We start from the raw sequence: 55,677 nt of genomic DNA on the forward strand, positions 1-55,677 counted from the left end.
CCGCTGCGGACGCTGTTCGCCACGCTCGGAGGGGGGGACACCGGGGACCGACCTCGACCGCGGCACCGCGCCGGGGCCCCCCCACCGGGGGGCGGCCGGGCCCCGCCGGTTCGGGCTGGCCGCCGGGATGCTCGTCTTCCCGGCACTCACCGCGGTGGCCCTGTCCGACGGGTCCGGGGCGGCGACGGTCGTCGGCTACGCCGTCGTCGCCGCGTTCTGCCTGTGCTACCTGCTCACCGCGCTCGCCCTCGGGCGCGGCCGCCGGCGGTGGATCGCACCGCTGCTGGTGGCGATGACGGTGCTGTTCCTCGCCGCGCTGCCGTTGGCCCACGCCGACGCCTTCTTCCTCGCCACGGTGATCGTCTCCGAGATCGCCGTACTGTGGCGCCGGTACGCCGCCTGGGCGGTGACCGTCGGCACGCTGGCCGCGCTGCTGCTGCCCTGGGCCGTACCGGCCTGGCACAGCGGGCCCGGCGGATTCCAGGCCCTCGCCCTCCTGTTCACCGCGCTCACCTGCGGCGCATTCGCCGAGATCGCCGCCACCAACCAGGCCCTGGTCGACGCCCGGGCCGAGGTCGCCCGACTCGCCTCGGAAGCCGAACGCAACCGGATCGCCCGGGACCTGCACGACCTGCTCGGGCACTCGCTCACCGCCATCACCGTCAAGTCCCGCCTCGCCCAACGGCTGGCGGTCAAGGACGTGGACCAGGCGGCGGCGGAGATGGCCGCCGTCGAGACACTGTCCCGGCAGGCGCTCTCGGACGTGCGGGGCGCCGTCACCGGCTACCGCGAAGTGACGCTGGCCGGCGAGCTCGCCCGCGCCCGCGAACTGCTGCGCGCTGCCGGGGTGGTGGCCGACCTGCCCCGGGCGGCGGACGCGGTCGGGCCGGAACACCGCGAGCTGTTCGGCTGGGTGGTGCGCGAGGGCATCACCAATGTCGTCCGGCACGCCCGGGCGGCCCGCTGCTCGGTGGCCTTGACCGCCACCTCGGTGGAGATCCGCGACGACGGTGCGGGCGGTGGCGGTGGCGGTGTGCCTGTCGGTGCGGGAAACGGAGTCGGGGACGGCAAGGGCCTGACCGGGCTGCGGGAACGAGTCGCCGCGGCGGGCGGTACGGTCGAGGCCGGCCCGCTCGACCCACGCGGGTGGCGGCTATGGGTCACCGTCCCGGAGCCCCACGCCGGGTCCGAGTCCGGCGCCCGCTCCGCCACCGCCCCCGGCTCCGCCTCCGAAGGGACGACATGACGATCCGCCTGCTGCTCGCCGAGGACCAGGAACTCGTCCGGACGGCGCTGCGCACCCTGCTCGACCTGGAGGACGACTTCGAGGTGGTGGCCGCCGTGGGACGCGGCGACCAGGTCGCCGAGGCGGCCCGCGAGCACTGCCCGGACGTCGCCCTGCTCGACATCGAGATGCCGGGACTGGACGGCCTGGCGGCGGCCGCCGTCCTCGCCCAACAGGCCCCCGACTGCCGGGTCGTCATCCTCACCACCTTCGGCCGGGCCGGCTACCTGCGGCGCGCCATGGAGGCGGGCGCGCTCGGCTTCGTGGTCAAGGACGCCCCCGCCGAGGTGCTCGCCGACGCGATCCGCCGGGTCGCGGCGGGGGAGCGGGTGGTGGACCCGGAACTCGCCGCCGCCACCCTCGCCGCAGGGGCCTCCCCGCTCACCGCCCGGGAACGGGACGTGCTGAACGCCTCCCGCTCCGGCGCCGGGGTCACCGAGATCGCCGGAAAGCTCTACCTCTCCGAGGGCACGGTCCGCAACTACTTCTCCTCCGCCATCGCGAAGACCGGCACCCGCAACCGCACCGAGGCCCTGCGCGTGGCCGACGAGCGCGGCTGGCTCTGACCTCCTGCCCGCCGCCACCCCCGCTGGCGCGGAAGTGGCGAAGGCGGAGGCCGCTCGCGTGCCGGTGCCGGCCGGCCTGCCGCGCCTCGGTCGGGGCGATGAGGCGTCGACTCCACCGGCCGAGCGGACCGGCCCCGGCCGTCCGGAAACCGGGGCTGCCGCAGCCAGTCCGGGCCGCCGCCCCGGGTCACGGCCGGTCGTCCTCACGGCTGGTCGTAGTAGCGCCGTTCCTCGACGACCTCGTCGGCCCCGGCCCGGCCCATGAAGCGTCGGCGCCGGTAGATGCTGGCGTAGGTGATCAGGCCGAGCAGTCCCGCGGCCATCATGATCCAGCCGACCACGTGCACGTTCATCCCGGAGAGGTGCCAGTCGACCCCGAAGGCCAGCACCGCGCCGAAGGCGAACAGGAGTATGCAGCCGCCGATACCCATCTTCCCCAACTCCTCTGCGTTCGGATGGAGTCCGGCTACCCCCGACTCGGCGGATGACACGGGCGGTCGCCTGCCATGCTGTCCCGGGCCGGGGCCCGCTACCTCCGCCCGGTCTTCCGGCGGCCGATCCGCATACCGCCGAAGAGCAGGGCGGCGAGGAACAGGACGATCCCGATGACCAGCAGCCACAACAGGCCCTTCACCAGGGCGCCGACGAAGCCGAACACGACGGCGACGAGCACGATGAACAGGAACAGAGCCATCTGATCTCCCTGAGTCGTTTCCCGACAGTGCCACTTGCGGTGCGCCGCGAATCGCGGTGCGGCGCACCGCCGATCAGGAACGGCGTGGGTGCGCCGACGCGCCCATGCCGTCGGTCGCGCCGGTGCCGTCGGCGGTGAGGGCCGGCCGCAGTACCCGGGCGGCCTCGGCCTGGCGGGCGTCGAGGATGTCCGCCTGGCGTTCGGCCCGGGCCTGCAGGACGCGCAGCCGCGCGTCGAGCTGGTCGTCACGCACCGCGGCTCGCAGCGTCCGCCAGAGCGCGAGTTTGCCCTGGATGCCGGTGCGCATGGCCTCCACCTCCAGGAGGTCGCTGAGCGGCGAGCGGCGGACCAGCCGTCCGTTGGGTTTCAGCCGGCCGGCCTTCTCGGCCGCGGCGCCGAGGACCATCCGGTGCCGCCGGGGGCGGACCCCGAGTGCCCGCATCAGGCCGACGAGCTCGTCGCGGTCCTCGGCGACCTCCCGGGCCAGGCGCCGCAGGTCCGGTGCGGAGGGGCCGGTGGGGTGGGCGCGGGCGATCCGGCGTGCGAGCGCCGCGCCCGCCGAGGAGCCGGCCAGGTGGTCGTTGAGATAGATCGCGAGCAGGCGTTCGTCGTCTGTGACGGCCATGCTGTCACCCCTTTCGCGGTGCGGCGCGGCGCAGCTCGGCGGCCGGAGCCCTTCCGACGGCGGGGCCCCTCGCCGGGTACCGCCGTCGCGCTTCGCGGGTGCCCAGCCGGGAGCGGACGGAAACGGGGACGGCCCGGCGGGGCTGCCGGACGTCGAGCGGGGGGGAGCCGCGCGGCCGACCGGGCCGCCGTAAGCCGGGTCGTCCTTGGGTCGGGCCCCGAATTGGTCCAGACCTATTGACGCGTCCTGTCGCCCCTCCTACGATCCGGTCCGGCACAGCCCCACATGTCCCCACCTCACCCAGGGCCGGGCGTCACGCCCCCACGCTCGTCATGTCCATGGCGTCCGGCGGGAAGGGAGCACAGCATGTTCCGTCGGAGGCCGCGCTCGCCACGCCCGTCAGGCGTGGAACGCGCATCGCAGGTGAACCGCACCGCCCGGCCCGGACCGACCATCCTGAAGCGCTCCGTTGCCGCGGTGAGCGCCGCCGCCGTCATCGGTGCCGGAATCGCCGTGGCCGGGACCGTCACAGCCGGAGCCGTCGCCGCCGGGGCCGCCACCACCAACCTGGTGGCCAATCCCGGCTTCGAGAGCGGGCTCTCCGACTGGACCTGCTCCGGCGGATCCGGCGCCGTCGTCGGCAGCCCCGTCCACTCCGGGGCCTCCGCACTCCGCGCGACACCGGCCGGTCAGGACGACGCCCAGTGCACCCAGACCGTCAGCGTCCAGCCCAACTCCCCGTACACGCTGAGCGCCTATGTCCAGGGCAGCTACGTCTACCTGGGCGCCACCGGCACCGGCATCACCGGCGCCCAGTCCACCTGGACACCCGCCAACCCTTCCTACGGCCGGCTCAGCGTCGGCTTCACCACCGGGCCGACCACCACCTCGGTGACCGTCTACCTGCACGGCTGGTACGGGCAGCCCGCCTACTACGCGGACGACGTGTCGCTCACGGGCCCGAGCGGCGGCAGCCCCACGCCGACCGCCACCCCGCCCACCACGCCGCCGCCGACCACGCCACCGCCGACTACACCGCCGCCGACCACGCCACCGCCGACCACGCCACCGCCGACCAGCGCCCCGCCCACCACGCCACCGCCGGGTGACACCTGCCCCACGAAGCCCAAGCCGTCCGGCAAGGTCCTGCAGGGCTACTGGGAGAACTGGGACGGCGCGCTGAACGGTGTCCACCCCGGCATGGGCTGGGTCCCCATCACGGACAGCCGGATCGCCGCGCACGGCTACAACGTCCTCAACGCCGCCTTCCCGGTGATCCTCTCGGACGGCACCGTCCTGTGGCAGGACGGCATGGACACCAACGTCAAGGTTCCGACCCCCGCCGAGATGTGCCAGGCCAAGGCGGCCGGAGCGACGATCCTGATGTCCATCGGCGGAGCCACGGCGGGCATCGACCTGAGCTCCAGCGCCGTCGCCGACCGGTTCGTGGCGACCGTCGTCCCGATCCTCAAGAAGTACAACTTCGACGGAATCGACATCGACATCGAGACCGGCCTGTCCGGCAGCGGCGACATCAACACGCTGTCCGCCTCCCAGGCCAACCTGGTGCGCATCATCGACGGCGTACTGGCCCGGATGCCCGGGGGCTTCGGCCTGACCATGGCCCCGGAGACCGCGTACGTCACCGGCGGAAGCATCACCTACGGCTCGATCTGGGGCGCCTACCTGCCGATCGTCAAGAAGTACGCCGACAACGGGCAGCTGTGGTGGCTGAACATGCAGTACTACAACGGCAGCATGTACGGCTGCTCCGGCGACTCCTACCAGGCCGGCACCCTCCAGGGCTTCACCGTGCAGACCACCTGCCTGAACAACGGCCTGACCATCCAGGGCACCACCATCCGGGTCCCCTACGACAAACAGGTGCCCGGCCTGCCGGCCCAACCCGGAGCGGGCGGCGGCTACCTGGACCCGAGCCTGGTCAGCCAGGCATGGAACGCCTTCGGCGGCTCCCTGAAGGGGCTTATGACGTGGTCGGTCAACTGGGACGGCTCGAAGGGCTGGACCTTCGGCGACAACGCCAAGTCCCTCCAGCGCCGCTGATCTGCCCCTGACCTCCCCCTGACCCCCGCGCCCCGGCGCGCCGACCCGGCCCCGGTCACCGACCGGAACCGGACCGGCTACGAGCCCGGGCGCGGGGCCTCGGCCCCGCAGCCCTGGCCGGTCATCGTGCGGCGTTCCGTCACGCCAGGCGGAGCACCAGCTTGCCGGTGTTCTCGCTGCGGAACAGCATCCCGAGGGTCTCCGGGAAGTCGTCCACGGTGCCCTCGACCACGTGCTCCTTGACCTTGATCCGGCCGTCGCCGATCCAGCCCGCCAGCTCGGCGGCCGCCTGCCCGTACCGGCGGGCGTAGTCGAAGACCACGAAGCCCTCCATCCGGGCCCGGCGGACCAGCAGCGACAGGTAGTTGGACGGGCCCTGCACGGCGCTCTCGTTGTTGTACTGGCTGATGGCGCCGCAGATCACCACCCGGGCGTGCATCGCCAGCCGGGTCAGGGCGGCGTCCAGGATCGGGCCGCCGACGTTGTCGAAGTAGACGTCGATGCCGTCCGGGGCGTGGGTGCGCAGTGCCTTGCGGACGTCCTCGGCGCGGTAGTCGATCGCCGCGTCGAAGCCGAGCTCATCGGTGAGCAGCGCGCACTTCTCCGGGCCGCCCGCGATCCCGACCACCCGGCAGCCCTTGACCTTGGCGATCTGGCCGACCAGGGTGCCGACGGCCCCGGCGGCGCCGGAGACCACCACCGTCTCGCCCTCCTTCAGCGCGCCGACGTCCAGCAGCCCGAAGTAGGCCGTCAGCCCGGGCATCCCGAGCGCCCCGAGGTATGTGGACAGCGGCGCGAGCGCGGGATCCACCTTGAGCGCCCCCTTGCCGTCGGACACCGCGTACTCCTGGACCCCGAAGGTGCCGACCACGTGGTCGCCGACCTGGAACTTCGGGTGGTTGGACGCGACGACCTCGACCACCGAGCCGGCCCGCATCACCTCGCCGAGGCCCACCGGCGGCAGGTACGAGGGCCGGTCGTCCAGCCACCCGCGCATGGCCGGGTCGAGCGAGATGTACCGGGTCCGCCCCAGGAACTCGCCCTCGCCCGGCACGCCCACGGCCTCCTCCCCATGCGCCCAGTCCTCCGCCCGGACCTCCCCGACCGGCCGGCGGGCAAGGCGGATCTGGCGGTTCACTTCGGTCATGGCATCTCCAAGAGGCGTACTGGGGCCGAGCAGGGGCAGGACCGAGTGTAAGCAAGCGCTTAGTCATCTGGCCAGAGCCCCGCCCGCGAAGACCCACGAAGACCTCGGCACCATGTCAGCGGGCGTCTCGGTCCGGTGTGCCGCACCAGCAGGCCGCCGGCCGTGGAGGGGGTGTGGCCGCTGCGGCCGGCCCAGGCTCTAGCCTGGCCTCGCACCTGCCGATTCCCGATCCACGACACGAAAGCCGAGACCGCCGTGAGCGTTCCCCTGCGCAGAGCAATAGCCGTACCGTTCCTCGCACTTGCCGCGGTGGGCTGCTCGGCGGGTGGCACCGGGACGACGGCCGCAGGCCCGTCCGTCGCGGTGTCCACCTCCGCCGCGGGCCCCAGCACGCCCGCCGTCGCCCCGACGCAGGCGCCACCGCAGACGGCCACACCGGCCGGCGCCGCCCCGGCGGCCGCGGCCGGGCCCGCCGGGGTGCTGGAGGCCTGGCTCGGCGATGTCTACCGCGGGGACGTCGATCAGGCGTGGGCGCTCACCCAACTGCCACCGAACGCCGGCGCCTCCCCGCAGCAGGACCCGAAGGCGGCGTTCACCCGGGTGGTGAAGTCCCTGCACGAGAACTTCGTCCAGGCCGTCCACACCCCGGACTTCAAGGTCACCCACCAGGCCCCCGGGGCGGCAGGCCAGAGCGTGATCACCGATGCGGACGTGACCGTGGACGGGCACACCCTGCGACAGGCGATCCTGAGCACCAAGCAGGGCTCCGGCCAGGTGCAGCCCGCCCTCACCTTCACCCTCGGCCAGGTCAAGGGCGACTGGCGACTGACGAACCTCGGCATGGACCTCGACGCGTCGGTCTCGGCCACCGGCGACACCAGCGTCACTGGCTAGTCGGCGGAAGACTGCCGGACGTTGGCGGCGATGGCCCGCTACTGCCCGGGTGTGTCGGGCAGCTGGGCAGCTGACCCCGGTCCGGCGGACCGCATTCCCAACCGGCAGAGGCCCGACTTACGGCCGCTCGCCGTCCTCCGACAGGACCGACTCCCGCGAGCGCGGCCCCTGGGCGAGGAGGTGGTCGGTGACGCGCTGGAGCACGGAGACCGCGGTCGCGTACTCCTCTTCGGTGATGTCACCGAGGATGTCCGCGCGCACCCGGTCCATGTGTTCCTTCGCCGTCGCCAGTCCCTCACGGCCCTGTTCCGTGAGGGTCAGCCGGCCGTCCGCGCCGATGGCGAGCCAGCCCCGGTGGACGAGGGCGTCGGCGGCGTGGACGATCGCCTCGGCGTCCATGCCGTAGGGCACGGCCACGGCACGGATCTCCTCCCTGGTGAGGCCGTGCTCGGCGCGGACGATGTTGTTGAGCGCCCACCACTGGGGCTGGGTGGTGTCGATGTGTGCCAGGGCGGCCTGCGAGTGCCGCAGGATCGCCTCGGTGGCGCGCCAGGCGACCAGGGCGATGGGCCGCTGGTCGCGCGTGGTGGTGTCGTTCTGAGCAGTGCTCTTGGTCGTCATGATCGCGAGGCTAGGACCTCAAGTGGGATTGAGGTCAAGGCTGGTTCCCATGGCTGCGTCCGTCAGCGCTCAGCCTCCCCAGCCGGCGCCCGAGGCGGGCGATCCGCGGTGCCGTACCGGCGGCTCGGCCGCTCAGGCCTGCCCGGGTGTCCAGCCGAGGGCGGGTCCGAGCCGGGTGGCGAGGTCGGTGAGGATCTGCACGTAGTCCTCGTGCTCGAAGGTGAACGGCAGAGCGAACGCGACTTCGTCCACTTCGCGGTACCCGGCGTGGGCGTGCAGCCGCTCGGCGAGCTCGTCGGACGGGCCGACCAGGTCGGGCGCGAAGAGCAGCCGGTTCGGCCCCTGCGGGGTGAGGGTGCGCGGCGTGCGGGCGAGGGCGTAGGCCTCGTACTTGGCGCGCTGTTCGGGGGTGGCGCCGTCGGTGGGGATGACCACCAGCCCCTGGGAGACCCGGGCCCGCTCGCCGTCGGGGTGCAGGGAGCGGAAGGCGCGGATCTGCTCGGCCTGGATCGCGGCGAAGTCCGGGGCGACATCGGTCCATTCGGGCTTGACCACGCTGCTGGTGAGCAGGTTGAGTCCGTGCTCGCCCGCCCACCGCGCCGAGCGGAGGCCGGCCGCGCCGTACCAGAGCCGGTCGGCCAGGCCGGGGGAGTGCGGCTGGACCCGGCGCGAGTACACCTCGATGCCCTCGGTCCCCTCGAAGTCCGAGGCGTCCGCGCCGCGGACCAGCGCGAGCAGCCGTTCGGCCCGGCGGTGGCTGAAGTCCTCGTCGGCGCCGGTGTCGGGGTAGAGCGCGCCGCGCAGCCGCTCGTAGTGGACGGGCGGGCCGACGCTGAAGCCGGGGTTGAGCCGGCCGCCGGAGAGCACGTCGACGGTGGCGAGGTCCTCGGCGAGCCGGAGCGGGTTCTCCCAGCCGAGCGGGGTGACGGCGGTGCCGAGCTGGATGCGGCGGGTGCGCTGGGTGGCGGCGGCGAGGACGGCGACGGGGGAGGAGATCCCGTACTGGAGGTGGCGGTGGCGCAGCCAGGCGCTGTCGAAGCCGAGTTGCTCGCCGAGGACGATCAGTTCCAGGGTGGATTCGTGGCCGGGGCGCGGGTCCGCCTCGTCGAAGAGCCCGATGGTCAGGAAGCCGAGTTTCCGCAGCGGTCGGGAGGAGGGCGGCATGGTGGCGGCTCCGCGGGGGATCGGGCGGCCAGGAAGGGGCCGGTCGAGTGATGCCCCTCGAACGTACGCAGACGGCGCCGGGTGCCACAAGATCGGCGCGCGCTCCGGACACCCGACCGCACCGGGCGGCAACGCCGCGCAACACCGGGCCGCCGGACACCCGGCCGCCTGACGCCGGGCCGCCGGCCGGCGCGCGCGGCGGGCCCCCGCCGGGTTCAGCGGGGGCCCGCCGTCAACGTCCGGGGCTCAGCAACTGCGCAGCTCCGGGCTCTGGTTGCGGATCTGGTTGTGCAGCGAGGTGAACTCCCGGAACGCCTCGCTGTCCTCGGCTCCGGGCCGGAAGGCACCGACCCGGTGGCAGTTGACGAAGGCGAGCTTGACGCCGAAGTGCTCCTCCAGGCTGCCCCGGATGGCGTTGCTGGCCAGCGCGCGCAGCAGCTGGGCCCGCTGCTCGTCGCTGGGGGTGGTGTTGTCGGTGGTGAACTCGGCATCCGTAGCGGCCAGTTCGGTGCTCAGTCCGGCGACGACCTGGTAGGCGTACGGGAGCGAGTTGCGGACGGTGTCGAGGAAGTCGGCCTGGTCCACGCGGCCGTTGCGGGCCTGGTCGAGGAGGGCGGGGGAGACGTCGAGCGACATGGATGTCCTCTTTCGCGGAGCGCGCGGGCGCGCTGGGGGTGGTTACCGAAGATGAAAACCATTTGCGGAAAAGGACTCTGCTGGACACCCGACGCCCTGTCAAGTACCGCCCCCCGAAGGGCCGACGGGCGGCGTTGTCGGCAGCCGTGGTGCCTTGATGACGAACACCGCGATGACCGCCGCGAGCGCCGCGAACACCAGGCCCAGCTGGAAGGCGCTGGAGATGCCGTGCACCAGCACCTCCGAGGAGTACGGCGCCGGCAGCTTGCCGGTCGCCTTGAACTGGGCGGCCTGCTGCGGGGTGGCCTGCTGGAGGAACTTCCCCACCTGCTGCCGGGCTTCGTTGCGGCTCGCCGTGCCGTACACCGTGACGAGGATCGACAGGCCCAGCGACCCGCCGACCTGCTGGGTGGTGTTGAGCATGCCGGTGGCCGCGCCGGTCTCGTGCGGGGCGACCCGGGAGACGGCGGTGAGCATCACCGGAACGAAGATCGAGCCCATCCCGAAGCCGAACAGCAGGGTCGGCCCGAGGATGCCGCCGACGTACGTGCTGGTGATGTCGATCCGGGCCGCCCAGGCGACCCCGGCCAGCACCAGGACCGACCCGGTGACCAGGAACGGCTTCGGGCCCCACCGCACCTGGTTGCGGGCGGCGAACTGGGCGGCGGCGATGATGGCCACGCTGATCGGCAGGAACGCGAAGCCGGCCCGTAGGGGGCTGAACCCGAGGATCTCCTGCACGAACAGGGTGATGAAGAAGAAGATGCTGAACATCGCCGCGGCCACGCAGAGCATCAACCCGTACGCGCCCGAGCGGTTGCGCTCGCGCAGCAGGTGGAGGGGTGTGATCGGTTGCCTGGCGTGCCGCTCGTTCAGCACGAAGGCGGCCAGCAGCACCAGCGCGAGGCTGAACGCGGTCAGCGTGACGGCGTCCGTCCAGCCGTGGTCGGAGGCGCGGATGAAGCCGTACACCAGCGAGACCATGCCCGCGGTGGAGGTGAACGCGCCGGTCAGGTCGAAGTGCCCGGGGTGGCGATCGGACTCGTTGATGTAGAGCGGCGCCAGCAGGGCGATCGCGATGCCGATCGGCACGTTGACGAAGAACACCCAGCGCCAGGACAGCCAGGAGGTGAGCATGCCGCCGAGCAGCAGCCCGATCGCCCCGCCCGCTCCGGCGACGGCGGAGAACACGCCGAAGGCCCGGTTGCGCTCCGGGCCCTCCTTGAAGTTGGTGGCGATCAGCGCGAGCGCCGTCGGCGAGGCGATCGCGCCACCGAGGCCTTGCAGAGCCCGGGCGGCCAGCAGCCAGGCGGAGGACTGCGCGACCCCGCCGAGCAGTGAGGCGAGGCTGAAGACCAGCACCCCGACGATGAACACCCGCCGTCGGCCGAGGATGTCGCCCGTCCGGCCGCCGAGCAGCAGCAGCCCGCCGAAGGTGAGGGTGTACGCGTTGATGACCCACGACAGGTCGGTGGTGTTGAACTTCAGCGCCTGCTGGATGTGCGGCAGCGCGATGTTCACGATCGTGATGTCGAGGACGACCATGAGCTGGGTGGCCGCGATGACGGTGAGTGCTATCCCTGGGTGCTGGCCCCGACGTGCGGTCGCGGGCGGAGCCGTGGCCAGGGCACGCGAGGTGGCCATGGCAGGTTCCCCAATGGCTCGGGAGCGAACGATGGGAGGGGGACGGATCCGTTCACCTCCCACGACAGTAATCCGGGCAGATAGGGAACACAACCGTTCATTACGGGCGAACGGTGAATTTCCGGGCAGGCCGTCGACCGGAGGCGTGGAAGCAGCCCCCGCAAGCCGCCTGCGGTCGGCCGCGCCGGCCCCGCAGCCGTCTCAGCCGCACCGCCGGGCTCAGCCGGCCCGGCGGGCGGCGACCCGGCGCACCCAGTAGGCGGCGGCACCGAGCGCGAGCACCACCGCTCCCCCCAGCACCGAGGCCCCGGGCAGGGCGAAGGCCAGCACGACGCAGCCCGCCGCGCCGAGGACGGGCACGCCCCTCGGCGGACGCCCCTCCCCGGAAGTGAGCGTCCAGGCGGAGACGTTGGCGACGGCGTAGTAGGCGAGCACCCCGAACGAGGAGAAGCCGATCGCGCCCCGGACGTCGCCGACGGCCGCGACCACGGCGACCACCGCGCCGACGGCCAGCTCGGCCCGGTGCGGCACGCCGAAGCGGGGGTGCACGGCGGCGAGGCGGTGCGGCAGGTGCCGGTCGCGCGCCAGCGCCAGGGTGGTGCGGGAGACGCCGAGGATCAGCGCAAGCAGCGAGCCGAGCGCGGCCACGGCCGCACCGGCCCGGACGACGGGGGCGAGGCCCGGTGACCCGGCGGCCCGGACGGCGTCGGCCAGCGGCGCCCCGGCGTGGGCCAGCCGCCCGGGGCCGAGCACCGCCAGCACGGCCAGTGCGACGGCGGCGTAGACGACCAGCGTGATGCCGAGCGCCAGCGGGATCGCCCGTGGGATCGTGCGCTCTGGATCGCGGACCTCCTCGCCGAGGGTGGCGATCCGGGCGTACCCGGCGAAGGCGAAGAACAGCAGCCCCGCGGCCTGGAGCACCCCGTGGAAGCCCGTGTCCGCGCCGACCGCCCAGCGGCCGGTGTCGGCGTCGCCCCCGGTCAGGCAGCCGACGACGACTGCGGCGAGCACGGCCAGCACGACGGCGACGATCGCCCGCGTCAGCCAGGCGGCCTTCCGTACGCCGACGTAGTTGACCCCGGTCAGCGCGACGACGGCCGCGACCGCGACGGCGTGCGCCTGCCCGGGCCACACGTACGAGCCGACGGTGAGCGCCATCGCGGCGCAGGAGGCGGTCTTGCCGACCACGAAGCCCCACCCGGCGAGGTACCCCCAGAACTCACCGAGCCGCTCGCGGCCGTAGACGTAGGTGCCGCCGGACTGCGGGTAGCGGGCAGCCAGCCGGGCGGAGGACGTCGCGTTGCAGTACGCCACCACACCGGCCAGCGCCAGGCCGACGAGCAGTCCCGAGCCGGCGGCCCCGGCGGCGGGCGCGAGCGCGGCGAAGACGCCCGCGCCGATCATCGACCCGAGCCCTATCACCACCGCGTCGAACACGCCCAGGTGCCGCCGCAGCTCCGGCGGCCCGCTCGTCGGCGCCGACGTGCTCATGGTTCCGTGCCCTCCGGTGGGTTCCGATGTCGGCGCACCCTACTGGACGGAGAAGGCCGCGGGCCGAACCGGAGCGGCTCACCGGTGCCTCCACGCCTCCCCGCGGCTCACCGACTGCGGCCCGCCCGACGGAAATCCTGTGGAGGCCGGGCGGCGGGAGCTGGAGGATGCCCGGATGAACGACATCCTGCGCGCCGCCGGCGAGCTCCTCGGCACCCGGCTGTCCGAACCCGCCGACCTGGGCGGCAGCTCGCGCACCACGGTGCTGCGCTGCCGTACGGCCGAGGGGCGGAGCGTCATCGTCAAGGCCTACACGGGCGGGCCGGACGCCCTGCGAGGCTTCACCGCGGAGGCGGCCGGGCTCACGCTCGGCGTGGCCGGTCCCTCGCTCCTCGGGGTGGACCCCGACGTACCGCTGCTGGTCCTGGCGGACCTCGGGGACGCGCCCACCCTCGCGGACATCCTGCTGGGGAACGACCCGAAGGCCGCCGAGGAGGGGCTGCTGGCCTGGGCCCGCGGGCTCGGCGCACTGGCGGCCCGGTCGGTGGACCGGCACGAGGAACTCACCCGGCTGTGGGCGCGGTACGACAAGGGACTGCCGACCTGGGCGGAGGACCCGTGGATCGCGCGCAGCGCCGCCGAGTTCCCCCGGGTACTCGAAGCGGCCGGCCTCGCCGCTCCGGTCGGGCTGGGTGAGGAACTCGCGCGGATCGGAACCGCGGGTGGTGAGGAGTATCCGGCGTTCACCCCGGGGGACACCTGCCCGGACAACAACCTGATCACTCCCGAGGGCCTGCGGCTGCTGGACTTCGAGACGGCCTGCTTCCAGTCGGTGTTCATGACCGCGGCGTACTGCCGGATGCCGTTCTCCAGCTGCTGGTGCGTGTTCGCCCTCCCCGACGGCCTCGCCCGCCAAATCGAGGCGGCGTACCGGGCCGAGGTCGTACCGATCTACCCGGCGCTCGCCGAGGACGCCGTGTGGGAGGCCGGAATGCGGGGGACCGTCGCCGTGTGGACGGTCAACGCGACCGTGCGACTGCTGCCCCGCACGGCCGAGGACGGTCCGATGCACCGCAGCCGGCGCCCGGTGCCGACCAGGCGGCAGGTGCTCAGGCACCGCTGGGAGACGGCCGCGGTGATGGACGGGTTCCCGGTGTTCGCGGAGACGATGCGGCTGCTGCTGCGGCAGATCGCCGACGGGTGGTGGGTGGACCCGCTGCCGGGCTACCCCTGCTTCCGGCGGGACGGGGCCGTCCGCCGGCCGGAGTGATCAGGACCCCGCCGAAACGGTGCGGAAACGGTGCCAGTACCGGCACGCGCGGTGGCTGGCCGACGGCGCGACGGTGGAGGCAAGCACCCGCGGGCCGCTCACCGCGCCCACCCCGAGACGCCGCCCCGACGGCACGCGCGTCCGCCGACCGGTCCGCACCGCCAGGCCGTAGGCTCGCGGCCGTGACCGCCCCGACCACCCCGACGGCTCGGAGGAGCCCCAGCGTTCCGAAGTCACCGAACGATCCGGCAGGCCCGCAGGAACCCTCGACCAACTGACGGACCTGCTCCGTTGAACGGTACCAATCCGCGGTGCGTCCGGCTCCGAGGGACCGTAGAGAGTAGGCAGGGCCGTTCCGCCTGCCCGTTGCCCCGCCCCGCCCGCACCCGAGAACCCCGACCGCATCCGTCCCGAGGGCCCGCCGATGACCGTCTCGATCGCCCTGTTCACCCAGGACCTGCGCCTGCACGACAACCCGGTGCTGCACGCCGCACGCGGCGCGGCCGACCAGGTGGTCCCGCTGTTCGTCCTCGACCCCGGCGTGGAGACGGCGGGCTTCGCCGCCCCCAACCGGCAGGCCTTCCTGGGCGACTGCCTCGCCGACCTGGACGCCTCGCTGCGCCGCGCCGGCTCCCGCCTGGTCGTGCGCCGCGGGGGAACCGCCGAGCAGACGGCCCGGGTGGCCGCCGAGACCGGCGCCGCGACCGTGCACGTCGCCGCCGGGGTCAGCGCCTTCGCCCGTCGGCGCGAGGCAGCATTGCTCGCACTGTTCGGCCACCGGCTGCACGTCCACGACGCCTCGGTGACCGTGGTCCCGCCGGGCCGGATCGCCCCGGTCGGCCGCGACCACTACGCGGTCTTCACCCCCTACCACCGCGCGTGGCAGCAGTCTCCCCGCCGTACGGTGCTGGCCGCGCCCCGGGTGATCCACACGCCGGACGGCGTCGGCACCGAGAACCTGGTCGTCGGCGGCCCGTTCTCCCCGGGCCTTCCGCGCGGTGGCGAGACGGCGGCCCGGGCGCGCTGGCGGCGCTGGGACGTCGACGCGTACGAGGACGTGCACGACGACCTCGCGGCGGACTCGACCTCCCGGCTCTCCCCGTACCTGCACTTCGGCTGCCTGTCACCCACGGAGCTGACCACCCGCGCCCTCCAGCGCGGCGGCGACGGGGCCCAGGCGTTCGTCCGGCAGCTCGCCTGGCGCGACTTCCACCACCAGGTCCTCGCCGCCCGCCCCGACGCCGCGCACCGCGACTACCGCAGCAGGGCCGACCACTGGCACCACGACGAGGACGAGGCCGAAGCCTGGCGGCAGGGCCGCACCGGCTACCCGATCATCGACGCCGGGATGCGCCAGCTCGCCCACGAGGGCTGGATGCACAACCGCGCCCGCCTCCTCACCGCGAGCTTCCTCGCCAAGACGCTGTACCTGGACTGGCGGATCGGCGCGGCCCACTTCCTGGCCCTGCTGGTCGACGGCGACATCGCGAACAACCAGCTCAACTGGCAGTGGGTCGCGGGCACCGGCACCGACACCCGGCCCAACCGGGTCCTCAACCCACTGCGCCAGGCCGACCGCTACGACCCCGAAGGCGACTACGTCCGCCGCTGGCTCCCCGAGCTCGCCCACCTCCCCGGCCGCGCCGTGCACCGTCCGTGGCCACTCGCCCCCGACTACCCGGACCCGATCATCGCCCCGGACGCCCTCGGCGTCCGGCTGCGCCGGGCACGGGCCCTGGACTGAGCGGACGTTTGGCCGGAGACGACGCCGCGCAGCAGCGCGCGGTGCTGCGTGCCCAGGCCGGGAGGATCGATCGCCTCAGCCGGGAGTCGGTGACCGAACCGGCCGACCGCGACGACGTCCACCGCCGCTACCCGACGGTCCGCACCGTCCAGGCCGGCGTCGTCGGTGAGGCTGACGGCGACTGAGGCCGTCACCCGCTCAGGTGCACCAGAGAAGGAAACGCGTGCAGCCCGGTATGGCGGTCGGGTGCGGGGTGGCGGAGGTCGGCGGGACGGGGTCGGTGTTCGGCCCGGTGGTGCTCGGGATGGGTTTCGCGGGCCGTTCCCCCGCAGGACGGGAGGCGGAGGCCGAGGGCGGCGCCGCGGCCGAGGTGGTGCTGCCGGACGGCTTCGGCCGGGTGGAGGTGACCGACGGCTGCGGGCGGCCCGTGGCCGCGGTGCTGGCCGGTGCCGGTGAGGCGGGCGCGCCGGGGACGGCCGCGGCGTTCGGCGAGGGCGACGCGGTGCCCGCGGAGGCGGGGGCCACCGAACCGTCCGAGTTGCCGCCGGCCAGCAGGACGCTGGCCAGCCCGCAGACCACCACACCGGCCGCCGACGCGACCAGGACCGGGCGCCGGAGCCGGCCACGCCGCCGCCGGGCCGACCGTCCCGCCGAGCGGCGCGGCGGCGTGGACGCGGCGGCCGGGACCTCGTCCGGCCGTGCGAGCCGATGGCGCGCCGCCTCCCCGGTAGCGGGTTCCGCGGCCCGGCCGCAGCCGGGGCAGGACAGCGCGCCGTTGAGGTGGCGCCGGCAGGGCGTGCAGTAACTCATGGGATCTTTTCCGTAGGTGCGGCACGGCCGGGATCCGGACGGTGACTGCCACTCCGCCCGCGGGCCGGGCCGGTTGGGTGCGAGCGTACGCAGACCGGACCGATTCGCGACACCCGGCCGATGCGAGACTTCTGCGCGGGTCAGGTGTCGTTCGTGTGCCCGGCGCGGGCCCGGGCCAGGCGCGGACGGTCGGACCGTGTTCCGCGCCGCGCCCGGCCGGCGGCCCTGACTCAGCCGAAGGTGAACCAGTTGAGGTTGACGAAGTCGGCGCCCTGCCCGCTGGCGAAGGTGAGGTACACGGTGTGGGTGCCGGTGGTCCGGGCGATGTCGGCGGGCACCGTGCGCCAGCTCTGCCAGCCGCCGGTGTTGGCGACGGCGAAGCTGCCGACCGGGGCGGCCGTCGGGCTGTCCAGCCGTACCTGGACCAGCCCGCTGATCCCGGCCGCGGCGCCGGAGGCGACCCGGGCCTGGAACCGGGTCGCGCCGGAGCCGCCGAAGTCGACGCCGGCGTAGGCGAGCCAGTCGCCGTTGGCGATCCAGCCGATGTCCTGGCCGCCGCCGGTGTCGCCGCAGGCCTCCAGCGCGGTGCCGGACTGCGAGGTGTAGGACTCGGCCTGGATGGTGCCGAACGCGCTGGTCCCGCCGCCGGGTTGCGGCGACGGCCCGGGGTCGACCGGGCCCTGGGCGCCGCCGACGGTGACGGTGAGCAGGGTCGGGTTCGCCGACTGGACCTTGCCCTCGAAGTCCACCCCGGCCGGATGGACGTCGTCGTACGGGAACGCGTAGCCGAGGTGGTCGGGGTTGGTCGCGTGCAGGATGCGGGCGTAGTGGTTGGTGCGTGCGGCGGTGTAGAAGGCGGCGGGGTTCTCGCCGTCCGGTTGGCGCGGATCGTCCAGCAGGGTGGTGCGGTTGAGGGCGGCGGCGAGTCGCGCGCTCAGGTTGCCCATCAGGTCGTTGCCGGTGGTGAACGGCGCCGAGCTGCAGTTGAACACGGCGGCGGTGGAGGGCTTGGCGAAGCCGCCGACGCCCGGGAAGGTGAGCACGCCGTTGCCGACCCGGCCGGTGACGGTGCCCCAGCCGGCCTGGGTGTCGATCACCAGGTCGGTGCTCTGGTACTTCTGCCACACGGCGGAGACGTAGCCGTCGAGATAGCCGTTGAACAGCGATGGGTTGGCGGTGATCGCCGTGTTGGGGCTGAGGATGCGCAGCGTCCGGCCGGTGGAGTCCGGGACGATCAGCCGGGCCCAGTCGCCGCCGTCGGCGGCGGCCTGCTTGCGCAGCGCGTTCGCGGCGGATTCCAGGCCGCCGGCGGGCAGGCCGCTGACGCTCTGCCGCCGGTTGTCGGCGGTCAGGTCGAAGGCGATCGGGACTGCGGCGAAGTCGACGTAGCTGATGTTGGCGTACAGCTGGTCCGGACCGTAGGTGAATTCGCAGAAGCCGTACGGCGTGGCGATGTTGGGGTCGGTCGGGTTGCTCACCGAGGGAAGGGCGATGCCCGGCCCGGGGTTGATCAAGAAGACCAGCTCGCGGCCGACGGAGAAGTAGATCCGTCCGCTGGAGAGGTACGGCAGTCGGATCCGCCGTGGGGTGGCGCCGGCCGCGCCGAGGGCGATGGCGCAGTCGGCGCCGAGCGGCGCGCCCGGGGCGGTGGGGGAGGGCGGGTGGTAGAGCGTGCTGCCGTCGGAGCGCAGGAAGGCCCAGCTGTTGCCCTGGGCCGGGTCGAGGCCGAGGACGTAGGCGTAGACGGGCTGGGCGGACAGGGTGTTGACGAGGTCGACGTCGAGCCGCTGCGGGGTGGTGCTGCCGTCGGCGGTCTGCGACAGGGCGAACAGTGCGGGAGCGGTCAAGGCCGCGACGGAGGCACCGAGCATGGTCCGGCGAGTGATCACGGGAGGCTCCGGGGGCGGTGGGGAGGGCGGGCGGCACGGACTGCGCCGTCTGGCTGTCACCCTTCCGCCCAGCGGTGGACACGTCAATATCTGTCACCGTAAATGGTCCTTAAGCCCGAGCGCGTTGATTTCTTGAAGGCTCGGTCGGTCTCCGCCCGCCGGTCCAGCGGATCATCTCGAGGGCCTCAGGCCAGGAAGCCCCGCAGCAGCGCGGCCGTTGCGGCGAGGTGCTCCTCGGTGGCGCGTCGGGCGGCGTCACCGTCGCCCGCGAGGATCGCCCGGACCATCGCCCGGTGCTGCTCGGCGGCGTGCTCGATGTTCCGCTCCAGCATGGGGATGGCGTTGAGCAGGTCGTTGAGGCGCATCCTGGCCTCGGCGATGGCCGCGGCCAGGGTGGGGGAGCCGGTGAGCTCGCCGATGGCGAGATGGAAGCGCGAGTCCAGTTGGCGGTACTGCTCGGGCGGGGCTCCCTCCAGGTCGGTCAACCGGCTCTCCAGATGGGCTCGTTGCTCGGGGGAGAGGGGGTGGCGGGCGGCCGCCTCGGCGGCGCCGACCTCCAGCACCTGGCGGTAGGTCAGCGCGTCCTCCAGCGCGCCGCCGAGGTCGCGGGCCGCGCGGCGCAGGTCGGCGACGTCCGGTGCCGGCATCCGGTAGGTGACGAAGGTGCCGCCGTACCGGCCGCGACGGGGCTCGACGCAGCCGGCCTGCTGCAGCGTGCGGAGCGCCTCGCGCAGGGTCTCCCGGCTGACGCCGAGCCGGGCGGCGAGGTCCCGCTCGGCGGGCAGCCGGTCGCCGAGGCCGAAGACGCCGAGCTTGATCGCCTGGAGCAGCCTCTCGACCGTCTCCTCGAAGGCGTTGCCGGTCCGGACCGGGCGGAAGATCGCCCCGGCCCGCCAGTCGGGCCGGGTCTGCTCACGTGTTTCGTCCACGTCCACGCCGGAATCGTACCTACGAACGGGTTTCCCGGATTCGTTCCCCGTCACTCTTGACGCGCCCCCGACCCAGCCGGAACGATGCTGCTCACCCACCCAATGGACTGATTCCAGACCATTGAAGAGCCGTCCGACCGTCGAACCCGTCGGGGCGCGCCCGCCACGCCGTCGTGGCCGCGTGCTCCCCGGCACACCCTCAACCCCCAGGGGTGCCCATGACCGACGCACGCTCACCCGACCACCCTGCCCCCGAACGGTTGCCGGAGCACACCGCCCCCGTTTCCGCCGACGAACAACGACTCCGCGAGCTGGGCTACACCCAGGAACTGGCCCGCTCGATGTCCGGCTTCTCCAACTTCGCCGTCTCCTTCTCCATCGTCTCGATCCTCTCCGGCTGCCTCACCCTGTACGGGACGGGGATGAAGACCGGGGGCCCGGCCCTGATCATCTGGGGCTGGCCGGTGGTCGGCCTGCTGACGCTCTGCGTCGGGCTCGCGATGGCCGAGATCTGTTCCAGCTACCCGACGGCCGGCGGGCTCTACTACTGGTCCGCGAAACTGACCCGCAGCCGAGGCCCGGCCTGGAGCTGGTTCACCGGCTGGTTCAACTTCCTCGGCCAGGTCGCGGTGACCGCCAGCGTCGACTACGGCGCCGCCTTCTTCACCAACGCGTTCCTCACCCTGCGCTTCGGCGTCGAGGCCAGCCCCGCGCACACCATGGAGATCTTCGCCGTCATCCTGCTGGCGCACGGCCTGCTCAACACCTTGGGCGTGCGCCTGGTCGCGGTCCTCAACAGCGTGTCCGTGTGGTGGCACCTGGCGGGCGTCGCGGTCATCGTCGGCGCCCTCACCATCCTCCCCGACCGGCACGCCTCCGTCTCCTTCGTGCTCACCGAGTTCGTCAACCAGACCGGCTTCCACAGCCAGTTCTACGTCGCCATGCTCGGCCTGCTGATGGCCCAGTACACGCTCACCGGCTACGACGCCTCCGCGCACATGACCGAGGAGACCCGCGACGCCGCCCGCTCCGGACCCCGCGGCATCGTCAACGCCATCACCGTCTCCCTGGTGGCGGGCTGGATCCTGCTGCTCGGCATCACCTTTGCGATCCGCGACTACGACGGCGCGCTCGCCAGCGACACCGCCGTCCCGCCCGCACAGATCTTCATCGACGCGATCGGCGCGGGTGGCGCCCAACTGCTGCTGCTCATCGTCATCGGGGCCCAGTTCTTCTGCGGCATGGCCTCCGTCACCGCCAACTCCCGCATGATCTACGCCTTTTCCCGGGACGGCGCGCTACCCGGCTCCCGCCTGTGGCACCGCATCGACCCGCGCACCCAGACCCCGACCAACGCGGTCTGGCTGGCGACCGGCGGCGCGCTGCTGCTCGGGCTGCCCGCGCTCTGGAACACCACCGCCTACACCGCCGTGACCTCGATCTCCGTCATCGGCCTCTACATCTCCTACGTCATCCCGGTGTACCTGCGGCTGCGCCAGGGCGAGGACTTCCCGCGCGGCCCCTGGCACCTGGGCCGGTGGAGCCGGCCGATCGGCGTCGTCGCGGTCGCCTGGACGGCCGTGATCACCGTCCTGTTCATGCTCCCCACCGCGAGCCCGATCAACGCCGAGAGCTTCAACTACACCCCCGTCGCCGTGGCCGCCGTGGTCGGCTTCGCCGGCCTGTGGTGGCTGCTCTCCGCCCGGCACTGGTTCACCGGGCCCCACGTCCACGGCACGCCGCCCGAGCCCGACGCACGGGACACCCGACCGGAGGTCCGATGACCACCCCCCGACTCACCCTCGACGAGCTGCGCGCCCGCGTCGCCGACGGGACCGTCGACACCGTCGTGCTCGCCATGACCGACATGCAGGGGCGCCTCCAGGGCAAACGCGTCGCCGCCGAGTACTTCCTCGACGACGTCGTGCCCGGCGCCGCGGAGGGCTGCGGCTACCTGCTGGCCGTCGACATCGACATGAACACCGTCGACGGGTACGAGATCTCCTCCTGGGAGAACGGCTACGGCGACCTGGTGCTGCGCCCCGACCTCGCCACCCTGCGGTCCATCCCCTGGCACCCCGCCACCGTCATGGTCCAGTGCGACGTCACCCACCACGACGGCAGCCCGGTCACCGTCTCCCCGCGCCAGATCCTGCAACGACAGCTGGACCGGCTGGCCGGCCACGGCTGGCAGGCCCACGCCGCCACCGAGCTGGAGTTCATCGTCTTCCGGGACAGCTACGAACAGGCCTGGGACAAGGACTACACCCGGCTCACCCCGGCCAACCAGTACAACGTGGACTACTCCATCCTCGGCACCGGCCGGATCGAGCCCCTCCTGCGCCGGCTCCGCAACGACATGGCCGGCGCCGGCCTGACCGTCGAGTCCGCCAAGGGCGAATGCAACCTCGGCCAGCACGAGATCGCCTTCAAGTACGCCGACGCCCTCACCACCTGCGACAACCACACCGTCTACAAGACCGGCGCCAAGGAGATCGCCGCCCAGGAGGGCTGCAGCCTCACGTTCATGGCGAAGTACGACGAACGCGAGGGCAACTCCTGCCACATCCACCTGAGCCTGCGCGACGACCAGGGCGCCCCGGTGTTCCCAGGCGACCGTCCGCACGGCTTCTCCCGCACCATGGAGCACTTCCTCGCCGGACAGCTCGCCTGCCTGGCCGACTTCGCCCTGCTGCTCGCACCCACCGTCAACTCCTACAAGCGCTACGTACCCGGCAGCTTCGCACCCACCGCCATAGCCTGGGGCCGCGACAACCGCACCTGCGCCCTGCGCGTGGTCGGCCACGGCCCGTCGCTGCGCTTCGAGAACCGCGTCCCCGGCGGCGACGTCAACCCGTACCTCGCGGTCGCCGCCCTGATCGCGGCCGGACTGCACGGGGTCGAGCAACAGCTCGAACTCGAACCGGAGTTCATCGGCAACGCCTACGGCTCCGCCGCGCCCCGGGTACCCGCCACCCTGCGCGACGCGGTCGACGCCTTCGAACGCAGTCCCATCGCCACCGAAGCCTTCGGCAAGGACGTCGTCCGGCACTACACCCACGCCGGACGCACCGAACTCGCCTCCTACCAGCGGGCGGTGACCGACTGGGAGCGGCGCCGCGGATTCGAGCGGCTGTGAGCCGCGACGACCGCCGACGACCCCTGATCGGCATCACCAGCTACCAGGACGACGCCGCCTGGTCCGTCTGGAACCAGCGCGCCGCCCTCGTGCCCCAGACGTACGTCGACGCCGTCGCGCGCGCCGGCGGCACCCCGGTGCTGCTGCCACCGCAACCCGGCGGGGTCGAGCACCTGCTCGACGCCCTGGACGGGCTCGTCCTCGCCGGCGGGCCGGACATCGACCCGGCCCGGTACGCGGCGACCGCCGATCCGCACACCGGCCCGCCCCACCAGGCCCGCGACGACTGGGAGAGCCGGCTGCTCCGAGCCGCCCTGGCCCGGGACCTGCCGCTGCTCGGCGTCTGCCGCGGCATGCAGCTGCTCAACGTCGAACTCGGCGGCACCCTCCGCCAGCACCTGCCCGACGGCAGCCACCAGATCGTCCCCGCCGGCTTCGTCCGGCACCGCGTAGGCCTGGTGGACGGCAGCCGGCTCGCCGCCGTCCTCGGGCCGAGCGCCGAGGTCTCCTGCTACCACCACCAGGCCGTCGACCGGCTCGGCACCGGTCTGCGGGCCACCGCCTGGGCCACCGACGGCACCGTCGAAGCGCTCGAACTGGCCGGCCACCGCTTCGCGGCGGGCGTCCAGTGGCACCCCGAGACCGACCCCGACGACCTCCGCCTCTTCCACGCCCTGCTCACCGCCAGTCAGCCCACCTCCGCCCACAGGGAGACAGCTCCATGACCGAACCGGACCTCTTCGAGGTCGTCAACCCCGCCTCCGAGGAGGTGATCACCACCCTCGAACTGGCCGGCCTCGCCGAAACCGACGCCGCCGTCGCCCGCGCCCGCGCCGCCTTCGACACCTGGCGCCGGGTGGCTCCCGCCGACCGGGCCCGGCTGCTGCGCTCCTTCGCCGCCGCCGTCGACGCCGACCGCGAACACCTCGCCGCACTGGAGGTCGCCAACGCCGGCCACACCATCGGCAACGCGCGCTGGGAGGCGGGCAACGCGCGGGACGTCATCGAGTACTACGCCGCCGCACCCGAGCGGCTGTTCGGCCGACAGATCCCCGTCGCCGGCGGCATCGACGTCACCTTCCAGGAACCGATCGGCGTGGTCGGGGTCATCGTGCCGTGGAACTTCCCGATGCCGATCGCCGCCTGGGCCCTGGCCCCGGCCCTGGCCGCCGGCAACACGGTCATCCTCAAACCGGCCGAACTCACTCCCCTCACCGCCCTGCGCCTCGGCGAACTCGCCCTGGAAGCCGGGATCCCGGAGGGCGTGCTGCAGGTCCTGCCCGGTCGCGGTCCGGTCGTCGGACAGCGTTTCGTCACCCACCCCGACGTGCGCAAGGTCGTGTTCACCGGCTCCACCCGGGTCGGCAAGGAGATCATGGCGGGCTGCGCCGCCCAGGTGAAACCCGTCACCCTCGAACTCGGCGGCAAGAGCGCCAACATCGTCTTCGCCGACGCCGACCTCGCCAAGGCCGCCGCGACGGCGCCCTACGCGGTCTTCGACAACGCCGGCCAGGACTGCTGCGCCCGCTCCCGGATCCTGGTGGAGGCCTCCGTCCTCGAGGACTTCCTGGCGCTCCTGGAGCCGGCCGTCCGCGGGGTGCGGGTCGGTGACCCGACCGACGAGAAGACCGAGATGGGCCCGCTGATCTCCGCCGCCCACCGGGCACGGGTCGCCTCCTACGTCCCGGAAGGGTCGCCCGTCGCCTTCCGCGGCAGCGCCCCCGAGGGGCCGGGCTTCTGGTTCCCGCCGACGGTGCTCGCGCCCGTGCGGCACGACGACCGCGCCTTCACCGAGGAGATCTTCGGCCCGGTCGTCGCGGTGGTGCCGTTCCGCGACGAACAGGACGCCCTGCGCATCGCCAACGCCACCGAGTACGGGCTGTCCGGCTCCATCTGGACCAGGGACGTCGGGCGCGCCCTGCGGGTCTCCCGCGGCGTCGACGCCGGGAACCTCTCCGTCAACTCGCACTCCTCGGTGCGCTACACCACGCCGTTCGGCGGCTTCAAGCAGTCCGGCCTCGGTCGCGAGCTCGGCCCCGACGCCCTCGACGCCTTCACCCAGACCAAGAACGTCTTCATCTCCACGGAGGAGTGATCAGCATGACTCAGCGACTCGACGGCCGGGTGGCCGTCATCACCGGCGCGGGCAGCGGCATCGGCCTGGCGACCGCCCGCCGCTTCGCCGCCGAGGGCGCCAAGGTGGTCTGCGTCGATCTCGACGCGGAGACCGGGGCGAAGGCCGCGAACGAGGTCGGCGGTCTGTTCATCGAGGCCGACGTGACCGACGAGCAGGCGGTGCGCGACCTCTTCCAGCGGGTCGTCGACGAGTACGGGCGCCTCGACATCGCCTTCAACAACGCGGGCATCTCGCCGCCGGACGACGACTCCATCCTCACCACCGGCCTGGACGCCTGGAAGCGGGTCCAGGAGGTCAACCTGACCAGCGTCTACCTGTGCTGCAAGTACGCGATCCCGCACATGCAGCGCCAGGGCAAGGGCTCGATCATCAACACCGCGTCGTTCGTCGCCGTGATGGGCGCGGCCACCTCGCAGATCTCCTACAGCGCATCCAAGGGCGGCGTGCTGGCGATGTCCCGCGAGCTGGGCGTGCAGTTCGCCCGCGAGGGCATCCGGGTCAACGCCCTGTGCCCCGGGCCGGTGAACACCCCGTTGCTGCGGGAACTGTTCGCCAAGGATCCGGAGCGGGCCGCCCGCCGGCTGGTCCACATCCCGCTCGGCCGCTTCGCCGAGCCCGAGGAGATCGCCGCCGCCGTGGCCTTCCTCGCCTCCGACGACTCGTCCTTCATGACCGCCAACACCTTCCTCGTCGACGGCGGCATCTCCGGCGCCTACGTCACGCCGCAGTAGCGGCGGCCACGCCCGCGGAGAACCCCGAGCGCTCGCCCGCCCCGCGACGGTGGGGCGGGCGAGCGCCCGGCGCCGGCTCCGCTGCCCGGAGAGACCGAGCCCCTACCGGCCGGGGGCGGTCATCGCGGCGTGGCCAGCGCGTGGGTCAGGTTGGCGCCGTTGCGCGGGTCGAAGACGTGCAGCCGGGAGGTGTCGATCCAGAGGTCCAGGCGGGCGCCCTCGGCGGCGCGCGTCGCGGCGTTGAGACGGGCGACGACGCGGTGCTCGCTCATCCCGGTGTCCGCCCGGCCGGAGTCGGCCGCGATCTCGGCGAGCTCCTCCGCGTGTGCGGGGCCCCCGGCCTCGGTGAAGTGCACGTACACGTCGGAGCCGACGGACTCACGGACGTCCACGGTGACGGTGCAGACGGGATGCTCGCCGTGGTCGTCGACGAGACCGGCGTCCTCGAAGTCCTCGGGACGGATGCCCACGATGACCTCGCGCGGTGCGTCCGCCCGCTCCAGGGCGCGGCGCGTCCGGTCGTCCACGGGAAGGTCGCCGAAAGAGGTGCGCAGGCCGCCCTCTTCCAGGGTCGCGGCGAGGAAGTTCATGCCGGGCGAGCCGATGAAGCCGGCGACGAAGAGGTTCACCGGCGCGTCGTAGAGGTCCTGCGGCGAGCCGACCTGCTGGACGATGCCTGAGCGCATGACGACCACCCGGTCGCCGAGCGTCATCGCCTCGACCTGGTCGTGGGTCACGTAGACGGTGGTGGTGCCCAGGCGCCGCTGGAGGGCGGCGATCTGGGTGCGCATCTGGACCCTGAGCTTCGCGTCGAGGTTGGACAGCGGCTCGTCCATCAGGAACGCCTTGGGGTCCCGGACGATGGCGCGGCCCATCGCGACCCGCTGGCGCTGGCCGCCGGAGAGGTTGGCCGGCCGGCGGTCGAGGTGCTGGGTCAGGTCGAGGATGCGGGCGGCCTCCTCGACCTTGGCGGCGATGGTGGCCTTGTCCACCTTGGCCAGGCGCAGCGCGAAGCCCATGTTGTCACGCACGTTCATGTGCGGGTAGAGCGCGTAGCTCTGGAACACCATGGCGATGTCGCGGTCCTTGGGCGCGCGGTCGTTGACGACCTGCCCGGCGATGCGCAGGGTGCCCTCGGTGATGTCCTCCAGCCCGGCGATCATGTTGAGCGTGGTGGACTTCCCACAGCCGGAGGGGCCCACCAGGATCACGAACTCGCCGTCGGCGATGGTGAGGTTGACGTCGCGAACGGCGAGCGCGCCGTCGGGGTAGCGCTTGGTGATGCCCTCGAGGACGATCTCGGCCACGATCCGCCTTCCTGGTCCCGCCCGGTGGGGGCGGACTCATCCCTTGACTGCGCCGGCGGTGAGGCCGGCGACGATGCGGCGCTGGAACAGCAGGACGAAGATCACGATCGGGATGGTGATGACCACCGCCGCGGCAGCGATGGATCCGGTCGGCTGCTGGAACTGGGAGCTGCCGGTGAAAAAGGCGATGGCCGCCGGTACGGTCCTGGCCGAGGTGGTCGAGGTCAGGGAGATGGCGAACAGGAAGTCGTTCCAGCAGAAGATGAAGACGAGGATGCCCGTGGTGAACACCCCGGGCGCCGCCAGCGGGGCGATGACCAGGCGGAAGGCCTGCCACGGGGTGGCGCCGTCCACCTTGGCCGCCTTCTCCAGGTCCCACGGGATCTCCCGGAAGAACGCCGACAGCGTGTAGATCGCCAGCGGCAGCGAGAAGGTCATGTACGGGATGATCAGGCCCGCCCAGGTGTCGAAGATCCCCAGCACCCGCTCGATGTTGAACAGCGGTGAGACCAGCGAGATCGGCGGGAACATGGCGATCAGCAGCGAGACGCCGATCAGCAGCCGCTTGCCGGGGAACCGCAGCCGTGCCACCGCGTAGGCGGCCATGGTGCCGAGGACGACGGCGATGGTGGTGGCGATCACGGAGATGCCGATCGAGTTGACGAGCGCGCGGGTGAACTCGGAGGTCCGGAAGATGCCCCGGTAGTTGTCCCAGGTCCACTTGCGCGGCACGAAGTCGCCGTCGGTGAGGGTGCTCGGGTCCTTGAACGAGAGCGCCACGATCCACCACACCGGGAACAGCGCGTAGAGGACGACGATCAGGTTGGCGGCGCCCCAGCTGGTCAGGGTGCGGGTGTGGTTGCTCATCGGCGCTCCGGATCGCCACCCGGCGCGGCGGCGCCGAAGACCTTGATGAAGACGACGGCGATGGCCGCCACGCAGAGGAAGATCAGCACCGAGATCGCCGACCCGATGCCCAGGTTCAGGGCGGTGAACAGGTTGTCGTAGCCGAGGATCGACACCGAGCCGGTGTCGTTGGAACCGCCGGTCAGCACGTAGATGTTGTCGAAGACGCGGAACGCGTCCAGGGTGCGGAACAGCAGCGCGACCAGGATCGCCGGCTTCATCAGGGGCAGGATCACCAGCCGCAGCCGCTGCCAGAACGTCGCGCCGTCCACCATGGCCGCCCGGACGGTCTCCTCCGGCACCAGGGCCAGGCCCGCGAGCAGCAGCAGGGCCATGAACGGTGTGGTCTTCCACACCTCGGCCAGGATGATCAGGCCGATCGCCTGCCACTGGTCGGTCAGCGGGGCGCTGCCCTCCGGCAGGAGCGCGGCGAGGTAGCCGACGCCCGGCGTCCAGGCGTACTGCCAGGAGTAGGCGGCGACGACGGTGACGATCCCGTAGGGGATCAGCACCGCGGTGCGCACGGTGCCGCGGCCGAACGCCGTGCGGTGCATCACCAGGGCGAGGGCCAGGCCGAGCGCCAGCTCGATCACCACCGAGACCGCCGTGATCAGCACGGTGACCCACAGGGCCTGCCACCAGAACCGCGAGGAGAGCACCGCGCCGTAGTTGGCGAGTCCGACCCAGTGCGCCTGCTGCGGGAACCGCAGGTCGTAGCGCTGTAGCGAGAGGTAGATCGCGTAGGCGATCGGGTAGGCGGTGACGGCGAGCATCACGAGGGCGGCGGGCGCGCACAGCAGCAGGCCGAGCCGGCGTTCCTGGCGGGCGCCCTCGGAGGCTTCCGCGACCTTCTTCCCGGCCGGCTCGCCGAGTGCGGTGGCAGGTGTCACGGGATCAGCCCCTTGGAGCCGAGGGCGTCCTCGATCTGCCCGCGGACGTCGGCCACCGCGCTCTCCGGACGGATGTCGGCGGGCGGCGAGAGGGTGTGCGAGATCGCGATGGAGACGTTCTGGTACGCGGGGGTCTGCGGCCGCACGCTGGCGTTGTCCAGTGCGGCCAGCACGTCGCCGGCGAACGGATAGCTCTCGGTGAGCTCGGGCGCCTGATACAGGCTGCGCAGGGACGGCGGCAGGCCGCCCTTCAGCGCGTTGGTGAGCTGGTTGCCGCGGTCCCGCAGGCACAGGGTGGCCTCGAACGCGAGGTCCGGGTGCCGGCTGTACGCGCCGACGGCCAGGTCGATCCCGCCGATGGTGACGGTCGCCGGCCGGCCGGGCAGCATCGACGGGTACGGTGCCCAGCGGAAGTGCTTGAACAGCTCGGGCTGATTGGCCTTCATCGACGGGTAGACGAAGGGGTAGTTGAGTTCGAACGCGGCTGTTCCCGACTCCATCGCCAGCCGGTTCTGGTCCTCCATCTGGTCGGGCAGCGAGGGATCGGCGGCCGCCGAGGCCGCGGTGTCGTGCATCACCTGCGCGGCCAGCACCGCCGGCGGCCCGAGCGAGGGCGCCTGGGCGTCCGGCGTGAGCACGGCACCGCCCGCGCTGGTGACCAGGGTGTTGAACCACACCGTCAGGCCCTCGTACTGGGCGCCCTGGATCTCCACGTAATGCGGCTTGCCCTGCTTGGCCAGCGCGTCCGCCTGGGCGAGCATCTCCGGCCAGGTCTTCGGCGGGTTCGGCACCAGGTCGTCCCGGTACCAGAGCAACTGGGTGTTCGAGTTGTACGGCACCGCGTACAGGCGCCCCTGCCAGGTCGCGGTCCGCACGGCGGCGTCGAGGGTGTCCGTGGTGGCCTGCTCCTTCATCGCGCCGGTCCACTCGCGGATCCAGCCGGCCTGGGCGAACTCCGCCGACCAGGTCACGTCCAGGCCGAGGATGTCCACCTCGGCGTCGTGCGCGGCCATCCGGCGCACCAGTTGCTGCCGCTGCCCGTCGGCGCCACGCGGCAGCTTGTCGTACTTGATGGTGTACCGGCCGCCGGACTGTCGGCCGCAGCGGTCGGCGGCCTGCTGGAGGGCGCCGGAGTCGTCCGGGAAGTTGTACCAGTTCAGCGTGACCGGTCCGCCGTGCCCGCTGCTCCCGCAGCCCGTCAGCGCCTGCGCGAGCACGAACAGGCCCGCGGCGGCGGTGAGCCACCGTGAGCGGAACGTGCGGATGCCCGGCATCGGTCTCCCGGAACTGTGAGGGACGGAGCGGTCGACGGTAGCCGGGCGCGGCGCGCCGACCCTCCTGCGGCGGGCCGCCACGCGGGGCGGCCAGCCGAACGGCGGAGTGTTTGACCGGGTGTCACCCACTCGGCAGGGCATCAGGAGCGACAACTGCCCCCCGATGCCGTGCGGGCCGACGGGAGCGGCCGGGGAACCGCACCGCGCGGGCGGGCGTTGCTGGCTGGAGGACACCCCGGTGTGGCGGCCGCCAGGCGCGTCGTGGGGTGGCCGGTTCGCACCAGGGAAAGGAATGGCACATGCACGTCACCCTCGCCGAGGAGCTGATGCTGCTCTCATTGGACGATGAGTCCGGTGTGGCGAAGGACGGTTCGGGCGCCGGATGGGCGGTGGCGGGAGGTCTGCTGGCCGACCTCGCCCTGGTCGGCCGGGTCGCGCTCGCCGAGGGCCGGATCAGCGTCACCGACCACACCCCGACCGGTGACCCGCTGCTCGACGAGCGGCTGGAAAAGCTCGCCGAGTGGGTCGGGCGCAAGGGGCCCGACAAGGCGAAGGCGACGGACTGGCTCACCAAGGACCACGCCACGGCGGTGCGTGCCACCGTGCGGCGGTTGTGCGAGCGCGGCCTGGTCGTCGAGGAGCGTCACCGGCTCCTCGGGCTGTTCCCGGTCCGGCGCTACCCGGAGGCGGACGGCTCGGTCGAGTGTGAACTGCGCGGTCGACTGGCGGCCGTGATCCGGCATCATGAGGCGCCCGACGTCCGCACCGCGACGCTGATAGCGCTGCTGCACGCTGCCCGGCTGCACGCCCTGGCCTTCCCCGACCTCCCCCGTGCGCGGGTCGAGCTGCGCTTCGCGGAGATCGCCGCGGGCGACTGGGCGGGCGAGTCCGTCGGTCAGGCGATCCGGAACATGCACGTCGCCGTCGCGGCCATCGCCGCGGTGACGGTCGCCACCGCCGCCGCGACGGCCGTCAGCTGACGGGTGATGCCCCCGGGCCTCGTCGGCCACGTCGTGGCTCGGCCCGACCCCGGATTCCGGCCAGGTGGCAGGTTGTCCGGTGCCGCCCGGTAGCGTTACGTGGATATGGCATGTACGCTGCGTGTCGCTGGTAGAACACAGAGGCGGGCCTGGTCGCCACTCCGTGGGGGGAGTCACGTCCAGGCCCGGTCGCCGGCCAAGGGCCCGGTTGCGCTCGTGGGGGAGCTTCAGCCGGGCCCGTCGGTGGGCTATCGACGGTATGCCCAGTCGGACGGTGTTTCAGTCATGACAACCGGTCGGCGTTGCCCGCTCATCGGGCCGGGCGGGGGCGCCACCTCGGTGCCAGCATCCAATTACTGGGCGAATGCTGACTTATCGTCAGGTGCCGCCGTGAGGCTTTCCTCGTCAGAGCTCGCTTGGTCCCCGGATGCGCTCGGCCGGTGCCCGGCACGCTCGCAAGGAGCGTGCCGGGCACCGGTGGGTGGAGAGCCGGAGGGACGGGATCAGTCCTCGGTCTCGTCGTAGCGGCCACGGCCGAGGCCGTGCAGGTCGAAGGACCAGATGCCGCGGCCGAAGGTGGCGGCGTAGAGCTTGCCGTCGGGGCCGGTCTTGAGCTGCTGCACGGCGGTGGTGGGCAGGTTGCGGCCCAGGAGGCGCCAGTCGGTGGTGCCGGGGGCGCGGTAGAAGGCGGCGAGGTCGGTGCCCAGCGCCAGGCCGCCGTTGGGCAGGATCTTGACGGAGGTGGCGGGGACGTCGGGCAGGTTGGCCGAGACGTCGGTCCAGGTGGCGCCGCCGTCGTGGGTCTCGAAGAGGTGGCCGTTGCCGGCGCCGGGGCCTTCGGTCCAGGTGCGGGAGAAGCCGTTGAAGGCGACGAAGACGTGCTGGGCGTTGTTCTCGTCGACGGCGAACGAGGAGATGTAGCGGTTGGGCAGGGCGCCGTCGACGGGCAGGTTGAGCTGGTGCCAGCCGGTGCCGTCGGTGTTGCCGACGGCGATGCCGCGGCTGAAGCCCTGGTTGTTGCAGGGGCCGCACCAGCCCGCGTACACGGTGCCGTTGACGGTGGCGACGGCGGTGGCGACGTGGCCGGCGCCCAGGTCGTAGGCGGAGGTCCACTCGCTGCCGCTGCGGATGGCGTAGCCCTTGTGCTGGACCCAGACGTGCCGGCCGCCGGCGATCCAGGTGTTGACGTCCCTGGGGTCGCTGGTGATCGGGGCGATGAAGCGCGCGGCGCCGCTGTCCTTGTCGGGCGGGGCGACCTCGTAGGAGGTGGCCTTGCTCGGGTCGCTCCTCCAGGCGCCGTTGTTGACGGCGCAGTTCTGGGTGACCCACATGTCGAGGTAGACGTACTCCTCGGCGATGTTGCAGCCGTTGTTCGGGTCGACGAGCGTGTCGGCGCCGTCGCCGCCGAAGTCGGAGCCCATCACCTTGTCGTGGGCGCGAAGGATGGACTCGCCGTTGTCCTGGAGGCCGCCGCTGACGATGACGCCCTTGCCCGAGCGGTCCGCCGGGTCCTTGCCGACGCCCACCGAGTAGTACTGCAGGGTGTCCATGGTGCCGTCGGCCAGCGACTTCCAGTCCGTGGCGTGGCCGGAGGCGTCGGCCGCGCCGTTGAGCGGGCGGCTGTAGATGCCGCCGTCGTTGCCGACGTACACGCTGGTCCTGCCCTTGTACGTGCCGACGGCGATGGCGTGCTGGTCGGAGTGGGTGGTCTGCGAGCAGTCACCGGTCTGCTTGGCCGGGTCGACGTTCCAGCAGGCGAAGCCAAAGTTCCAGTACGGGCCCGGGACGGTCCAGGTGGAGCCGCCGTCCTTCGTCTCCAGGACCTCCTCCAGACCGGCGTAGAGGTGGTCCGGGTTGGCCGGGTCGACCTGGAGGAACTGGTTGTACCAGGCCTGGATGCCCGGTTGGTAGCCGGCGTCCTGCAGTGCGGAGCCGGAGTTCTTCAGCTTGTCCTTGTCCGCGATCTGGGTCCACGGGCCGAAGGGCGAGCCGGACTTGGAGACGTAGATGCCCTTGAGTCCGGTGTCCGGGTTGCTCGCCATGACCGCCGGGGACTGGTCGATCGCGTAGTAGCGCGAGCCGTCCGCGGAGGCGGCGAAGGTCACGTTGCCGACGTTCGCCGCATCGGTCGGCAGGTCGCCGAGCGAGCCGATGCGCTGCCAGGTTCCGTCGGCGGCCTTGCTGTAGAAGCCGTTGTAGGTGTCGCCGCCGCGCCAGCCGACCGCCAGGACCACCTTGGTCGGGTCCTTCGGATCGATCGCGATGTCGTTGGCGATGTTCTTGTACGGCGCGGCCTGGTCGCCCGCCTTCGAACCGCCCGGCAGGTAGTCCGGGTTGGGCGCGAACTCCAGTGACCACGGACCGGACAGGTCGGTGCTGGAGTGGCTCCACACGCCTCGGCTGGTGGCCGCCCAGACCTTGCCGCCGCCGAAGCGCAGGGCGTGGATGATCGTGGACTCCAGCTCCGCGCCACCCACCCGCATGCCGGGCTGGAACTCGCCGTGCTTCGGGTCGGCGAGCACGTACACGCCGGTGCCGACGTACGAGGTCGCGCCGGTGTTGGACTCACCGGTGGCGTACCAGAGCCGCCCGCCACCGTCGAGGTTCAGCGTGCCGGTGGAGAGGGAGGGCAGCTTGTCCGAGATGGACTGCCACTGCCCGCCGCCGGTGCGGGAGCGGAACACGCCGCCGTTGGCGCCGCCCGCGTACACGTAGCCGTCGTTGTCGGCGGCGATACCGGTGATCCGGCCGGTCACGAGGCCGAACCCGCCGCTGGAGTTGGAGTTGACGTCGCGGTAGCGCGGGTCGTCCGAGTTGTACGGCTTGTCGGTGACGTGGTCCCAGCTGCCGCCGGTGTGCGGCATGGACTGGAGCTGGGCCCAGGCGGCGCCGTACGCGCCCGGCGCGACCACGCCGGGGGCGGTGCGGGCCTCGGTGTACTGGGCGGTGCCCTCGGCGGAGTTCTCCGCCTCGTCGCCCTCGTCCTCGCCGGGGGCGTCCGCCTTGGCGGTGAAGGCGGGGCCGGCGGTGGCGCCCGGGCCCTGGACCTTCTTCGCGTGCTTCTTCCCGACCTCGGCCTGGTGCTGGGCCTGGTGGGGGCGGGGCTCGGGCGTCCCGGACGGCGCGGCGAGCGCCTGGGTGGTGGTCAGTCCGAGCGCCGTGAGGGTGACGGCGGGCAGCAGCAGCCGTCGATGTTGCCTGTTGGGCACGATGGTGGGTCCTCCCCATGCAGCGGGTCGCGCGGTCGCGCGGCTCCGGCGGAAACAGTCGGAAGCCTCGCGGTTCGGCTCGGCAGAGTGAAGGGCCAGCGCATAACGAACGATTAAAACCATATTCACTGAACAGAATTGAAGCGGTCCAAGGGCCCCGTCGCGCCGATTGAAGCAGCAGGAGCAGCGGGAACGGTCGAGGGCGGACGGGCGCGGGAGGAACCGTCCCCGAACGGACGCGGCTCGCGGTACCGACCAGCGCTCGCTGCCCCCGAGCGGCCGCTGAGCGTCGGCGGCTCCGGTGGGGGTGGTTTGGCGGGCCGGCCGGGGAGTCTTGTATGGTTCCTGGCGAATCATCCAGAGGGGTGGAGGGACCGGCCCTACGAAGCCCCGGCAACTCCCCGGTCGACTCGGCGTCCGAAGTACGCGCCGCGCCGCCCGGGATCAGTGCCAACTCCGGCCTGTCGCCAACGTGGCGCGGGAAAGATGAGGAGACACGGTGCTCTCTGTGCTGTCCTTCCCCCGGGCGCTTCCCGCCCCGGCCCTTCCGCGTACCCGTCTCGTGTCCGGCGCAGGCTCTCGGCCGACTTCTCCGGCCCGTCCTCGCTGACCACCCCCCTGGCTCCCCGAGCGGAGCCCCCGTGAGCCGGACCCACCCGCCGCTCACGGGCTCGAGACTGGAGTACCCACCCCATGGAGAACACGAGCGGCGTCGGCGTGCTCGACAAGGTCACCTCGATCCTCGGCACCCTCGAGTCCGGCCCCACCACCCTGGCCGGACTCGTCGCCGCGACCGGCATGGCGCGGCCCACCGCCCACCGGCTGGCCGTCGCGCTGGAACACCACCGCCTGGTCAGCAGGGACCTGCAGGGCCGGTTCGTGCTCGGCCCCCGGCTCACGGAACTCTCGGCGGCCGCCGGTGACGACCGGCTGCTGGCCGCCGCCGACTCGGTCCTCACCCACCTGCGGGACGTCACGGGCGAGAGCGCCCAGCTCTACCGCCGTCAGGGCGAGGTCCGCATCTGCGTGGCCGCCGCCGAGCGGCTCTCCGGTCTGCGGGACACCGTTCCGGTCGGCGTCACCCTGTCGATGAAGGCCGGCTCCGCCGCCCAGGTCCTGCTGGCGTGGGAGGAGCCGGAGCGGCTCCATCGCGGCCTCCTGGGCGCCCGCTTCACGGCCACCGCGCTCAGCGGGGTGCGCCGCCGCGGCTGGGCGCACTCCATCGGCGAGCGCGAGCCCGGGGTCGCCTCCGTCTCCGCGCCCGTCCGCGGCCCGTCCAACCGGGTGGTGGCCGCCGTCTCCGTCTCCGGCCCGATCGAGCGCCTCACCCGCCACCCCGGCCCGCACCTCTCGAAGGCCGCCGTCGAGGCGGCCGACCGCCTCAGCGAAGCCCTCGCGCAGGGCTGAACGGCCGGCCCCCGGCGGCCCCGCCTGCCGTCGGCCTGCCTGCCGCCTGCCCGCCTACCGACCGCCCGCCCTACCGACCGCCCGCCCTACCGACCGCCCGGTCTCAGGCCGTCTCGGCCGGGCGGCGTCCCCAGGCGGTGATCATGCCGGGGGAGAGCTCGGCGAGCGCGGGGGAGGAGAGGTAGTCGAGCGCCGCGTCGAGCTCACCCGGCTCCAGGGCGGTGCCGTCCTCCAGGGCGTCGCGCATGCTGAGCCAGGTGCTCTTCCAGAAGGCCGTGATCGGGGCGTCGGGGATGAGCGGCGGCAGGTGGACCTCGGCACCGACGTCCCGCAGACCCAGGCCCTGGAGGATGTGCGGGTAGCGGGTCATCCAGGTGATGTCGGTTCCGATCCGCTCACGCAGGACCTGCCACATCGCCGCCATGGCCCGCCGGTAGGCGACCTGCGGCGAGTCCGCCGTGGTCAGGTCGATGGCATCGCTGACGACCAGCCAGCCCCCCGGAGCCACCCAGTGGGCCAGGCGCGCCAGCACCTCGGCGTGCTGGGGCAGGTGCATGAGGACGAAGCGGCAGTGCACCAGGTCGAACCGGCCCGGCGCCAGGGCGGGGTCGGTGACGTCCGCCGCCATGGTGTGGAGCCGGCCGGTCGGACGGGCGTTCACGAAGCGCGGGTCGCGGTCGAGCGCCAGCACCTCGTCGACGCCGGCCTCCTCGGCCAGCCAGCGGCTGATCGTCCCGGTGCCGGCACCCACGTCCAGGCAGCGCCACCCCGGTCCGACGCCCAGGGCGGTCAGCCGGGCCCGGCTGACCGCGTCGTACGCCAGGGCGCCGTAGTCGATGCGCTCGCCCCCCCCGTCCCGTCCGGAGCGAGGAGGTCCGTTCCGTTACTGCCCGTCGTCCGGACCGGGCGGCGGGTTGCCCTGGACGGGGGGATCCACGAGGGTTCGTGCACGGGGGGCTCCTCACCGGGGAACCGGGCCGGGCCGGCCTTCGGCCGCCCTTTCGCCCGGATCGCGTCAACGGACTGTCACCAGTCCCACCGGTCGTGCTCCTCAACCATCCGACCCGGCGATGCGACCTGAACGGACGACTCGCCGTTCGGGTCTGCGGCCAGGTCGAGCGGGAGTACCCCCCTGTGGCCGACCCCGGAGCCGGACGGCGGGCGTCGGCCGGCGGTGGGGGCCAGCGCCGGGGGAGTCCGCGGAGGGGGACGCCGCCCGGCTGCCTTCAGCGGCGGGGCAGGAGCCACTGCCACACGTCGCGTTCGGCCGTGGCCGACCAGACCATGTCGCCGTGGCCGTACCCCGGCACCACCCGGTAGTCGACCCGGGCGCCGCCCTGGCGGATGAGACGGGGGCCGAGGTCGTGGTCGCCGCGTCCGAGTTCGGCGTTCAGCCAGACCACCTCGGCCCGGATCGCGGGCCAGTCGATGCGGTAGACCTCCGTCCGCCCGGCCCAGATCGCCGCCAGGTCGCGGAGCAGCGCGGTCGGTTGCAGGCCGCTGCCGAGCCGGGAGACCGCCGCCGACCAGACGGGCAGCGGTGTGTGTGCCAGGAGGAAGCGGTCCTCCGTGGGCGTGGTGCCGAAGGCGAAGCTGCCGCTGCTGTGCCCCCGGTGGTAGATCCAGTTCGCGGCTCCGGGCAGCTCCCGGGTGTGGGTCAGGGCGTAGTGCAGCAGGCCGAGGTTGCTGAACTGCCCGGCCCCGGCGACCGGTCGCGGCACCCCGCTGGGGGCGTCCGGGGCGGTGGCCGCGCGGGCGAACAGGCCCTTCAGGCCGGGATCGACGGTCCAGGTGCCCGCCGCCAACTGCTGCTGGAAGTGCCCGGTCAGCGCCGCGGCCCTGGCGACGAGTTCCGGCTCCGTCTCCGGGTCGTAGGGCCCGGTGGTGTCGAGGACGAGCACCCGGCGCAGCAGGTCGCCGCCGTTCCGGGCGGCGGTGGCCAGGGCGAGGGCGGCCCCGGCCGAGTGGCCGAGGAGGTCGTACGGCAGGCCGGTGACGGTCTCGACGGCGGAGACGACCCGTTGGAGGTCGGCCCGGTGCGCGTCCAGGCCCCGATCGGCACAGTGCGGCCCGATCCGGTCGGGCGTCAGCGCGTCCTCGCGCGGGGTGGTGCCGACGACCAGACACCCGTGGTCCGCGAGGAACCGCGCGAGGCTCCGGCCCTGTGCGGTGCAGTAGTCGGCGGAGACGTTGAGCCCCCCGCCTGGCAGCAGATGGACCACCCGGTCCGCCCCGCCGTCGTCGCCGAGGACGTCGACGCTGAGCCGCCCGCCGTGCCCGGCCGGGACGATCAGTCGACGGTGCCCCGGACCGGCCTGCGTCACCGCCGTGTCTGCGCAGCCGAGCGCCGCCGCCACTTCCCTGACCGGATCCGTCCCCACCGCTGCCCCTCCCCGTGCCCGCCACCCGCCCTGTGGGACCAGTCTGACGGACGGTTGTGACAGGCTCCCCGCCGGGCACCGGACCGTTCAGCCCCAGTACCCCGTGTGCACCGCGGCCGCCTCCTCGTACAGGTGCGGCCCCGATACCTCCACGGAGCTGCCGCCGGCCGCGAAGACCTGGCGGCAGGGCAGGTGGAGCACCGGCTCCTCCGGATCCACGCCCGCGATGACGTTCAGCTCGGTGGCGGCCAGCGCGTAGACGACCCGCCGGATGCCGCTCCAGAAGATGGCGCCCGCGCACATCGCGCACGGCTCGCTGCTGGAGTACAGGGTGGCCATGGCGAGCTGCGCCGGGGCCAGGGTGCGCGAGGCCCGCCGGACCAGGTTGGTCTCCGCGTGGGCGGTGACGTCGTGGTCCGTCAGCACGGTGTTCTCGGCGGTGAGCAGGACGCTCCCGTCGACGCCGGTCAGCAGGGCGCCGAACGGGTGGTTGCCGTGCGCGCGGGCGGAGGCCGCGATGTCGAGGGTCGCGAGCAGCTGGGCGCGGGTGTCATCGGCCATGACGTGCTCCTCAGGGTCGGCCGAACGGGGAGGGCTCGGGTGCGAACGGAGTCGACCGGGGACGACGGCCGCAGCGAGCCGATCGGCGGTCGCGTGCCACTCAGCCGTACGGGACGACGGCGACCGGGCAGTGGACGTGGTGGATCACCGCGTGGGCCACCGGGCCGAGGTGGTGGTGGCGCAGCGGCGCGTGCCGGGTGCGGCGGCCGACGACCAGCAGCCGGGCCGTCGCCGCCGCCTCCACCAGCTCGACGGCGGGTTTGCCCCGGATCAGCTCGTCCGTCACCTCCACCTCAGGGTGACGGGCCCGCCAGGGCTCCAGGGCCTCGGTGAGCCCGGTCCGCTCGACGGCGGAGACCTCGCCCTCCAGCCCGCCGATGGCGCCGTACGCCATGTACTCGCTGCCGGCGGGCGGGTTCCAGACGTGGACGACCCGCAGCGGTGCCGAGCGGAGCGCGGCGGCCTCGAAGGCGAAGGCCAGTACCTCCTCCGCCGGGTGCGTCAGGTCCAGGCCGACCGTCACCGCGCCGGCGGCCGGCTCGCTCGCGTGGGCCCGGACCAGCACCACCGGGCAGGCAGCCCGGCGCAGCACCTCCTGGCTCACCGAGCCGGTCAGGTAGCCGCGCAAGGTGCCCAGCCCTCGCGAGCCGAGCACCACCACGGCCGCCGTCCGCGAGGCGGCCTCCAGCGCCTCCACCGGATCGCCGGACACCGGCGAGGAGGAGATCGACGCCCCCGGCGCCAGGGCGCGCAGGCCGGACTCGCGGTCGGCCAGGTGCGCCAGGGCACGGTGGTAGGTCTGGTCGCTGCCGGCCACGTCGCGTTTCGGCCAGGGCCAGGCCTGGAGGACTTCGAGGCCGAGTCCGCGGCGCTGTGCCTCGCGGGCGGCCCACTCGGTGGCGGCGAGGCTCTCGGACGAGCCGTCGAAGCCGACGACAACTGCTCCGGTCACGGCTTCCTCCTCGGTTCCGCGGCGCGTCGACGGCCGTCCCCGGCCGCCGGGGCCGCCTCGGGCTGCGGCCTCAGTATCGGCGCCGGGCGCGTCCGCCGCCTCCCGGACTGGTGCGGCGCGGACGGCGCCCGGGCCGACCGGCGTCGGTGGCGGGTCCGGATTCCGCGCCGGACCGGGGCGGGCGGCGTGGTACCGCGGTACTACGGACGGCCCGATGATCAGCCCGCGGTGCCACGGATCCGGCCCCGGCCGCACTTAGCGTGGGAGCGTGGGCGGCCGGGACGGCCCGGCCCCTGAACGTAAGGGCGAGCGATGATCGAGGCGCACCAGCTGACGAAGCGGTACGGGGAGAAGACCGCCGTGGACGGGCTGGACTTCACGGTCCAGCCGGGGACGGTGACCGGCTTCCTCGGGCCCAACGGGGCCGGCAAGTCCACCACCATGCGGATGGTCGTCGGCCTGGACGCACCCACCAGCGGGTCGGTGCGGGTCAACGGCCGCCGCTACGCCGAGCACGCCGCGCCGCTGCAGGAGGTCGGCGCCCTGCTGGAGGCCAAGTCGATCCACCCCGGCCGTTCGGCCTTCAACCACCTGATGGCCCAGGCGCACACCCACGGCATCCCGCGCCGCCGCGTCGAGGAGGTCATCGAGATGACCGGCCTGCAGAGCGTGGCCCGCAAGCGGGCCGGGGCGTTCTCGCTCGGCATGGGCCAGCGGCTCGGCATCGCGGCCGCCCTGCTGGGCGACCCGGCCACGGTGATGCTGGACGAGCCGGTCAACGGCCTCGACCCCGAGGGCGTCCTGTGGATCCGCAACCTGCTCACCTCCCTCGCCGCCGAGGGCCGCACCGTCTTCGTCTCCTCGCACCTGATGAGCGAGGTCTCGCTGGTCGCCGACCACCTCATCATCGTCGGCCGCGGCCGGCTGCTCGCCGACACCACCGTGCAGGACCTCATCCGTGAGGCGGGCGGCGACGTCGTCAAGGTGGCCAGCGCCGACCCGGCCCGGCTGCGCTCGGCGCTGGCCGGCCCCGGCGTGGAGATCACCGGCCGCTCCGGCTCCGAGGAACTGCTGGTCACCGGCCGCACGGCCCGCGAGATCGGCCTCACCGCCGCCGAACACGGCATCGCCGTCTTCGAGCTCACCCCCCGGACGGTCTCCCTCGAGGAGGCCTTCATGGACCTGACCAGGGACGCCGTGGAGTACCACGGCACCACCAGCGCCCGCGTCGAGAACGACCTCGGGAACAAGTCCGAGAACGACCTCGAGAACGAGACCGAGACCCCGAGGAGCGCGGCATGAGCACCATCGTGACCTCCCAGCCCGCCACGCCCGCCGAGCTGCGCCCCGCCCGCCCCGCGTACAAGGTGACGGCCGTGCGCGTGCTGCGCTCCGAGTGGGCCAAGCTGTGGTCGCTGCGCTCGACCTGGATCACGCTCGGTCTGGCGCTGCTCTTCCTGGTCGCCTTCGGCCTGATCGCGGCCTCCCAGTTCAAGTCGCGGATCACCTCCGGGCGCCCCATGGACCGGGACTTCGCCACGGCGAGCACGCTCAGCCTGTCGCTGTTCGGCACGAACTTCGCGCAGTTGGCGCTCGGCGTCCTCGGCGTGCTGGTCGCGGCCGGCGAGTACTCGACCGGCATGATCCGCTCCACCCTGGCCGCCGTGCCGCGCCGCCTGCCCGTGCTCTGGTCCAAGGCCACGGTGTACGGCCTGATCGCGCTGGTCCTGGGCACCGCCGGGGTGTTCGTCGCCTTCCTCGTCGACAGCCGCATCCTCTCCGGCACCCGGGCGGTGATGACCTTCTCCGACGCCGGGGTGGTGCGCGGGCTGCTCGGCGCCGGGCTCTACCTCGCCCTGGTCGGCGTGATCGGCGTCGCCCTGGGGGCGCTGCTGCGCTCGGTGGCCGGCGGCATCTCGGTGCTGGTCGCCTCGCTGATGCTCGTCCCCGGGCTGGTCTCGCTGCTGCCCAGCTCCTGGCAGGACCACATCAGCCCGTACCTGCCCAGCCACGCGGGCGAGGCGATGTTCGCCCTCCACCACGACACGACCACCCTCTCGCCGACGGCCGGACTGCTGGTCTTCCTCGGCTGGACGGTGCTCGCCCTGGCCGGGGCCGCGGTGCGCCTGGTCCGCACGGACGCCTGAGAGACTCCCGGTGCGGCGTCGGAACCCTCCGGCGCCGCACCACCCGTACCACCACCAGGGAGAAGCACCGGTGAGCGAGGACCGAGCCACCCCCGTCGGCCCGGCACCCGTCGGCCTGGCACCCGTCGGCCCGGCCGCCGACGCGCTGTCCGGCCACCCGCTGTTCGCTCGGCTGGCCCGGATCGGCCAGCGCGTGCGGCAGGCGGACCGTGACCACCCCTGGATCCTGGACGCCGCCGTGGTCGCGGTGGTCGTCCTGATGTTCTGCCTCCCCGACCTCTTCCCCTTCACCGGCCACGGCGAGTCCCCGCGCGAGCACCGGATCGTCTTCGTCCGCCCGCCGCTGCCCGCCATGCTGGCCTTCCAGGCGGGCCTGGTGCTGCCCCTGCTGTGGCGCCGCCGTCGCCCCACCGAGGCGCTCGCGGCGATCATGGCGGTCTTCGTGTTGCAGTGGTCGCTCGGCGTCGCCCTGCGCGCCGACGCCGCCCTGCTGGTCGCCCTCTACAGCCTGGCCCTGCACGGGCGGCTGCGGCACCTGGCCTGGTCCTGCGCGGTCATGGTGAGCGCGATGGGGCTCGTCGCCGTGCAGGTCTCCGGCGGCGGACTGCCGGTCGGCGACGCGCTGTTCTTCCTGGTCAGCGCCGCGACGGCAGCCGTCGCCCTGGGCATCGCGGTGCGCATCCGCCGCGCCCAGCTCGCCGGGCTGCGGGAACGGGCGGCCCGGCTGGAGATCGAACGCGACCAGCGCAGCCGGCTCGCCGCCGCCACCGAACGCACCCGGGTGGCGCGCGAGATGCACGACATCATCGGCCACAACCTGTCCGTGATCGTCACCCTCGCCGACGGCGGCGCCTACGCCGCCCAGACGTCCCCCGAGCGCGGCCGGGAGGCGCTGCAGCTGATCGGCGAGACCAGCCGCCAGGCCCTCGGCGAACTGCGCCGGATGCTCGGCGTGCTGCGCGACCAGGGCGACCAGGCCGCCGAGTTCAACCCCCAGCCGGGCATCGCCGACCTCGACGCCCTGTGCGCCCGCATCCGCGCCGCCGGCCCCCAGGTGCTCTACACCGTCGGCGGCGACCTGGACCAACTGGACCGCGGCGTCCAGCTGATGGCCTACCGCATCGTGCAGGAGGCGCTCACCAACACCCTCAAGCACGCCGGCGCCGAAACCCGCGCGCACGTGACCCTCAACGCCGACGCCGCCCGGCTGCGGGTGCGCGTGCGCGACAGCGGCCCGCCCGCCGCCGGCCCCCGGCCGGCGCGACCGGCCGGCGAGGGGCACGGCCTGGCCGGCATGCGCGAACGCGCGGCCCTGTACCGCGGCACCGTCACGGCGGGCCCAGGCCCTGGGGCAGGATGGACCGTGGAGGCCGTACTCGACCTCACCCCCGAACCGACAGGCGGCCCGACGTGACCACCGTCCTCATCGTGGACGACCAGCCACTGCAGCGCTACGGCTTCCGGATGCTGCTGGAGAGCCAGCCCGACACCGAGGTGGTCGGCGAGGCCGCCCACGGCGCCGAGGCCGTCCGGCTGACCGCCGACCTGCGGCCCGACGTCGTCCTGATGGACATCCGGATGCCCGGCATGGACGGCATCGAGGCCACCCGGCAGATCGTCTCCACCGGGGGGCGCTCGCGCATCCTCGTGCTCACCACCTTCGACCTCGACGAGTACGCCCACGCCGCGCTGCGCGCCGGGGCCAGCGGCTTCCTGCTGAAGGACGCCCGCCCGGAGGAACTGCTCGCCGGGATCCGCGCCGTCGCCGAGGGCGACGCGGTGGTCGCCCCCGCCATCACCCGCCGCCTGCTCGACGCCTACGCCCACCACCTGCCGGTCCGCCCGGTGGGCGCGGCGGCGGCCGAGGACGCCCGGCTGGACGCGCTGACCGAGCGCGAGCGGGAGATCCTCACGGCCATCGCCCGGGGCTGGACGAACAGCGAGATCGCCCAGCGCCTGGTGCTGGCCGAGTCGACCGTCAAGACGCACGTCAGCCGGGTGCTCGCGAAGATCGGCGCCCGCGACCGGGTGCAGGCGGTGATCTTCGCCTACGACCGCGGGCTGACCCGGCCCAACCCGCCGGTCACGAACTGATCCGGCCGGGGTGGTCGTGCGCAGGGGCGGGCTGAAACCCGCTTGCGGGCGGGATGCGGGATGCGGGATGCGGGATGCGGCAGCGGTGAACCGGCGTGCGTCCACCCCGCCGTTCCCCGAAGGGGTTTCAGCCCACCGACCAGTGACGAGCGGACCGCTCAGGACTTGTCCGACGGCATCGCCGACCGCCGACACCCGCCGCGTGCGTGCCGGTGTCGGCGTCGGGCGGACGGTCAGGAGCCGTCGGCGAACTCGCGGAAGTCCGCGTCCTCCTCGGCCATATCGTCCACGAGGAAACCGGCGACGATCAGCAGCCCGAGGCCGAGCAGCAGCGCGAGCGCGGCCTTGGCGATCCGGGCGATCACAGGCCCTTCTCCGCTGCCGCCAGGTGGTCGCGCAGGTGGGTGAGGCCGTGGCCGGACGCGCTCCGGTCGAAGGTGGTGGGTGCAGCCATGACGGGGGGCCGCCTCTCGGTCGGGGATGGTGCCCTCCGTTGGTAGCGGAACTGTTCGCCGCCACGGGTGCGGCAGCGCCCGGGAGTCACTCGAACGAGTACCGGGCGGGCCGGGGACGCCCCAAGGCAGTGCCCGGACCGATCCGCGCGGTGCTTGGGAGGGAACGGGTTCGTTCACTAACATTGGTGCCAGGCGTGGTGAACAGAAACCCTGGAAGGTGCGCAGCCATGTCCGCTGAAACCGACACCGCGCGAGCGGCGGTGACGGCCGCCCGGCTCCGGCGGCGCGGCGAGGCGCTGGAGAGCGCCATCTACGAAGCGGCCCTCCAGCAGCTCACGACCGACGGCTACGCGCGACTCACCATGGAGGGCGTCGCCGCCGCCGCGCAGACCGGCAAGGCCGCGCTCTACCGCCGCTGGTCCTCCAAGGAGGAACTGGTGATGGACGCGCTGCGGGCCAGCCTGCCCCCGGCCGGGCCGGCCCCCGACACCGGCAGCCTGCGCGGGGACCTGCTGGAGGTGGTGACCGGGCTGCGCGCCGCGATGTTCAGCGAGCTGGGCGCCGCCGTCCGGGCGATCATGAGCGAGCTCGACCACCGGCGGGCGCACGCCTTCCTGGCGCTCGTCCTGGAGCGGGTGGTCGAGCCCACGACCGCGCTGATCGCCGAAGTGCTCGACCGGGGCACCGCCCGGGGCGAGGTCCGCCCGGGCGCGGTCACCTCGCTGGTCACCGACGTGGTGCCGGCGCTGATGCTGTACCGGATCAAGATGTGCGGCGGCGGCACCGAGCACCTCGACCCGGCGGCGATCGTGGACGAGGTGCTGCTGCCGATCGTCCGGCCGTGAGACCGAGGTGTCAGCCGGCGTCGGCGGGTGCCTGCGACGGGACGGTCGGGGTGGTCGGGGCGGCCGGGCCGGCGGCAGGGGCAGTGGCGCCCTCGGCGAGCCGGGCCGTGGAGGCCTCGAAGAAGCGCAGCAGCTCCACCGGGAACGGCAGCACCAGCGTCGAGTTCTTCTCGGCCGCCACCTCGACCACCGTCTGCAGCATGCGCAGCTGCATCGCCGCCGGGGTCTCGGCCATCGTCGCCGCCGCCTCGGCGAGCTTGGCGGCGGCCTGGAACTCACCGTCGGCCGTGATGATCCGGGCCCGGCGCTCGCGGTCGGCCTCGGCCTGACGGGCCATCGAGCGCTTCATCGAATCAGGCAGGCTGACGTCCTTGATCTCCACCCGGTCGATGTGCACGCCCCAGCCCGTCGCCGGGCTCTCCAGCATGATCTCCAGGCCCTGGTGCAGGTGCTCCCGGCCGGACAGCAGGTCGTCCAACTCGCTCTTGCCGATGATCGAACGCAGCGAGGTCTGGGCGACCTGCAGCATGGCGAAGGCGTAGTTCTGCACGTCCACGGTGGCCTTGATCGGCTCGATCACGCGGAAGTACAGCACCGCGTCGACGCTCACCGAGACGTTGTCCTTGGTGATGCCCTCCTGGGCGGGCACCGGCATGGTGATGACCTGGACGTTCACCTTGCGCATCCGGTCGAGCACCGGCACCAGCAGTGTCAGGCCCGGCTCGCGGACCGACCCGCGCACCCGGCCCAGCCGGAACACCACGCCCCGCTCGTACTGCTGCACCACCCGCACGCCGGTCACCAGCCAGAGCAGGGCGACCACGACGACGATCACGAGTACTGCCACGCCTGTTCTACCTTCTCCCCGTCGCGGTGCGGCCGGGCCGGGTCCGGAGTGGCCCTGTCGCCGGGGCGCGCCGCGCGCAGCACAGTATGCGCCCAGGCGGGCCGGCCGGTAAGGCGTGCGCACCAGGATCTTGACGCATCGTTGACGCGGACTCCGGCGCATCGCCGACGCGGACGGTCCGCCCGCCGGTGCGCCGCCTGTTCGTGCCCGGGCGGGCACGCGGTACCGCCCTCGGAGTGATCATGTGGCCCTGGCGGCCCCGCTGCCGACTTGATCCACTGTCGGCAGGCAGCCGACGCGGCACCGTCGGCCGAGTGGACGGGAACCGAGGAGAACCACGCGATGCGCGAACACGTCACCACGACGCAGCGGGCGACCCGGCCGACCGGGGTGCCGAGCCGGTGCGCCGCAGACCGTCCGGACCGGCGGCCACGGCGGCGCCCGCCCCCGGCAGGCCCAGGAGCCCGCACGAGGTGACGGCCCTGCAACGGGCGGTGGGCAACGCCGCGGTGACCCGGATGATCGAGCAGGAGCGCCACGAGCACGGCCCCGGCTGCGCGCCCCACGCGGCACCGCCGTGCAGCGGGCGCCGCTGAACCTGTCCCGCCCGGGTCAAGGCGGGGCGCCCCGGCTGCCGTTGGACTCCGGGGCACCACCGAGGACAGCTGCCGAGCGATCGGTCTTGCCGTGGGGCGGTGCTCGTGGCTCGGGCAGTGCTATCGTCCCGGTAGGCGAAGTGCGGCGTCGGAACGCTTCGCTGGTCACTGCGGTGGCTCTCAGGCGCGAGTACCGGAACGCACCCGGTCGAGGTCGAGCGCCCTGTGGCACCGCGTTGCACGACAGCCGGTTGTGACCGGCCCGTGGTCCTTCTCGCGGATCGCCGACATGCCTGTGCCCATCCTCGCCGGGCCTGACCTTGCGAGGGGAAGCCCATCATGACCACTCTGGTCATCGGAGCCCGAGGCGGCGTCGGCCGCCATGTCGTCGACCAACTGCTCACTGCCGGCGAACGAGTCCGCGCCTCGGTGCGCGACCCGCGGGCCGGATCCGACCTGCCGACCGCGGCCGAAGTCGTGACCGCCGACCTCACCCGGCCCGAAACACTGCGTCAAGCGCTGGACGGCGTGCGCAGAGTGTTCCTCTACGCCACGCCGGCCACTGCCGCACGCTTCGCCGCGGTGGCCACCGAGGCGGGACTCGAACGCGTCGTCCTGCTCTCCTCCGGCAGTGTTCTGCTGCCGGGGACCGAGCACAACGCGATCGCCCGGGAGCATCGTGCGGTCGAGGACGCGCTGTCAGCCGCCGGTCTGCCGTGGACGCCGGTGCGGCCACTGGTCCTGGCCAGCAACAGCCTGCGCTGGGCGGAGTCGATCAGGTCGACCGGCAGGGTGCGGCTGGTCCATCCCGACGCCGTCACGGCGCCGGTCCACGAACGCGACGTCGCCGCCGTCGCCGTCACGGCACTGGGCATCGGCGCCGGGGACGCGATGGCGACCGACCCGTCCAGCGCCGCTGCGCTGACCGGACCGGAACTGATCTCGCAGCGTCGCCAGGTCGAACGGATCGGGCAGGCGATCGGCAGGACTCTGCGCATCGAGGAGCTCTCCCCGGACCAGGCCCGCGAACACTACGGTCGCTTCACCGAGCCGGCCACGGTCGAGGCGATCCTGCAGTTCCTCGCCTCGGCCGCGACCGGCGGGTCGCCGCGTACGCCGACCGTGCGGCACGTGCTGGGCCGGCCCGGCCTCAGCTTCGAGCAGTGGGCCCGCGACCACGCGAAGGACTTCGCCTGAGGACTCACGACCGCTGAACCCCCAGGTCACCAGCGTGCCACAGCGACGCGCACCTGTCGTCTGTGGTGCCGGAGCCCGGGGGTTCGGCACCGAGCACGGCTGTGCCGGCTGGCGCGCTACTCGCGCGCGCCCGCAGCCTCCACCGCTCGCCGGTGCGTCGCCCGCCCCGTCGCTGCCGCCGCCGTGACCACGGTGACGAGGGTGCAGAGCGCGATGGTCAAGGAGCTGCTGCCACGGGACCACCGTGGGTGCCGACGCCACCAGCCGTACCGGCAAGGCGTGTTGGGTGGCCGCGGCGAGCCCGGTCGCGACGGCGGCGAGCACGGTGCCGACGACCACCGCCACGGCCGACTCGGCCGCGGCCACCCGGACGATCCGCACCGTGCCGGTCGCCGGGTCGGATGAACGGGCTGCGGATAGGCTGAATCCGCACGTCAATGGCCGTGGGCGGCCGGGGAGGGTTCGAGACGGTGGAGAAGATGGGCGAGTTGGACGACCTGCGGGCGCGGCTGGCGGCCTTGGAGGCGGAGGTCGGCCGACTGCGGGAGGAGTCCGCGGCGGCTCACGCGGCGGCGGTGGGGCGGCGCGCGGCATCGGTGGGGCGCACGACGAGGGCGGTGACGCGTACGACCACGAGGACGGCAGGCGCGGCTGCGGCCGGAACCGCCCGGGACGGCGCGGAGGACCGCACCGCCGCGCCCGGCCACACCCAGGTACCGCAGGCGGTCCGCGTGGACCGGGTCGAGCAGCCCCAGTCGATGACCAGCCTCGCCGACGTCGTCGGCGTCATGGTCTCCGGCCAGAACGAACAGACCCGGGTCCTGCGGGCCCACGCGCGGACCCTGGAGGCCCAGAGCAGCACGCTCGCCAAGCACGGGCAGTTCCTGGAGAGCCTGCTGGCCGGCCAGGAGGCCCTCCAGGAGGAGCTGCGCCGCTGAGGAGCCCCGGGACCCAGCGCCACGCCCGGGCGAGTCTCTCCGGTTCGCCGGATCTCACCTCCGCTGTACGACACGCACGGGTCCGTGCCCTCCTCGACTTGGGGTGGGCCGGGCGCTTGGATGGGTCCGGCCCGGACTCCCGGATGCGTCCGGCCTGGTCACCGTCCGGCCTGGTGACCGTTCGGGTGCGCCTGCGGGCGACCTCCCTTGGCGAGCCGAGGAGCCACCACCGTGAACGACACGACCGATCCCGAGCCCGGTCCGGACTGTGATCCCGAGCGCGATCCCGCCCCCGCCGCCGTGGCCCGGCGGATCGCCGAACGGCGTGAGCACCTCGGCCTCACCGAGGAGTCCCTGGCCCGCCAGGCGGCGATGGCCCCCCGCTACCTGCACCACCTGCTCGACGCCGGACCGACGTTCGACCCCGGCGGGTTCGTCCGGATCGCCGCCGCCCTCGGCATGAGCCGCGACGAACTCCTGGAGGGCCGTCGCGACGCCCCGCCCGGCCATGGCGGCCCGGGCCCGCGGCCTCGGCTGCTCGCCCTGACCGAGGCCGAGTGCTGGGACATGGTCGGCACCCACGGCGTCGGCCGGATCGGCCTGCCGGTGCGGCCGGGGCCGGCGGTCTACCCCGTCAACTATGTGGTCGACCGCGCCTCCTTCGCCTACCGCACGGGCCCCCGCACCGGCACCGCCCCGGAGGAGGGCGCCGCGGTGTCCTTCCAGGTCGACCACATCGACGAGTACCTCGGGCGCGGCTGGAGCGTCCTCGCCCTCGGCACGGCTCACTACGTGAACGACCCGGAGGAACGGCGGCACCTCGACGGCCTCCCCGGCGCGGCCCCCTGGGCGGGCGGGGACCGGCCCTCCTGGGTGCGGATCCGACCCGCCGAGATCACCGGCCGCCGGCTGGTCACCGGCTGAGCGAAGCGGGAGCCGGGACACCTGCGCGTCCCGCACGCTCCGGGGGCAAGTCCTCTACCAGCGCGCCGCGTTGGGTGGCCGGCTGGCGGTGGGGCCGGAGAGGAACGGCGGCTGCCTCCGGGGGATACTCCTCGGATGGATCACGGATCAAGGGCTTCCTGGACCAACACCACCCACGACTGGGCCGCCGCCGTGGACGCGGAGCACCTCGCCGGCATCCGCCGCGATCCCGGGCGCTACGCGCCGGGCGGGCTGGAGCACCTCGTGCTCGAGGTGGTCGCGTATGCGGCCGACGAGGCGGCCGGCCGGGGCGCGGGGCGGTGCCTCGTCACCCTGTGGGCCGACGGCTCGGTCTCGGTACGGGATGACGGCCGGGGCACCGACACCCGGGTCGACGAACACGGCAAGGTGGTCAAGAAGCCGGTGATGGCGACCAAGGACCTGCGCTTCTTCGACTCCCCGGCGGCCTCCCCGGAGACGGAGCGGCTGCCGGACGGCCGACCACGTCGGGGCATGTCCGTCGTCGCCGCGCTCAGCAGCCGACTGGTCCACACCAACCGACGCCACGACGGAGCCTGGAGCCAGCGCTACGAGCACGGCATCCCGGCGACCGGCCTCGACCCGATCGAGCCGGACGGCACCACCGGCACCTGCGTGACCTTCCTGCCGGACGCTTCGTTGCTCCCACCGAGCCCGTTGGACGCGGACCGGCTGGTCCGGTGGGCCGCGCACTGGCCCGCCCTGGACCTCCGGGTCGAGGACCGGCGAGGCGGCGCGTAACGGGTGCGGGCGTGTGGGGCGGGTGTGGCTGGGCGTCGCCCTGGGCGTGGTCATCCTGACAGTGGGGCGACCGGCCCCGGGAACCGCACGCGCGGCTGACCCCGCCTGGGGCGTTCGCCGGTGTGCTGACCATGAGCCCGTCTTGTAGCGGGCGCTACGCGTCGCTACGCTCGCCGCTATGAAGCAGCTGAACGTCCGACTGGACGACGCCGTGCACGAGGCGCTGGAGCAGCGCGCCGAGGCGGCCGGGATGAGCCTGCCGGACTACGCGCGCAAGGTGCTGGCGGAGGAGGCGGACGAGCGGCGCGAACGGTTCCTGACCGCGGCCGCCCACTTCGCGCAGGCCTGGGGACCGGCGTTCGAGGCGGAGTTCGGGCCCTCCCCGCGCAGTTCACGCGAGGCCGCGGCGGACGCGGCGTGATCTTGCGGATCGACCGGGCCTGGCTGCTCGACCTCGTCCACCACTTTCTGCCGAACGACCCCGCCGTCACCGACTACGGCACCCTCGCCGCCGCGGTCGCCCGCCACGCCGACGCCGTGCTGGACGTCCCCGTCTACGGCGCCGTTCACCAGCGCGCCGCCGCCCTGATGCACCAACTGATCCGCGTCCCGGCCCTGGAAGCCGGCAACGAGCACTTCGCCGCCGTGGTCGCCGCCTCCTACCTCAGCGCCTCCGGCGTCATTGTCACCGCCGAACCCGAGCAGGCCGTCGCCCTCGCCGCCCGCATCCGCGCCGGTGGCATCGACGTCCGGGAGGCGGCTGCCGCGATCCGCACCTGGTTCCACTGACCACCACGGCAGTCGGGTGAGGCCAGCCTGGTGTGGAGCGGAGCAGGTCTCAGCCGGCGTTGCGACGGGTGGCGTCGAGGTGGAACCCGATGTAGCGGGGGGAGGGTCGGGGGGCCGACGGCGGCAATGCCCGTGCCGCCTTCCTCCTCAGCCACCGTCCGGCTCCACTCGATCAGCGTGGGATCGCCGGGCTTCAGACCGGGCCTGTACGAACGGGGCGAGGGCCGACGGCGCAGTCCCCCCGGGCGGCGTGTCGGGTGGCGGATCGCGGGGCGGGACGGGAGGGTGACCTGCGGGGGACCTCACGAGGAAAGGGCGAGAATGCCTGACGTCACCACCCCGTACGCAGCCGGCACCCCCTGCTGGGTCGACCTGATGGCGAAGGACCAGCAGGCCGCGCTGGACTTCTACCGTGACCTCCTCGGCTGGCAGGGCCAGCCGGGCCCGGCCGAGTTCGGCGGGTACGCGCTCTGCGAGCTCAACGGCAAGGCGGTCGCCGGCATCGGCCCGACGATGGCCCCCGAGGGCATGCCGGAGCCGCCCACCGTCTGGACCAGCTACCTGTCCACCACCGACGCCGAAGCCACCCAGAACGCGATCGTGGCAGCCGGCGGCACCCTGCTGGTCCCGGTGATGGACGTCGGAGACCTCGGCCGGATGCTGGTCGCCGCAGACCCACAGGGCGCGGTGTTCGGCGTCTGGCAGCCCGGAAATTTCTTCGGCGCCCAGGTGGTCAACGAGCCCGGCGCGCTGACCTGGAACGAGCTGCACACCAGCGACGTCGCGAGTGCGACTGCCTTCTACCGCGAGGCCTTCGGCATCGAGGTGGAACCGATGGAGGACGCCGATCAGTACTGGCAGCTGAAGGTGGGTGGCCGCGCCGTCGGCGGCGCCACGCTCCTCGCCAACGACCCGCCCGGCACCCCGGCGCACTGGCTGACCTACTTCTCGGTCGACGACGTGGACGCCTGTGCCGACGTGGTGGTCAAGCGCGGCGGCACCGTCCTCGCCCCGCCCTTCGACATGATGGCCGGTCGGATGGCAGTGGTCGCCGACCCCCAGGGCGCGCCGTTCGCCATGATCAAGCCGATGCCGAGCTGAGCCACCGGACCACCGAAGACCCTCGCCCCGTCCGTCCGGAACCCGGACGGACGGGGCGAGGCCTGCGTCAGGAGGAGGCGCCGGCGCCGAACCACCTGGCCAGCGCGTCGAGCAGGGACTGCTGTTCGTCGCCGACCCACGCGACGTACCCGTCGGGCCGTAGCAGGACGGCCGGCACGTCCAACTCCTCGCAGGCGTCCGCGACATGGTCGACGCGGTCGGCCCAGCCCGGCACTGCGAGCCGGCCGCCGGTCCGGTCGAGCAGCAACCCGCGGCCGCCGTGCATCAGGTCGTACAGGCGGCCCTCCTTCAGCCGGACGTCCCGCAGCCGACGGCCGAGCAACTCATGGCCGTCGCCGAAGTCGTAGCGGACGCCGACCGCGAAGACCATCTCGGTGATGTACCGGTTCACCTCCTCGAAGTCCATCAGCCGTGAGAGCAGGCCCCGCAGCGCGGCCGGGCCCGGGCCGGTGCCCAGCAGTGTCATCTGCGCTCGGGTGTTGTCCAGCACCATCGCCCCCACCGGGTGGCGTTCGGCGTGGTAGCTGTCCAGCAGATCGGCCGGCGCCCAGCCGTGCACCGCGGCGGCGAGCTTCCAGCCCAGGTTGTAGGCGTCCTGGATGCCGAGGTTGAGGCCCTGACCGCCGGTGGGAGGGTGGATGTGCGCCGCGTCGCCGGCCAGGAAGGCCCGGCCGACCCGGTAGCGCTCGGCCTGCCGGGTGGCGTCGCCGAAACGGGAGAGCCAACGCGGCGAGTGCGCACCGAAGTCGGTGCCCGAGGTGGCCCGCAGCTGTTGCCGGAACTCCTCCAGGGTGGGCGTGGTGTCCCGGTCCTCGGCCACCGCTTCGGCGGGCACCACCACGCGGTACACCCCGTCCCCGAGCGGGATCGCGCCGAAGCGCAGCTGGGTCCGGCGGACCTCCGTCACGACGGCCTCGATCCTCTCCGGCGCCTCGGCCAGCGAAAGCTCGCCCAGCAGCGTGTCCACCTCAGAGGGCTCGCCGGGGAAGCCGACCCCGAGCAGCCTGCGCACCGTGCTGCGCCCGCCGTCGCAGCCGACCAGGTAGCGCGAGCGCAGTCGGGTGCCGTCCGCCAGCTCGACGTCGACCCCCTCCTCGTCCTGGCGCAGCCCGACCACTTCCCGGCCGCGCCGGATGTCGGTGCCGAGTTCGAGGGCGTGCTCGTTGAGCAGCCGTTCGGTGACCGGCTGCGGGGTGCTCAGGCCGTACGGGTGGCCGGTGTCCATGGTCTGCGGCCACGGCTTGTGGATGTGCCCGAAGAAGCCGCCGACCGAGAACTTCGCACTCACCGCGAGGAACCGGTCCAGCAGCCCGCGCTGGTCCATCATCTCCACGCTGCGCACGTGCAGGCCTTGGCCGCGGGACTGCGCGGTCGGCGCGGTCAGCCGCTCCAGCACCACCACCCGCACGTCGTGCAGCCGCAGTTCGCTCGCCAGCATCAGCCCGGTCGGCCCGCCGCCGACCACGATCACGTCGATCATCAGTACTTCCCCCATGGGTTCGCGCGAGGCCTGCACGCGGGACAAAGGCGTGCATGTGTCGCGAACAGAAGATTCCGGATGTTCCGGCCTCGGGCGACGATTCTGCGCCATGACGGGGGCCTTGCCGCAAGGCCCCCCGGGCGCGGTACGTTGGTAGTGGCAGGGAGGCTGTGACCTCCCTGCTTCTTCGTTTCCTCCGCGCCTTGCGGTGGGCCGTAGCGCCACCGCCGCCGGGGACGAGGTCCGCAGCCGGACCGTCGAATCGATCAGCTCGGGCATCACGCCGTCATGCCCGCCATCGAGTCCGGAGCCCGGGAGCGTCCGGTCCAGGGTCCAGGGTCCAGGGTCCAGGAGCTCCCGCCGTGTCCGTACCGTCGGCCCGCCCGGTACCGTCGCGCTACGACCGCAGAGGAAGGACCCGGCATGGACCAGCGCACCGCCGACGAGGAACAGCCGGCCGACTACCGCGGCCTGATCCTCGACTTCGTCGGCGTCCTCACCGAGGGCGTCCGGGAGGCGACGGGCGCATGGGCCCTGGCCGAGGGGCTCGACGCGGACACCTGGCACCGCACCCTGACCGCCGACCCCGTGGTGCGGCAGCTGTACACCGAACTGGAGCACGGCCGGATGCGGCAGGCCGAGTGGAACACCCGCACGGCGGCGGTCCTCGGGGTGGACAGCGACAACCTGATGGGCCGGGCCTGGGCGGCGGTCCGCCCGGCCGCCGACATGGTCCGGCTCGCCCGGGCGGCCCGCCGTGCCGGGTACACCGTCGCGATGCTCTCCAACAGCTTCGGGCTGGACCCGTACGACCCGTATGAGGCGACCGGCGTCTGGGAACTGTTCGACGTCGCCGTGGTGTCCGAACGCGAGGGCATCGCCAAGCCCGACCCGGCGATCTACCGGACGGTCCTCGCCCGCATGGGCCTGGCCGCCGTCTCCTGCGTGTTCGTCGACGACCAGCCGGCGAACCTGCTCCCGGCCGCCGAACTCGGCATGACCACCGTCCTGGCCGACGGCCTCCCCGGAACGGCCCGGCACCTGGCCCACCTGCTCGGCCTGGACCTCGACAGCCCGGCCACCGAACCCGCGGTGGCGGTCACTTCGGATGCAGCACGGCCCTGACGATTCCGCGGACGCGGTCGTACGTGATGACCTCGCGCTGCTCGACGGCGAGCGGGTGGTCGGTGGGCTCCAGCTCGATGAACGGCCACTGCCCGACCGGCCGGGTACGGACGTCGGTCCTCAGGTCGATGGTGCTCGGCGAGTACAGCGGCAGATCCGTGGTCAGCCGGCCGCCGGCGGCGGCCCCGCGCTGAGGGCCGCCGCCGGCGCGGGGGTTCGCCGTCAGCCGTTGCCGCCGCCCGCCTTGAGGACCTGGGCCGCCGCCACGCCGGCCGCGCTGTTGCCGTGGCCGCCGCCCTCGACCTCGGCGGCGACGGCGAGGTCGTTGCGGTAGGCGATGAACCAGCTGTTGGTGGCCTGGGCGGAACCGGCCTCCACCGTGCCGGTCTTGGCGCCGATCTGGCCGCTCAGCCCCGACATCGGGGCGCGGGCGGTGCCCTGGGTCGCGGTCCTGGCCATCATCGCGCGCAGGTCGCGGGCGATGTCCGCCGGCAGCTTTCCAGGCGCGGTGGCGCGCTTGACGTCCTCCCGAAGGACGGGCTGACGGAACGTTCCGCTCTGCACGGTGGCGGCAACCGAGGCCATCAGCAGGGAGTTCACCTGGATCTGGCCCTGCCCGATGTACTCGGCCGCCGCCTCGTCCTTGGTGCCCGGCAGCGGGATCGTGGCGTCCCGGCTCGGCACGCCGATGTGCCACTGCAGGCCGAGGCCGAACTGGTCGCGGGCCACCGCCGCCAGGGTGCCCGGCTGCAGCTTCTCCAGGCCCTTGTCGATGAAGCCGGTGTTGCAGGAGCGGGCGAAGTCGTCGGTGAGCGTGGCGTTGGGGAATTCCCCCGGCTCGTCGTTGTGCCAGGCCCTGGGGGAGTAGGTGGTCTCCTTGCACGGTACGACGGTGTCCGGGCTCACGCCCGCCTCCAGCAGCGCGGCGGAGGTGATCACCTTCATCGTCGAGCCCGGCGCCTGCCCGCCCCCGATCGCGCGGTTGAATCCC

53 protein-coding genes, 1 pseudogene and 1 riboswitch (1 of these 55 only partly in view) are annotated in these 55,677 nt (G+C 73.2%); of the genes and pseudogenes, 29 read left to right on the forward strand and 25 right to left on the reverse strand.

The genetic code is table 11. The features are described 5' to 3' along the window. Positions 1 to 127: 127 nt before the first annotated feature. Entirely contained in the window at positions 128 to 1,246 is a 1,119-nt protein-coding gene (locus ACZ4WV_RS16395; RefSeq protein WP_465747107.1) for a sensor histidine kinase, read from the forward strand. Next, positions 1,243 to 1,851 (forward strand): response regulator transcription factor, encoded by a 609-nt coding sequence (locus ACZ4WV_RS16400; protein WP_465747109.1) that lies wholly within the window; start codon positions 1,243 to 1,245, stop codon positions 1,849 to 1,851. Before ACZ4WV_RS16395 ends, ACZ4WV_RS16400 begins: the two co-directional genes overlap by 4 nt. A gap of 203 nt (positions 1,852 to 2,054) precedes the next feature. On the opposite strand, the gene ACZ4WV_RS16405 is transcribed toward ACZ4WV_RS16400, so the two are convergent. From ACZ4WV_RS16405 to ACZ4WV_RS16415, 3 genes are all read right to left on the reverse strand, one after another. Then, complete coding sequence (locus ACZ4WV_RS16405; RefSeq protein WP_465747111.1) at positions 2,055 to 2,282, reverse strand: DUF6458 family protein; 228 nt, start codon at positions 2,280 to 2,282, stop codon at positions 2,055 to 2,057. A 98-nt stretch (positions 2,283 to 2,380) separates the two neighbouring features. Beyond that, entirely contained in the window at positions 2,381 to 2,545 is a 165-nt protein-coding gene (locus ACZ4WV_RS16410; RefSeq protein ID WP_465747113.1) for a hypothetical protein, read from the reverse strand. 73 nt (positions 2,546 to 2,618) lie between these two features. Beyond that, entirely contained in the window at positions 2,619 to 3,170 is a 552-nt protein-coding gene (locus ACZ4WV_RS16415) for a hypothetical protein (protein WP_465747115.1), read from the reverse strand. Between the two features lie 366 nt (positions 3,171 to 3,536). On the opposite strand from ACZ4WV_RS16415, the gene ACZ4WV_RS16420 reads away from it, so the two are divergent. Continuing rightward, entirely contained in the window at positions 3,537 to 5,234 is a 1,698-nt protein-coding gene (locus tag ACZ4WV_RS16420) for a carbohydrate binding domain-containing protein (protein ID WP_465747117.1), read from the forward strand. 139 nt (positions 5,235 to 5,373) lie between these two features. Here the strand turns inward: ACZ4WV_RS16420 and ACZ4WV_RS16425 are convergent, their stop codons facing one another. Then, on the reverse strand, positions 5,374 to 6,381 hold the full coding sequence (locus ACZ4WV_RS16425; protein WP_465747119.1) for an NADP-dependent oxidoreductase: 1,008 nt from the start codon (positions 6,379 to 6,381) through the stop codon (positions 5,374 to 5,376). Between the two features lie 255 nt (positions 6,382 to 6,636). Here ACZ4WV_RS16425 and ACZ4WV_RS16430 point away from each other — a divergent pair, with 255 nt between their 5' ends. Beyond that, entirely contained in the window at positions 6,637 to 7,275 is a 639-nt protein-coding gene (locus ACZ4WV_RS16430; RefSeq protein WP_465747121.1) for a hypothetical protein, read from the forward strand. Positions 7,276 to 7,392: 117 nt separating this feature from the next. On the opposite strand, the gene ACZ4WV_RS16435 is transcribed toward ACZ4WV_RS16430, so the two are convergent. The 5 genes from ACZ4WV_RS16435 to ACZ4WV_RS16455 all read right to left on the reverse strand — a co-directional run bounded on the left by ACZ4WV_RS16435 (position 7,393) and on the right by ACZ4WV_RS16455 (position 12,831). Continuing rightward, entirely contained in the window at positions 7,393 to 7,896 is a 504-nt protein-coding gene (locus tag ACZ4WV_RS16435; protein ID WP_465747123.1) for a MarR family winged helix-turn-helix transcriptional regulator, read from the reverse strand. Between the two features lie 132 nt (positions 7,897 to 8,028). Beyond that, a complete protein-coding gene (locus ACZ4WV_RS16440; RefSeq protein ID WP_465747125.1) occupies positions 8,029 to 9,060 on the reverse strand; it encodes an LLM class flavin-dependent oxidoreductase in 1,032 nt (343 codons plus the stop codon). 246 nt (positions 9,061 to 9,306) lie between these two features. Next, positions 9,307 to 9,696 (reverse strand): SCO5389 family protein, encoded by a 390-nt coding sequence (locus ACZ4WV_RS16445; protein WP_465747127.1) that lies wholly within the window; start codon positions 9,694 to 9,696, stop codon positions 9,307 to 9,309. A gap of 99 nt (positions 9,697 to 9,795) precedes the next feature. Beyond that, positions 9,796 to 11,340: an MFS transporter gene (locus ACZ4WV_RS16450; RefSeq protein WP_465747129.1), complete on the reverse strand. Its 1,545-nt coding sequence runs from the start codon at positions 11,338 to 11,340 to the stop codon at positions 9,796 to 9,798. Positions 11,341 to 11,559: 219 nt separating this feature from the next. After that, positions 11,560 to 12,831 carry an APC family permease gene (locus ACZ4WV_RS16455; protein WP_465747131.1) on the reverse strand — a complete coding sequence of 424 codons (1,272 nt, stop codon included), beginning with the start codon at positions 12,829 to 12,831 and terminating at the stop codon, positions 11,560 to 11,562. 175 nt (positions 12,832 to 13,006) lie between these two features. Between ACZ4WV_RS16455 and ACZ4WV_RS16460 the strand changes: the two genes are divergently transcribed. The 4 genes from ACZ4WV_RS16460 to ACZ4WV_RS16475 all read left to right on the forward strand — a co-directional run bounded on the left by ACZ4WV_RS16460 (position 13,007) and on the right by ACZ4WV_RS16475 (position 16,650). After that, positions 13,007 to 14,101, forward strand: coding sequence for a hypothetical protein (locus tag ACZ4WV_RS16460; protein ID WP_465747133.1), 1,095 nt, complete (start codon positions 13,007 to 13,009; stop codon positions 14,099 to 14,101). Between the two features lie 424 nt (positions 14,102 to 14,525). Next, positions 14,526 to 15,845 carry a cryptochrome/photolyase family protein gene (locus ACZ4WV_RS16465; protein WP_465747135.1) on the forward strand — a complete coding sequence of 440 codons (1,320 nt, stop codon included), beginning with the start codon at positions 14,526 to 14,528 and terminating at the stop codon, positions 15,843 to 15,845. Between the two features lie 8 nt (positions 15,846 to 15,853). Continuing rightward, a complete protein-coding gene (locus ACZ4WV_RS16470; RefSeq protein WP_465747137.1) occupies positions 15,854 to 16,030 on the forward strand; it encodes a hypothetical protein in 177 nt (58 codons plus the stop codon). A 38-nt stretch (positions 16,031 to 16,068) separates the two neighbouring features. Further along, positions 16,069 to 16,650: a hypothetical protein gene (locus ACZ4WV_RS16475; RefSeq protein ID WP_465747139.1), complete on the forward strand. Its 582-nt coding sequence runs from the start codon at positions 16,069 to 16,071 to the stop codon at positions 16,648 to 16,650. Between the two features lie 235 nt (positions 16,651 to 16,885). Here the strand turns inward: ACZ4WV_RS16475 and ACZ4WV_RS16480 are convergent, their stop codons facing one another. Together ACZ4WV_RS16480 and ACZ4WV_RS16485 are read right to left on the reverse strand one after the other, a co-directional pair. After that, positions 16,886 to 18,544, reverse strand: coding sequence for a beta-1,3-glucanase family protein (locus ACZ4WV_RS16480; protein ID WP_465747141.1), 1,659 nt, complete (start codon positions 18,542 to 18,544; stop codon positions 16,886 to 16,888). 185 nt (positions 18,545 to 18,729) lie between these two features. Then, positions 18,730 to 19,479: a FadR/GntR family transcriptional regulator gene (locus ACZ4WV_RS16485; protein WP_465747143.1), complete on the reverse strand. Its 750-nt coding sequence runs from the start codon at positions 19,477 to 19,479 to the stop codon at positions 18,730 to 18,732. A 335-nt stretch (positions 19,480 to 19,814) separates the two neighbouring features. Here ACZ4WV_RS16485 and ACZ4WV_RS16490 point away from each other — a divergent pair, with 335 nt between their 5' ends. From ACZ4WV_RS16490 to ACZ4WV_RS16510, 5 genes are read left to right on the forward strand one after another with little or no spacing between them, the layout of a single operon-like run. Continuing rightward, entirely contained in the window at positions 19,815 to 21,257 is a 1,443-nt protein-coding gene (locus tag ACZ4WV_RS16490; RefSeq protein ID WP_465747244.1) for an amino acid permease, read from the forward strand. Beyond that, positions 21,254 to 22,612, forward strand: coding sequence for a glutamine synthetase family protein (locus ACZ4WV_RS16495; RefSeq protein WP_465747145.1), 1,359 nt, complete (start codon positions 21,254 to 21,256; stop codon positions 22,610 to 22,612). Before ACZ4WV_RS16490 ends, ACZ4WV_RS16495 begins: the two co-directional genes overlap by 4 nt. Then, positions 22,609 to 23,337: a gamma-glutamyl-gamma-aminobutyrate hydrolase family protein gene (locus ACZ4WV_RS16500; RefSeq protein WP_465747147.1), complete on the forward strand. Its 729-nt coding sequence runs from the start codon at positions 22,609 to 22,611 to the stop codon at positions 23,335 to 23,337. Before ACZ4WV_RS16495 ends, ACZ4WV_RS16500 begins: the two co-directional genes overlap by 4 nt. Further along, a complete protein-coding gene (locus ACZ4WV_RS16505; protein WP_465747149.1) occupies positions 23,334 to 24,707 on the forward strand; it encodes an aldehyde dehydrogenase family protein in 1,374 nt (457 codons plus the stop codon). Before ACZ4WV_RS16500 ends, ACZ4WV_RS16505 begins: the two co-directional genes overlap by 4 nt. A 5-nt stretch (positions 24,708 to 24,712) precedes the next feature. After that, positions 24,713 to 25,480, forward strand: a complete 768-nt coding sequence (locus ACZ4WV_RS16510; protein ID WP_465747151.1) for a 3-oxoacyl-ACP reductase — start codon at positions 24,713 to 24,715, stop codon at positions 25,478 to 25,480. Between the two features lie 119 nt (positions 25,481 to 25,599). Here the strand turns inward: ACZ4WV_RS16510 and ACZ4WV_RS16515 are convergent, their stop codons facing one another. From ACZ4WV_RS16515 to ACZ4WV_RS16530, 4 genes are read right to left on the reverse strand one after another with little or no spacing between them, the layout of a single operon-like run. After that, complete coding sequence (locus ACZ4WV_RS16515) at positions 25,600 to 26,787, reverse strand: ABC transporter ATP-binding protein (protein WP_465747153.1); 1,188 nt, start codon at positions 26,785 to 26,787, stop codon at positions 25,600 to 25,602. Positions 26,788 to 26,823: 36 nt separating this feature from the next. Continuing rightward, positions 26,824 to 27,654: a carbohydrate ABC transporter permease gene (locus ACZ4WV_RS16520; protein ID WP_465747155.1), complete on the reverse strand. Its 831-nt coding sequence runs from the start codon at positions 27,652 to 27,654 to the stop codon at positions 26,824 to 26,826. Next, the gene (locus ACZ4WV_RS16525; RefSeq protein WP_465747157.1) at positions 27,651 to 28,583 is read right to left on the reverse strand and encodes a carbohydrate ABC transporter permease; all 933 of its coding nucleotides are present in this window, start codon (positions 28,581 to 28,583) and stop codon (positions 27,651 to 27,653) included. The genes ACZ4WV_RS16520 and ACZ4WV_RS16525 overlap by 4 nt, the downstream gene beginning before the upstream one ends. Continuing rightward, on the reverse strand, positions 28,580 to 29,857 hold the full coding sequence (locus ACZ4WV_RS16530; RefSeq protein ID WP_465747159.1) for an ABC transporter substrate-binding protein: 1,278 nt from the start codon (positions 29,855 to 29,857) through the stop codon (positions 28,580 to 28,582). Before ACZ4WV_RS16530 ends, ACZ4WV_RS16525 begins: the two co-directional genes overlap by 4 nt. A 299-nt stretch (positions 29,858 to 30,156) precedes the next feature. On the opposite strand from ACZ4WV_RS16530, the gene ACZ4WV_RS16535 reads away from it, so the two are divergent. Next, on the forward strand, positions 30,157 to 30,837 hold the full coding sequence (locus ACZ4WV_RS16535; RefSeq protein WP_465747161.1) for a GOLPH3/VPS74 family protein: 681 nt from the start codon (positions 30,157 to 30,159) through the stop codon (positions 30,835 to 30,837). A 503-nt stretch (positions 30,838 to 31,340) separates the two neighbouring features. Here the strand turns inward: ACZ4WV_RS16535 and ACZ4WV_RS16540 are convergent. Further along, entirely contained in the window at positions 31,341 to 34,046 is a 2,706-nt protein-coding gene (locus tag ACZ4WV_RS16540) for a glycosyl hydrolase (protein WP_465747163.1), read from the reverse strand. A gap of 350 nt (positions 34,047 to 34,396) precedes the next feature. Further along, positions 34,397 to 34,539, forward strand: a riboswitch (SAM riboswitch). A gap of 200 nt (positions 34,540 to 34,739) precedes the next feature. Here ACZ4WV_RS16540 and ACZ4WV_RS16545 point away from each other — a divergent pair. Beyond that, positions 34,740 to 35,453, forward strand: a complete 714-nt coding sequence (locus ACZ4WV_RS16545) for an IclR family transcriptional regulator (RefSeq protein WP_465747165.1) — start codon at positions 34,740 to 34,742, stop codon at positions 35,451 to 35,453. A gap of 103 nt (positions 35,454 to 35,556) precedes the next feature. On the opposite strand, the gene ACZ4WV_RS16550 is transcribed toward ACZ4WV_RS16545, so the two are convergent. The 4 genes from ACZ4WV_RS16550 to ACZ4WV_RS16565 form a co-directional block, all read right to left on the reverse strand. Then, entirely contained in the window at positions 35,557 to 36,204 is a 648-nt protein-coding gene (locus ACZ4WV_RS16550) for a class I SAM-dependent methyltransferase (protein ID WP_465747167.1), read from the reverse strand. Between the two features lie 475 nt (positions 36,205 to 36,679). Continuing rightward, positions 36,680 to 37,834 carry an alpha/beta fold hydrolase gene (locus ACZ4WV_RS16555; RefSeq protein ID WP_465747169.1) on the reverse strand — a complete coding sequence of 385 codons (1,155 nt, stop codon included), beginning with the start codon at positions 37,832 to 37,834 and terminating at the stop codon, positions 36,680 to 36,682. An 87-nt stretch (positions 37,835 to 37,921) separates the two neighbouring features. After that, on the reverse strand, positions 37,922 to 38,395 hold the full coding sequence (locus ACZ4WV_RS16560) for a nucleoside deaminase (RefSeq protein WP_465747171.1): 474 nt from the start codon (positions 38,393 to 38,395) through the stop codon (positions 37,922 to 37,924). 100 nt (positions 38,396 to 38,495) lie between these two features. Beyond that, positions 38,496 to 39,347 (reverse strand): universal stress protein, encoded by an 852-nt coding sequence (locus tag ACZ4WV_RS16565; protein ID WP_465747173.1) that lies wholly within the window; start codon positions 39,345 to 39,347, stop codon positions 38,496 to 38,498. Positions 39,348 to 39,659: 312 nt separating this feature from the next. Here ACZ4WV_RS16565 and ACZ4WV_RS16570 point away from each other — a divergent pair, with 312 nt between their 5' ends. The 4 genes from ACZ4WV_RS16570 (at position 39,660) to ACZ4WV_RS16585 (ending at position 43,588) form a co-directional block, all read left to right on the forward strand. Beyond that, positions 39,660 to 40,649 carry an ABC transporter ATP-binding protein gene (locus ACZ4WV_RS16570; RefSeq protein WP_465747175.1) on the forward strand — a complete coding sequence of 330 codons (990 nt, stop codon included), beginning with the start codon at positions 39,660 to 39,662 and terminating at the stop codon, positions 40,647 to 40,649. Next, positions 40,646 to 41,494 (forward strand): ABC transporter permease, encoded by an 849-nt coding sequence (locus tag ACZ4WV_RS16575; protein WP_465747177.1) that lies wholly within the window; start codon positions 40,646 to 40,648, stop codon positions 41,492 to 41,494. The genes ACZ4WV_RS16570 and ACZ4WV_RS16575 overlap by 4 nt, the downstream gene beginning before the upstream one ends. A 115-nt stretch (positions 41,495 to 41,609) precedes the next feature. Beyond that, a complete protein-coding gene (locus tag ACZ4WV_RS16580) occupies positions 41,610 to 42,908 on the forward strand; it encodes a sensor histidine kinase (protein ID WP_465747246.1) in 1,299 nt (432 codons plus the stop codon). Continuing rightward, positions 42,905 to 43,588 carry a response regulator gene (locus ACZ4WV_RS16585; protein ID WP_465747179.1) on the forward strand — a complete coding sequence of 228 codons (684 nt, stop codon included), beginning with the start codon at positions 42,905 to 42,907 and terminating at the stop codon, positions 43,586 to 43,588. Before ACZ4WV_RS16580 ends, ACZ4WV_RS16585 begins: the two co-directional genes overlap by 4 nt. A gap of 233 nt (positions 43,589 to 43,821) precedes the next feature. Here the strand turns inward: ACZ4WV_RS16585 and ACZ4WV_RS16590 are convergent, their stop codons facing one another. Beyond that, on the reverse strand, positions 43,822 to 43,953 hold the full coding sequence (locus ACZ4WV_RS16590) for a hypothetical protein (protein WP_465747181.1): 132 nt from the start codon (positions 43,951 to 43,953) through the stop codon (positions 43,822 to 43,824). Positions 43,954 to 44,270: 317 nt separating this feature from the next. Here ACZ4WV_RS16590 and ACZ4WV_RS16595 point away from each other — a divergent pair, with 317 nt between their 5' ends. Then, positions 44,271 to 44,888 carry a TetR/AcrR family transcriptional regulator gene (locus ACZ4WV_RS16595; RefSeq protein ID WP_465747183.1) on the forward strand — a complete coding sequence of 206 codons (618 nt, stop codon included), beginning with the start codon at positions 44,271 to 44,273 and terminating at the stop codon, positions 44,886 to 44,888. 10 nt (positions 44,889 to 44,898) lie between these two features. Here the strand turns inward: ACZ4WV_RS16595 and ACZ4WV_RS16600 are convergent, their stop codons facing one another. Beyond that, the gene (locus tag ACZ4WV_RS16600) at positions 44,899 to 45,735 is read right to left on the reverse strand and encodes a slipin family protein (RefSeq protein WP_465747185.1); all 837 of its coding nucleotides are present in this window, start codon (positions 45,733 to 45,735) and stop codon (positions 44,899 to 44,901) included. 473 nt (positions 45,736 to 46,208) lie between these two features. On the opposite strand from ACZ4WV_RS16600, the gene ACZ4WV_RS16605 reads away from it, so the two are divergent. From ACZ4WV_RS16605 to ACZ4WV_RS16640, 8 genes are all read left to right on the forward strand, one after another. After that, on the forward strand, positions 46,209 to 46,331 hold the full coding sequence (locus tag ACZ4WV_RS16605; protein ID WP_465747187.1) for a hypothetical protein: 123 nt from the start codon (positions 46,209 to 46,211) through the stop codon (positions 46,329 to 46,331). A gap of 339 nt (positions 46,332 to 46,670) precedes the next feature. Next, the gene (locus tag ACZ4WV_RS16610; RefSeq protein ID WP_465747189.1) at positions 46,671 to 47,528 is read left to right on the forward strand and encodes an NAD(P)H-binding protein; all 858 of its coding nucleotides are present in this window, start codon (positions 46,671 to 46,673) and stop codon (positions 47,526 to 47,528) included. A 470-nt stretch (positions 47,529 to 47,998) separates the two neighbouring features. After that, complete coding sequence (locus ACZ4WV_RS16615; protein ID WP_465747191.1) at positions 47,999 to 48,466, forward strand: hypothetical protein; 468 nt, start codon at positions 47,999 to 48,001, stop codon at positions 48,464 to 48,466. 231 nt (positions 48,467 to 48,697) lie between these two features. Further along, positions 48,698 to 49,390: a helix-turn-helix domain-containing protein gene (locus ACZ4WV_RS16620; RefSeq protein ID WP_465747193.1), complete on the forward strand. Its 693-nt coding sequence runs from the start codon at positions 48,698 to 48,700 to the stop codon at positions 49,388 to 49,390. Positions 49,391 to 49,525: 135 nt separating this feature from the next. Continuing rightward, positions 49,526 to 50,170, forward strand: a complete 645-nt coding sequence (locus ACZ4WV_RS16625) for an ATP-binding protein (protein ID WP_465747194.1) — start codon at positions 49,526 to 49,528, stop codon at positions 50,168 to 50,170. Positions 50,171 to 50,348: 178 nt separating this feature from the next. Further along, positions 50,349 to 50,591: a plasmid mobilization protein gene (locus ACZ4WV_RS16630; protein WP_465747196.1), complete on the forward strand. Its 243-nt coding sequence runs from the start codon at positions 50,349 to 50,351 to the stop codon at positions 50,589 to 50,591. After that, complete coding sequence (locus ACZ4WV_RS16635) at positions 50,588 to 50,959, forward strand: fic family toxin-antitoxin system, toxin component (protein ID WP_465747198.1); 372 nt, start codon at positions 50,588 to 50,590, stop codon at positions 50,957 to 50,959. Before ACZ4WV_RS16630 ends, ACZ4WV_RS16635 begins: the two co-directional genes overlap by 4 nt. A gap of 321 nt (positions 50,960 to 51,280) precedes the next feature. After that, positions 51,281 to 52,060, forward strand: coding sequence for a VOC family protein (locus ACZ4WV_RS16640; RefSeq protein WP_465747200.1), 780 nt, complete (start codon positions 51,281 to 51,283; stop codon positions 52,058 to 52,060). 67 nt (positions 52,061 to 52,127) lie between these two features. On the opposite strand, the gene rox is transcribed toward ACZ4WV_RS16640, so the two are convergent. Further along, complete coding sequence (gene rox / locus ACZ4WV_RS16645; protein WP_465747202.1) at positions 52,128 to 53,561, reverse strand: rifampin monooxygenase; 1,434 nt, start codon at positions 53,559 to 53,561, stop codon at positions 52,128 to 52,130. 423 nt (positions 53,562 to 53,984) lie between these two features. Here rox and ACZ4WV_RS16650 point away from each other — a divergent pair, with 423 nt between their 5' ends. Then, complete coding sequence (locus ACZ4WV_RS16650) at positions 53,985 to 54,686, forward strand: HAD-IA family hydrolase (protein ID WP_465747204.1); 702 nt, start codon at positions 53,985 to 53,987, stop codon at positions 54,684 to 54,686. Here ACZ4WV_RS16650 and ACZ4WV_RS16655 read toward each other — a convergent pair. Both ACZ4WV_RS16655 and ACZ4WV_RS16660 read right to left on the reverse strand, forming a co-directional pair. Further along, positions 54,661 to 54,858: pseudogene (locus ACZ4WV_RS16655) on the reverse strand (DUF2199 domain-containing protein); the annotation flags it as partial. The gene ACZ4WV_RS16650 and the pseudogene ACZ4WV_RS16655 sit on opposite strands and share 26 nt — an antisense overlap. Positions 54,859 to 54,908: 50 nt before the next feature. Next, positions 54,909 to 55,677 carry the end of a penicillin-binding transpeptidase domain-containing protein gene (locus ACZ4WV_RS16660; RefSeq protein WP_465747206.1) on the reverse strand. Its footprint extends 1,004 nt past the window's final position, so only the last 769 of its 1,773 coding nucleotides appear in the window; the start codon falls outside the window, past its right edge; its stop codon occupies positions 54,909 to 54,911.

The sequence above is a fragment of the Kitasatospora sp. NPDC029312 genome, from assembly GCF_055569215.1.

Coding starts and splice junctions, on each gene's coding strand:
- ACZ4WV_RS16575 (WP_465747177.1), top strand. CDS start 40,646: ATGAGCACCATCGTGACCTCCCAGCCCGCCACGCCCGCCGAGCTGCGC.
- ACZ4WV_RS16570 (WP_465747175.1), top strand. CDS start 39,660: ATGATCGAGGCGCACCAGCTGACGAAGCGGTACGGGGAGAAGACCGCC.
- ACZ4WV_RS16450 (WP_465747129.1), bottom strand. CDS start 11,340: ATGGCCACCTCGCGTGCCCTGGCCACGGCTCCGCCCGCGACCGCACGT.
- ACZ4WV_RS16610 (WP_465747189.1), top strand. CDS start 46,671: ATGACCACTCTGGTCATCGGAGCCCGAGGCGGCGTCGGCCGCCATGTC.
- ACZ4WV_RS16630 (WP_465747196.1), top strand. CDS start 50,349: ATGAAGCAGCTGAACGTCCGACTGGACGACGCCGTGCACGAGGCGCTG.
- ACZ4WV_RS16410 (WP_465747113.1), bottom strand. CDS start 2,545: ATGGCTCTGTTCCTGTTCATCGTGCTCGTCGCCGTCGTGTTCGGCTTC.
- ACZ4WV_RS16510 (WP_465747151.1), top strand. CDS start 24,713: ATGACTCAGCGACTCGACGGCCGGGTGGCCGTCATCACCGGCGCGGGC.
- ACZ4WV_RS16560 (WP_465747171.1), bottom strand. CDS start 38,395: ATGGCCGATGACACCCGCGCCCAGCTGCTCGCGACCCTCGACATCGCG.
- ACZ4WV_RS16595 (WP_465747183.1), top strand. CDS start 44,271: ATGTCCGCTGAAACCGACACCGCGCGAGCGGCGGTGACGGCCGCCCGG.
- ACZ4WV_RS16465 (WP_465747135.1), top strand. CDS start 14,526: ATGACCGTCTCGATCGCCCTGTTCACCCAGGACCTGCGCCTGCACGAC.
- ACZ4WV_RS16545 (WP_465747165.1), top strand. CDS start 34,740: ATGGAGAACACGAGCGGCGTCGGCGTGCTCGACAAGGTCACCTCGATC.
- ACZ4WV_RS16505 (WP_465747149.1), top strand. CDS start 23,334: ATGACCGAACCGGACCTCTTCGAGGTCGTCAACCCCGCCTCCGAGGAG.
- ACZ4WV_RS16425 (WP_465747119.1), bottom strand. CDS start 6,381: ATGACCGAAGTGAACCGCCAGATCCGCCTTGCCCGCCGGCCGGTCGGG.
- ACZ4WV_RS16535 (WP_465747161.1), top strand. CDS start 30,157: ATGCACGTCACCCTCGCCGAGGAGCTGATGCTGCTCTCATTGGACGAT.
- ACZ4WV_RS16400 (WP_465747109.1), top strand. CDS start 1,243: ATGACGATCCGCCTGCTGCTCGCCGAGGACCAGGAACTCGTCCGGACG.
- ACZ4WV_RS16490 (WP_465747244.1), top strand. CDS start 19,815: ATGTCCGGCTTCTCCAACTTCGCCGTCTCCTTCTCCATCGTCTCGATC.
- ACZ4WV_RS16460 (WP_465747133.1), top strand. CDS start 13,007: ATGAACGACATCCTGCGCGCCGCCGGCGAGCTCCTCGGCACCCGGCTG.
- ACZ4WV_RS16415 (WP_465747115.1), bottom strand. CDS start 3,170: ATGGCCGTCACAGACGACGAACGCCTGCTCGCGATCTATCTCAACGAC.
- ACZ4WV_RS16445 (WP_465747127.1), bottom strand. CDS start 9,696: ATGTCGCTCGACGTCTCCCCCGCCCTCCTCGACCAGGCCCGCAACGGC.
- ACZ4WV_RS16440 (WP_465747125.1), bottom strand. CDS start 9,060: ATGCCGCCCTCCTCCCGACCGCTGCGGAAACTCGGCTTCCTGACCATC.
- ACZ4WV_RS16495 (WP_465747145.1), top strand. CDS start 21,254: ATGACCACCCCCCGACTCACCCTCGACGAGCTGCGCGCCCGCGTCGCC.
- ACZ4WV_RS16395 (WP_465747107.1), top strand. CDS start 128: ATGCTCGTCTTCCCGGCACTCACCGCGGTGGCCCTGTCCGACGGGTCC.
- ACZ4WV_RS16530 (WP_465747159.1), bottom strand. CDS start 29,857: ATGCCGGGCATCCGCACGTTCCGCTCACGGTGGCTCACCGCCGCCGCG.
- ACZ4WV_RS16455 (WP_465747131.1), bottom strand. CDS start 12,831: ATGAGCACGTCGGCGCCGACGAGCGGGCCGCCGGAGCTGCGGCGGCAC.
- ACZ4WV_RS16405 (WP_465747111.1), bottom strand. CDS start 2,282: ATGGGTATCGGCGGCTGCATACTCCTGTTCGCCTTCGGCGCGGTGCTG.
- ACZ4WV_RS16650 (WP_465747204.1), top strand. CDS start 53,985: ATGGACCAGCGCACCGCCGACGAGGAACAGCCGGCCGACTACCGCGGC.
- rox (WP_465747202.1), bottom strand. CDS start 53,561: ATGATCGACGTGATCGTGGTCGGCGGCGGGCCGACCGGGCTGATGCTG.
- ACZ4WV_RS16625 (WP_465747194.1), top strand. CDS start 49,526: ATGGATCACGGATCAAGGGCTTCCTGGACCAACACCACCCACGACTGG.
- ACZ4WV_RS16435 (WP_465747123.1), bottom strand. CDS start 7,896: ATGACGACCAAGAGCACTGCTCAGAACGACACCACCACGCGCGACCAG.
- ACZ4WV_RS16420 (WP_465747117.1), top strand. CDS start 3,537: ATGTTCCGTCGGAGGCCGCGCTCGCCACGCCCGTCAGGCGTGGAACGC.
- ACZ4WV_RS16520 (WP_465747155.1), bottom strand. CDS start 27,654: ATGAGCAACCACACCCGCACCCTGACCAGCTGGGGCGCCGCCAACCTG.
- ACZ4WV_RS16640 (WP_465747200.1), top strand. CDS start 51,281: ATGCCTGACGTCACCACCCCGTACGCAGCCGGCACCCCCTGCTGGGTC.